The organism is Paracoccus sp. S3-43 (genome assembly GCF_029027965.1).
Taxonomy (GTDB): domain Bacteria; phylum Pseudomonadota; class Alphaproteobacteria; order Rhodobacterales; family Rhodobacteraceae; genus Paracoccus.
Genome location: NZ_CP119082.1, coordinates 568,552 through 624,421, shown reverse-complemented (window position 1 = coordinate 624,421; position 55,870 = coordinate 568,552). Strand labels below are relative to the sequence as shown.

The window sequence follows — 55,870 nt, the reverse complement described above, 5'->3', positions numbered from 1 at the left end:
CCCGGACATTGGCGATCAGCGGCACGGCGGGGGGATGGATGTCCACCCCCGCCAGCGCATCGGCCATCACCGCCGCCGCGGGCTGCATCAGCACCGAATGGAACGGGGCCGAGACCGGCAGCATCAGCGCCCGCTTGGCCCCGGCCGCCTTCATCGCCTCGGCCGCGCGTTCGACCGCATCCTTGTGGCCCGAGATGACCACCTGCGCCGGATCGTTGTCGTTGGCGGCCTGCACCACCTCGTCCCCCGCCACCTCGCGCGCGATGTGATCGACGGTGGCGAAATCCAGCCCAAGGATCGCCGCCATCGCCCCCTGGCCGACCGGCACCGCCTCTTGCATGGCCTGCCCGCGCATCCGCAGCAGCCGCGCCGTATCCTCCAGCGTCAGCGATCCCGCCGCGCACAGCGCCGAGTATTCCCCAAGCGAATGCCCGGCCACGAAATTCGCATCCTGGATGGTGAACCCCTCGGACTCCATCGCCCGGAACGCCGCCATCGAGGCCGCCATCAGCGCCGGCTGCGCGTTCTGCGTCAGCGTCAGCGTGTCGATATCGCCGTTCCAGATCAGGTCCGAGAGCTTTTCCCCCAGCGCCTCGTCCACCTGGCTGAACACGTCGCGCGCCGCCGGATAGACCTCGGCCAGCTCGCGCCCCATGCCGACGGCCTGCGCCCCCTGACCGGGAAAGACGAATGCGCGCATGGGGGCCTCCTTGTGGTGTGGGTTCAGGAGGGGATAGCGCGGATGGGGGTGGGGGCGCAATGGCGGGGCGGGAAGATGACTTCCATTGCGCCATGCAACGCTCGACTCACGTTCCTGAAAGAAAAAAGGGGCCACCCGGCCCCTTCCCCTTTGTCATCGCGGCACTGAACCGATCACCCGACCAGTTCAAGCCCCGAGAAGAAGAACGCGATCTCCTCCTTGGCCGTTTCGGGCGCGTCGGACCCGTGGACCGAGTTCTCGCCCACCGACAGCGCGAAGTCCTTGCGGATGGTGCCTTCGTCGGCCTGGGCGGGGTTGGTCGCGCCCATCACTTCGCGGTTCTTGGCAATCGCGCCCTCGCCTTCGAGCACCTGCACGACCACCGGTTCCGAGGCCATGAACTCGACCAGTTCGCCATAGAAGGGGCGGTCCTTGTGGACTTCGTAGAACTTGCCCGCCTGCTCGGCCGACAGCTTGATGCGCTTTTGCGCGACGATGCGCAGGCCCGCCTCCTCGAACTTGGCGTTGATCTTGCCGGTCAGGTTGCGGCGGGTGGCGTCGGGCTTGATGATGGAAAGCGTGCGTTCGATGGCCATGGGCGTCCCTTTGCTGTGGCAGGCGGGCCAGCCCCGCCCGAAGATGAAATCCGCGCCCGGTTATCAGGGATGGCATCTCGCGGCAAGCCGGGGGCATGATGGGCGCGAACCACCGAAAGGCGCGCGCATGACCGACACCCCCCCGTCCCCCCTGTCCCCCCGGCTGCGGCCCGGTCCCATCGCGGCGGTCTTTGCCACGGTGCTGTTGCTGGCGGCGGCCTGGCAGTGGTCGACCGTGCTGCTGCTGGGCTTCGCCGCGATCCTGATCGCCATCGCCCTGCGCGGCGGCGCGGCGGCGCTGAACCGGCTGACCGGCATCGGCTTCAAGCCGGGGGTGCTGCTGACGGCCCTGGCGGCGGTGCTGGCGGTGGCGGGGGTGGTGGCCTGGGCGGGGCCGTCGATCTCTCAGCAGTTCCGCCAGCTGATCGGCAGCCTGCCCGCCGCCTGGGACCAGATCAGCGGCTGGCTGTCGGACAGTTCGGTCGGGCAGTTCCTGGAACGGCGGATGGAGAACGCCTCGCAATCGGGCGGGAGGGCGCCGACGGACAACCTGCCCACCCTTTTCAGCTATGTCACCGGCACGCTGAACACGGTCATGGGCAGCGCCGCCAACGGGGTGCTGATGCTGACGGTGGCGATCTTCCTGGCGCTGGACGCGCCGCTGTATCGCGGCGGCGCGCTGCGGCTGGTGCCGCTGTCCTATCGGGGGCGGGCGCGGGCCATCGCGGACGAGCTGGGCCGCGCGTTGGGCCGCTGGATGGGCGGGCAGGCGCTGGACATGGCGGCGGTGGCGCTGGCGACGGGGCTGGGGCTGTGGCTGCTGGGGGTGCCGCTGGCCCTGGTGCTGGGGCTGATCGCGGGGCTGACCAACATCATCCCGGTGGTCGGCCCGTTCCTGTCGGGGATCCCGGCGGTGCTGTTCGCGCTGACCCAGGGCTTCGACATGGCGATCTATGTGGCGCTGCTGTTCGTCGTCGTCCAACAGGTCGAGGGCAACCTGCTGATGCCCCTGATCCAGCGCTTCGCCGCCGACCTGCCGCCCGCGCTGACGGTGCTGGCGATCCTGGCCTTCGGCAGCCTGTTCGGCTTCGCGGGCATCGTGCTGGCGACGCCCCTGCTGCTGGTGGCGATCATCCTGATCAAGCGCATCTATATCGAGGACGTGCTGGGCGACCGGCAGGACGACTGAACCTTTCACAGGGCGTTTACGAAGTTGCGCTATAAGGCGGTCGTCGCTGATCCGGGGCTGCATCATGACGCCATTCCGCAAGGGCCGCTATCTGGTGCGCCTGGCCGATTCGCCGGACGACCTGCGCGCCGCGCAGCGGCTGCGGTGGCTGTGCTTCATCGCCCGCAGCGCCGAGGGCGGCGACGGCACGCAGCTGGAATCCGACGCCCTGGACGCCGAGTGCAGCCACATCCTGATCACCGACGCGGCGACCGGCCGGCTTGTCTGCTGCCTCCGCTTCCTGCCCCTGGCGGGCGGGCACGAGATCGGGCGCAGCTATTCCGCGCAGTTCTACGATCTGGCCGCGCTGGAATCCTTTGACGCGCCCATGATCGAGGTCGGGCGGTTCTGCATCCACCCCTCGGTCCGCGATCCCAACATCGTCCGCCTGGCCTGGGCGGCGCTGACGCGCATCGTCGACGACGGGGGCGTGCAGATGCTGTTCGGCTGTTCCAGCTTCGTCGGGACCGAGCCTGCGGATCATGCCGACGCCTTCGCCATGCTTCAGGCGCGCCATCTGGCGCCGCGCCGCTGGTGGCCGCGCATCAAGGCGCCCCATGTGTTCCGCCTGGCCCGCGCGCTGCTGCCCGGCCAGCCCGATCCCCGGCGCGCCATGGCCGCCATGCCGCCGCTGCTGCGCAGCTATCTGGCGCTTGGCGGCTGGGTCAGCGACCACGCGGTCGTCGATTCCGCCCTGCGCACCATGCACGTCTTTACCGGGGTCGAGATCGGGGCGATCCCGCCCGCCCGTCGCCGGTTGCTGCGAACGGCGGCACTTTGATCCCCAGACTGCCCGACTTTTTGGCGATCCGCCTGCGCCTTGGGCAGACCGATCCCTGAAACGGGACTGCCGGGGTCTGCCCCGCTGGCTGCGATTGACCTTTCCGGCGGCGGGACGCCCCTTCGGGTCATGTTCGACGCAACCGCCCCCATGCCCGTCCTTCAGCGCAGCGCAGGCGCCGCGCATGTGGTCATGGGGCCGCGCGGGCTGATCGACCTGGCGCAATCGGGATCGGCCAAGGCGATTCTGCCCCGCATGACGCAGGGGCTGCCGCAGATCGTGTTCCTGAACACCTCGGGCGGGCTGGCATCCGGGGACCGGCTGTCCTTCGCGATGACTTTGCGTCCGGACGCGCGCGCCCTGGCGACGACGCAGACGGCCGAACGGGCCTATCGCGCCGAAGGCGATCCGGCGCGGGCGCGGGTCGGCCTGGCGGTCGGCGAAAACGCCTGGCTGGACTGGCTGCCGCAGGAGACCATCCTGTTCGAGGGCGCCCGGCTGGACCGCGAAACGGTCGTGGATCTGGCCCCCGGCGCGGGCTGCCTGCTGCTGGAGATGGTCGTGCTGGGGCGGCTGGCGATGGGCGAACATCCCCGCCGCCTGCATCTGCGCGACCGCCGGGTGGTGCGGCGGGCGGGCCGGATCGTCCATCACGACGCCATGGCGCTTGACGATTCGACGGTGGCGCGACTGGACGGCCCGGCGCTGCTGAGAGGCGCGCGCGCGATGGCGACGCTGGCGATGATCGCGCCGCAGGCGCCCGACCTGCTGGCCGCTGCCCGCGCCGCGCTGGACGAACCCGGTGTCATCGGCGCCGCCAGCGCCCCGCCGGGGCGGCTGGTGATCCGGCTGCTGGCGCGGGACGACTGGCCGCTGCGGCGTCAGATCCACCGGCTGCTGGCCGTCCTGCGCCCCGATCCCCTTCCCCGTATCTGGCAGGTCTGACGATGAACCTTACCCCGCGAGAGCGCGAAAAGCTGCTGGTCTCGGTCGCCGCGATGGTCGCGCGCAACCGGCTGGCGCGCGGCGTCAGGCTGAACCACCCCGAGGCCATCGCGCTCATCACCGATTTCGTGGTCGAGGGCGCGCGCGACGGCCGCACCGTCGCCGACCTGATGCAGGCGGGCGCGCATGTGATCACGGCCGGTCAATGCATGCCCGGCATCCCCGAGATGATCGACTCGGTCCAGGTCGAGGCCACCTTCCCCGACGGCACCAAGCTGGTCACCGTCCACCACCCGATCCGCCACGAGGCCCCCGCATGAAACGACTTGCCCTTGCCGCCCTTCTTCTGCCGCAGGCCGCCCTGGCCCATCCCGGCCATCACGATCAGGGCCAGTTCCTGTCCGGCCTGCTCCATCCCCTGGGCGGCGCCGATCACCTGCTGGCGATGGTCGCGCTTGGCCTGCTGGCGGCGCAGATCGGCGGCCGCGCGCTCTGGGCGCTGCCCCTGGCCTTCGTCGGCGGCATGATCGCGGGCGGGCTGGCCGGTTATGCCGGGATGGCCTTTCCGGGGGTCGAGCCGATGATCCTGGCATCCGTCATCATCCTGGGCGCGCTTGTCGCGATGGCTGCCCGCCTGCCGCTGGCGGTGCTGCTGCCGGGCGTGGCGGTCTTCGGCTTCGCCCATGGCTGGGCGCATGGGGCCGAAGGCCCGGCGCAGGGGCTGGCCCTCTATGCGGTCGGCTTCGCCGTGGCGACGATGGCGCTGCATCTGGCGGGGATCGCCCTGGGCAAGGCCGCCTCACACGGCGCGCTGCTGCGGGGTCTGGGCGGCGGCACCGCCGCGGCGGGCCTTGTGCTGGCGATGGGGGGCTGAATGATCCCCTTTGTTCTCATTCCGGGCGAAATCCTTCCCGCGGACGGCGAGATCACCCTGAACGCGGGCCGCCAGCCGATCACGCTGATGGTCGCCAATACCGGCGACCGCCCGATCCAGGTCGGCAGCCATTATCATTTCACCGAGGCCAATCCCGCCCTGCGCTTCGACCGCGCGGCGGCGCGCGGAATGCGCCTGTCGATCCCCGCCGGCACCGCCGTCCGGTTCGAGCCGGGCCAGTCGAGGGAGGTGCGCCTGATCCCCTATGCCGGCGACCGGGTGGTGCAGGGCTTCCGCAAGGATGTGATGGGGGCGCTGTGATTGAACGCTTCCACGATGCACCCGCCCCGAATCAAGCTGCCGCAGGCACCGCCGGGCAGCGCCCGACCGCCCCACCGGGCGGCCGCTGCCCTGTGCGCTCAGCCCCCAGCCCCCAGCCAAAGACGCTGACATGACCCAACTCTCCCGCGCCGACTATGCCGCCCTTTACGGCCCGACCACCGGCGACCGCATCCGCCTGGCCGATACCGAATTGCTGATCGAGGTCGAGCGCGACCTGACCATCCCCGGCGAAGAGGTGAAGTTCGGCGGCGGCAAGGTCGTCCGCGACGGCATGGGCCAGTCGCAGGCGACGCGCGCGGACGGGGCCATGGATACCGTAATCACCGGCGTCGTGGTCTTCGACCATCAGGGGATCACCAAGGCCGATGTGGGCCTTCGCGACGGCCGCATCGCCGGCATCGGCAAGGCGGGCAATCCCGATACGCAACCCGGCGTCACCCTTGTCATCGGACCGGGGACCGAGATCATCGCCGGCGAGGGGCGCATCCTCACCCCCGGCGGCTTCGACTGCCATATCCATTACATCTGCCCGCAGCAGGTGGACCATGCGATCCATTCCGGCGTCACCACGCTGCTGGGCGGCGGCACCGGCCCCGCGCATGGGACGCTGGCCACCACCTGCACCCCCGGCCCCTGGCACATCGCCCGGATGATGGAGGCCTGCGCGGACCTGCCCGTCAACATCGGCATCGCGGGCAAGGGCAATGCCTCGCGCCCCGAGGCGCTGCTGGAACAGGTCCGCGCCGGTGCCTGCGCGCTGAAGCTGCACGAGGACTGGGGCACCACCCCCGCCGCCATCGACTGCTGCCTGACCGTGGCCGACGCGATGGACGTGCAGGTGATGATCCATACCGACACGCTGAACGAATCCGGTTTCGTCGAGGACACGATGGCCGCCATCGCCGGCCGCACCATCCACGCCTATCACACCGAGGGCGCGGGCGGCGGCCATGCCCCCGACATCATCCGCATGGTCGGCATGGCGAACGTGCTGCCCTCATCGACCAACCCGACCCGCCCCTATACCGGCAACACCATCGAGGAACATCTCGACATGCTGATGGTGTGCCACCATCTCGACCGGCGCGTCCCCGAGGATGTGGCCTTCGCCGAATCGCGCATCCGGCGGGAAACCATCGCGGCCGAGGATATCCTGCACGACCTGGGCGCGTTTTCGGTGATTTCCTCGGACAGCCAGGCGATGGGCCGGATCGGAGAGGTCATCATCCGCACCTGGCAGACGGCCCACAAGATGCGCCGCCAGCGGGGCCGGTTGCCCGATGAACAAGGAGAAAACGACAACCTGCGCGCCCGGCGATACATCGCGAAATACACCATCAACCCGGCCATCGCCCATGGCGTCAGCGCCCATATCGGCAGCGTCACCCCCGGCAAGCGCGCCGACCTGGTCCTGTGGTCGCCCGCCTTCTTCGGCGTCAAGCCGGAAATGGTGCTGGTCGGCGGCCAGATCAGCGTGGCGCAGATGGGCGATCCGAACGGCTCGATCCCCGTCCAGCCGATCTTCTCGCGCCCGATGTGGGGCCATACCGGCCGCGCCTCGGCGCTGTTCGTCTCGAAGGCGGGGCTGGAAGACGGCGCGGGGGACGGCCTGAACAAGACCCTGGTCGCCGTCGAAAACACCCGGAATATCGGCAAATCCGACATGGTTCTGAACGCCGCCATGCCCGCGATCGAGGTCGATCCCGAGACCTACGAGGTCCGCGCCGATGGAGAACTGCTGACCTGCGAGCCTGCGACGGAACTGCCGATGGCCCAACGCTATTTCCTTTTCTAAGAGGGAGGACCAAATCATGATCATCGCCACCAGCATCATCCGCAACGCCCCCGCGCCTTTCGACGGAGAGGTCTCGCTGGATTACGAAGGCCGCCTGCTGCGGCGCAGGAAGCTGGCCAGCAGCGCCGGCGACTTCCTGGTGGACCTGCCGGAAACCACCAGCCTGGAAGACGGCGACGCGTTCGAGCTGTCGGACGGCCGCCAGATCGTCGTGCGCGCCAAGCCCGAGCCGGTGATGGTCATTCGCGGCCACCTGGCCCGCCTCGCCTGGCATATCGGCAACCGCCACACCCCCTGCCGGATCGAGGCCGACCGCCTGGTCATCCGCCAGGACCACGTGCTGGAGGCGATGCTGCGCAAGCTGGGCGCCGAGATCTGCCACAAGGATCTGCCCTTCCGGCCCGAAGGCGGCGCCTATGGCCATGGCCGGACCTTCGGCCACGATCACGGGCATGACCACGGGCACGACCATGACCATGACCATGGGCACGCCAGCCCCGCGCCCCCGCTTGTCGCCAAGAATGACCTGCCCGACAATCACGCCGCCTGAGATCGCGCGGCTGCGGCTGACGCAATACCTGTCGCCGGCCTTTCCGGTCGGCGGCTTCGCCTGGTCGCAGGGTCTGGAATCCGCGATGGAGGCGGGCCTCGTCACCCGCGCCACCCTGCCGCGATGGCTGGCCGACTGGCTGGATCACGGCGCGGGCTGGACCGATGCCGTGCTGCTGTCCCTGTCCCTGCGCGCCGCCGATCACGCGGCGCTTGACGATCTGGCCCGCGCCGCCTGCCTGACCTCGCAGCGTCTGGCGGAAACCGTGGAACAGGGCACGGCCTTCGCCGCCAATATCGCCGCGCTGACGGACAGCGCGCAGCCCGCCGCCGCGCTGCCGGTGGCCCTCGGCCGGGCCTGCGCCGACATGGCCCTGCCACGCCCGGACATCATCGCGGCCTTCCTGCAAGCCCAGGCCGCCGCCCTGATCAGCGCCGCGGTCCGCTTCCTGCCGCTTGGCCCGGTCGAGGGACAGCGGATGCTGGCCACCCTGCAACCGGCGATCCTGGCCGCCGCCGCCCGCGCCGCCGCCGCCACCCAGGACGACCTTGCCAGCGCCGCCTGGGGCGCGGATATCGCCGCCATGCGCCACGAAACCATGACCACGAGGATTTTCCGATCATGACCAGCAACGGACCCTTGCGCGTCGGCATCGGCGGCCCGGTCGGCGCGGGCAAGACCACGCTGACCGAACAGCTGGCCCGCGCCCTGGCCCCGCGCCTGTCGATGGCGGTCGTCACCAACGACATCTATACCCGCGAGGATGCCGAGGCGCTGATGCGCGCCCAGGTGCTGCCCGCCGAACGGATCCGGGGGGTCGAGACCGGCGGCTGCCCCCATACCGCGATCCGCGAGGACGCCAGCATCAACCTGGCCGCCATCGCCGACCTGAACGCGGCCTTTCCGGACCTGGATCTGGTGCTGATCGAATCGGGCGGCGACAACCTGGCCGCGACCTTCTCGCCCGAACTGGCCGATCTGACGATCTATGTCATCGACACGGCGGCGGGCCAGGACATCCCCCGCAAGCGCGGGCCGGGGCTGGCGCGCTCGGATCTGCTGGTGGTGAACAAGACCGACCTTGCGCCGCATGTCGGCGTGGACGCGGCGCTGCTGGAAGGCGATGCGCGGGCCGCGCGCGGTGCCCGGCCGGTGGTCATGGCGCAACTGCGCCATGGCGGGGGCGTCGATCAGATCGTCGATTTCCTGATCGACCAGGGCGGCTTGCGGCCCCGCCCGGCCTGACTCTGCCCGCGTTGAAGGCAGGTGCCCGGCATCCTGCCCGCGCCGCAGCCACTTTCCGCATTCCCCTGCCCCCAACCTGCCCAAAACCTGTTCAGCCCGCCGAAAACCCGGCTTGCTGCACCTGCGAAGGCCCTCCGCCTTCACCGAACAACAGGGACATGGGCCGAACGGCCGGGGAAGGTGATGATGAGAAAACTCTCTGCGATGCTGGCGCTGACCACCGCCATGGCATTGGCAACGGGCGCGATGGCGCAGGAAGGCGAACCGATCAAGATCGGGGTGCTGCATTCGCTGTCGGGCACCATGGCGATTTCGGAAACCACGCTGAAGGACACGGTCCTGATGATGGTCGAACAGCAGAACGCCAAGGGCGGGCTGCTGGGCCGACCCATCGAGGCCGTGGTGGTGGACCCGGCATCCGACTGGCCGCTGTTCGCCGAAAAGGCGCGCGAATTGCTGACCGTCAGCGACGTGGACGCGATCTTCGGCTGCTGGACCAGCGTCAGCCGCAAATCCGTGCTGCCGGTGATCGAGGAACTGAACGGGCTGCTGTTCTATCCGGTCCAGTATGAAGGCGAGGAATCCTCGAAAAACGTCATCTATACCGGCGCCGCGCCGAACCAGCAGGCGATCCCGGCGGTGGATTACATGGCCGAGGAACTGGGCGTCGAGAAATGGGCGCTGCTGGGCACCGATTACGTCTATCCGCGCACCACGAACAACATCCTGGACGCCTATCTGAAGGGCAAGGGCGTCGCGGCAGGCGACATCTTCGTCAATTACACCCCTTTCGGCCATTCCGACTGGTCCAAGATCGTCGCCGATGTGGTGGCGCTTGGCGCGGACGGCAAGAAGGTCGGCGTGGTGTCGACCATCAACGGCGACGCCAATGTGGGCTTCTACAAGGAACTGGCGGCGGCGGGTGTCAGCGCCGACGACATCCCGGTGATGGCGTTTTCCGTGGGCGAAGAGGAACTGGCGGGCCTGGATACGACCAACCTGGTGGGGCATCTGGCCGCCTGGAACTATTTCCAAAGCGCCGAGTCCGACGCCAATACCGCCTTCATCGAGGAATGGAAGACGTTCATCGGCGACGACAAGCGCGTGACCAACGACCCGATGGAAGCCACGATGATCGGCTTCAACGCCTGGGTCTCGGCGGTCGAAAAGGCCGGCACCACCGATGTCGATCCGGTGCTGGACGCCATCGTCGGCGTCGAGGTGCCGAACCTGACCGGCGGCACCGCCACCATCCTGCCGAACCACCACCTGACCAAGCCTGTCCTGATCGGCGAGATCCGCGAGGACGGCCAGTTCGACATCGTCAGCCAGACCGAGCCGGTGCCCGGCGACGCCTGGACCGACTTCCTGCCCGAATCGGCCAAGCTGGACGCCGACTGGCCGGGCAAGGATTGCGGCATGTTCAACACCGAAACCAGCAGCTGCGTGCAGGTCCAGTCGAACTATTGATCCTTTCGGGGGCGGTTTCGCCGCCCCCCTTTTGCCGGGAACGTGCCCATGATCCGCCCGCTGATCGCCCTTGTCCTGACGCTGTGCCTGGCCCTTCCGGCCGCCGCCAATCCCGCGTTGGAGGCGGTGATCGCGCAGAACCTGGACCAGATCGAAAAACCCTCGCGCCGCACGGTCGGGCCGCTGGTGGCCGAGATCGCCGCCACCGGACCCGAGGGGCTGGCGCTGCTGTCTGCCTGGGCCAACCGCGCGCTTGGCGTGACCGATGACGGGCGGCTGCTGATCGTGGATGGCGACAGCGCCCGCGACGCCGCGACCGGCGCGGCGGTGCCGGGCGCCGATCCGAAGATGCTGCGCCCCAATTCCGGCGTGCGCGGCGTCATCGAATCGGCCCTGGTCGCGGGCGAGATTTCCAGCCCCGATCCGGCCCGCCGTGCCGCCGCCCTGGCCAGCATCGCCCGCGACGGCACCGCCGATCATCTGGAGGCGCTTCGTGCATCACCGCCCGAACAGGATCCGGCGCTTGCTGCGCAGCGCGACCGCGTGACCACCCTGCTGGCGATTCGCTTCGACCCCGACCCGGCGGCCCGAGTCGCGGCCATCGACAGCCTGGCGGGCGATGTGGGGCTGGATTTCCGCGCCGCGCTGAACCCGCTGCTGGCGACGACGCGCATCGCCTCGGCCACCGAACCGCAGGCCAATATCGCCCGCGAAATGACCATCGGCGGCGATTTCCCGCGAGAGGCCGCCATCGCCCTGCTGACCGCGAACGGCACGCTGCAACCCCGCCTGACCCCCGCCGATCAGCGCAACGCCCTGGCCGCCAATATCGTGGCCGGCGCGGTCGGCGGCGTCCCCGTCGCCGATCTGGACGACCCCGCGGCCCGCGACCGCGCCTATGAGGCGCTGGAGGCCGCAGGCGCCGCTCCCCCCGCCGCCACCGATGCCGAGGCCGAAGCCGCCCTGGCCGCGAACCGCTTCTTCGAGGTCTATGCCGAACCCGATCCCGCCGTGACGGATGCCGCCCGCGCCGCCGAACGGCGCGCGCAGGTGCGGCTGGCGGCGATGACCGGGATCGACCTGGGGCTGGACGCGCTGTCGCTGGCCTCGATCTATTTCCTGGCGGCGATCGGGCTGGCGATCACCTTCGGCGTGATGCGCGTCATCAACATGGCGCATGGCGAATTCATCATGATGGGCGCCTATACCGGCTATGTCACCCAGACGCTGATCGCCGACCGCACCCTGTCGCTGGTCGTCGCGCTGCCGCTGGCCTTCGCCGTGACCTTCGGGGCGGGGGTGCTGCTGTATCGCCTGGTCATCCGGCATCTGGCGAACCGCCCGCTGGAGACGCTGCTGGCGACCTTCGGCGTCTCCATCGCGCTGCAACAGCTGGCCAAGAACATCTTCGGCACCCAGGCCCGGCCGCTGACCGCGCCCGCCTGGCTGGAAGGCGCGATCACCGTGAACGACGTGATCTCGATCTCCTCGATCCGGGTGGCGATCTTCGTGCTGGCCCTGCTGTTCCTGGGCCTGTTCCTGTTCATCATGAAGCGCACCCGGCTGGGGCTGGAGGTTCGCGCCGTGACCCAGAACCCCGGCATGGCGGCATCGATGGGAATCAACCCCGACCGCATCGCCATGATGACCTTCGGCCTCGGGTCGGGCATCGCGGGGATCGCGGGCGTCGCCATCGGCCTCTTCGCGCAGGTCACCTCCGAACTGGGCCAGCAATACATCGTGCAGAGCTTCATGACCGTGGTCGTGGGCGGGGTCGGCACTATCTGGGGCACGCTGGCGGGCGCGGGGCTGATCGGCGTGGTGTCCAAGGTGATCGAGTCCTTCAACCCCTCGAACACGCTGGCGGCGCAGACCTTCATGATCCTGTTCATCGTGATCTTCATCCAGTTCCGTCCGCGCGGCATCATCCCGCAGCGCGGTCGCGCAGCCGAGGCGTGACATGACCCGCAAACCCTTCATCCTGAAGAATCCCTCGATCCTGATCGTGCTGGCGGTGCTGGCGGTGTTCACGGTCGCCGTCACGCTGCTTGGTCCTGCCCATGGCAGCGGGGCGGTGCCCACCTCGATGGTCAAGGTGCTGGGCAAGACGCTGTGCCTGGCGCTGGCGGCGGTGGCGATGGATCTGGTCTGGGGATACCTGGGCATCCTGTCGCTGGGGCAGATGGCCTTCTTCGCGCTTGGCGGCTATCTGATCGGGCAATGGCTGATGTATGCGCGCACCGAAGCCATCGTCGCCGCCAGCATGGCCCGGAACCCGATCCCGCCCACGCCTGCCGAATTGCAGGAGGGCGTCGCCAACCAGATCTTCGGCGTGGTCGGATCGTCGGACCTGCCGCTGGTCTGGTCCTTCGCCCATTCGCTGCCGCTGCAACTGCTGCTGGTCGTCGCGGTGCCGGGCCTGCTGGCCCTGGTCTTCGGCTGGCTGGCCTTCCGCAGCCGCGTCAACGGCGTCTACCTGTCGATCCTGACCCAGGCGATGACCCTGGCCCTGGCGCTGTGGCTGTTCCAGAACGACAGCGGCTTTCGCGGCAATAACGGTCTGTCGGGCTTGCAGAACATCCCCGGCCTGGACGGGGTCGATCAGGCCACGCTGTCGGTCTGGTTCCTGTGGGCCTCGGCCGCCGCGCTCGGGCTGGCCTATGTCCTGGCCGCCTGGGTGGTCAGCGGCAAGTTCGGCAGCGTGATCCGCGCCATCCGCGACGACGAGACCCGCGTCCGCTTCCTGGGCTATCCGGTCGAGCGCTTCAAGCTGGCCGTCTTCACCCTGGCCGCGATGCTGACCGCTGTTGCCGGGGCGCTGTATTATCCGCAGGCCGGGATCATCAACCCGGCGGAACTGATGCCCATCGCCTCGATCTATCTGGCGGTCTGGGTCGCCATCGGCGGGCGCGGCAGGCTGTATGGCGCGATCATCGGCGCGGTGGTCGTGTCGCTGCTGTCAAGCTGGTTCACCGGCGGGCGGGCGCCCGCGATCCGCCTGCCGGGATACACGGTCAACTGGGTGGACTGGTGGCAGGTGGCGCTTGGCCTGGGCTTCGTGCTGGTCACGCTGTTCGCGCCCCAGGGCATCGCGGGCCTCTTCGACCGCCTGTCCCCGCTACGCCGCGTCCCCGCCCCCGAACCGCAGGCCAAGGAGGCCCAGGCATGAGCGCGCTCTTGGAGGTGGACGGGATTTCCGTCAGCTTCGACGGCTTCCGGGCCATCGACAACCTGTCCTTCAACATCGGCGCGACGGAACTGCGCGCGGTGATCGGCCCGAACGGCGCGGGCAAGACCACCTTCATGGACATCGTGACCGGCAAGACCCGCCCCGACGCGGGCGACGTGACCTTCGGGACGCCGCCGAAATCCCTGCTGCGCATGAACGAGGCACAGATCGCCCGCGAGGGCATCGGCCGCAAGTTCCAGCGCCCCACCGTCTTCGAGGATCAGACCGTCGCGGACAACCTGACCATGGCGCTGAAGGCCAAGCGCAGCCCCTTTGCGGTGCTGGGCTGGCGGCCCTCGGCAGAGTCGCAGGCCCGCGTGGCCGAACTGGCCTCGGACGTGGGCCTTGCCCCGCAGATCGCGCGCAAGGCGGGCGAACTGTCGCACGGCCAGAAGCAATGGCTGGAGATCGGGATGCTGCTGGCCCAGGAACCCCGCCTGCTGCTGGTCGACGAACCCGCCGCCGGGATGACGCTGGCGGAACGCGAGCAGACCACGGCGCTGCTGGTCCGGCTGGCCGAGAGTCGCGCGGTGGTGGTGGTGGAACATGACATGGATTTCGTGCGCCGCCTGAACTGCAAGGTGACGGTGCTGCACCAGGGCGCCGTCCTGGCCGAGGGGTCGCTGGACCATGTGACCCGCAATCCCGACGTGATCGAAGTCTATCTGGGGCGCTGAGAAATGCTGGAAGCCACGAACCTGACCCTGCATTACGGCGGCAGCCAGATCCTGCACGGCATCGACATTACCGCCCGCGCCGGCAGCGTGACCTGCGTGATGGGCAACAACGGCGTGGGCAAGACCTCGCTGATGGCGCTGCTGGCCGGGCGCCATCCCCGCTCGGGCGGGACGATCCGGCTGGACGGGCGCGAACTGGGCCGGGTGACGGCGCAGCAGATGGCGCGGCTGGGGGTGGGCTATGTCCCGCAGGGCCGGGCGATCTTTCCGATGCTCACCGTTCGCGAGAACATGGAAACCGGATTCGCCTGCCTGCCCCGCGCCGAACGCCGCATCCCCGACGAGATCTTCGACAGCTTCCCCGTTCTGGCCCAGATGGCGCAGCGGCGCGGCGGCGACCTGTCCGGCGGACAACAGCAGCAGCTTGCAATCGCCCGCGCGCTGATCACCCGGCCGCGCATCCTGCTCCTGGACGAACCGACCGAGGGCATCCAGCCCAACATCATCGCCCAGATCGGCCGCGTCATCGCCGCGCTGCGCGACCGGGGCGACATGGCCATCGTGCTGGTCGAACAGTATTTCGACTTCGCCTGGGATCTGGGCGACGATTTCCTGGTTCTGGAACGCGGCCGCGCCGTCATGCAGGGCGCCAAGGCCAGCCTGCGCCGCGCCGACCTGCACGCCCGGCTGGCGGGTCACGCGGCGGCATAGCGCCTTACACCCGCCGCATCGCCCCGCCGCATCGCCCCTCTGTGGCCCCTGCCGACGGCATCGGCCCGCCACCGCGCGTCACCGCATCCGCGACCGCAGCAGATCCACGGCGACGAATCCCGCCAGGCTGACCCCCAGCACCGGCAGCGCCCAGCCCAGGCCGATGGCCGCCGCGACCCACAGGATCCGCTGGCCGGGCGACAGGCGGCGCCAGCTTGCCGACAACGGCTCGGCCGCGAAGGGGCGGCGGGACCACCACATCCGATAGCCACAGACGATCATCACCATCAGCCCCGCCGCGACCAGGGCCATCAGGATCTGGTTGGGCAGCCCGAACAGCACGCCCATATGCGCGTCGATGCCCCAGCGGATCAGCTTGGGAACCAGGGTGAAACTGGCGAAATCGGCGCGGCTGGTGATCTGCATGGTGTCGGGGTGGATCGCCACGGTATCGACCTGGGTGGGCCAGCTTCGGTCGTATTCGCGCACCACCCAGGCCTGTTGGGGCTTGGGCAGGCGGATCTCGAACCGGGGCGCGTCGATGCCGCCGGCCTGCGCGGCGGCGGCCACGGCGTCCAGCTGGTCCAGGCGATCCTCTCGGGCGGCGGGGTCGTGATGCAGGGGGGCGCCGTGATCGCCATGTTCGGATGCCGCGACCGGCGGTCCGGACAGGGCCGCGCTGGCCGAGGGCGTCTTCCAGCCAAGCCGGGTTTGCAGCGTCTCGAATCGGGCGCCCGCCTGCTGCGACCAGGTCAGGCCGGTGATCGACACGAACAGCAGCACGACCGACAGCACGGCGCCGATGGTCCCGTGCAAGGCAGGGTCGCAGGCGCCGGCGCAGGGCGACAGCGATGCCAGAAGCACCCGCCACCGCGCAAGCCGCATCTTGCCGCAGCAGCCTATCGCTTGCGTTCCCAGCGGCCCGATTCCTCGGACCAGTATTCGGCGGCGACGCCCGCGCCGGTCAGCGCGCGCCACTGGTCGCGCGCCCGCGCCGTGGCCGCCGCGTCGCCGCCGTCGAAGATGATGCAGGCGCGTTCCAGACCCTCGCATTCGGCGGGCGCGACCTCGGCCCCGTCAAGCGCCATCAGGCAGGCGGGGCGGTTCGCCGCCCCCTGCCCGGCCGCCCCCTGCCCGGCCGCCCCCTGTCCGGCCGCCCCCTGTCCGGTCACCGTGAGCAGCACCGGCTGGCGCGCGTCATGCGGCCCGCCCGCCAGCCCGTGCGGCAGGAAGCCGTCGCCCTGCCACAGATGCAGATCCAGCCGCTCCATCCGCGCCGGATCCGTGCCGCGCAGTTCCACATGCCAGCCCGCCGCCAGCGACTTGCCGATCAGCACCGGCAGCAGGCTTTCCGCCGGGGACCGGGTCAGGTGATAGAACAGCGCGTTGCCCACCGGGGCTATTTCGCCTCGTAGCGGTCGCGGATCAGGCGATCCAGCGTCATCACGCCCCAGCCGGTCGCGCCCTTGGGGGCCAGGTCGGTCGCGCCGGGCGGCAGGGCCACGCCCGCGATGTCGATATGCGCCCAGGGGGTATCCTTGCGGATGAAGCGTTGCAGGAACTGCGCCGCCGTGATCGACCCCGCCGCGCGGCCGCCGGTGTTCTTCATGTCGGCCAGCCGCGACTTGATCAGCTTGTCATAGGGCTGGCCCAGCGGCAGACGCCAGGCGCCCTCGCCCTCGGCCTTCGCGGCATCCAGGATGTGATCGGCCAGCCTGTCGTCATTGGCGAAGACGCCCGCATTGTCATGGCCAAGGGCGATGATGACGGCGCCGGTCAGCGTCGCCAGGTCGATCACGGCCGAGGGATCGAAGCGCGTCTGCGCATACCACAGCACGTCGGCCAGGACCAAACGGCCCTCGGCATCGGTGTTGATGACCTCGATCGTGTCGCCCTTCATGGAACGGACGATGTCGCCCGGACGCTGCGCCTTGCCGTCGGGCATGTTTTCCACCAGCCCCACCAGGCCCACGACATTGGCCCTGGCGCGGCGCAGCGCCAGCGTGCGCATCACGCCCGCCACCACGGCCGCGCCGCCCATGTCCATGGTCATCTCCTCCATCCCCGCGGCGGGCTTGATGGAGATGCCGCCGGTGTCGAAGACCACGCCCTTGCCCACCAGGGCCAGCGGCGCCTGATCGCCGCCGCCGTTCCAGCGCATCACCACGACCTTGGAGGGGCTTTCCGACCCCTGCCCCACGGCCAGCAGCGCGCGCATCCCCAGTTCGGCAAGCCGGTCCTCCTCCAGCACCTCGACGGTCAGGCCGATCTCCTCCATCGCCTTCAGGCGGTCGGCGAAATCGGTGGTGGTCAGGACATTGGCGGGTTCGTTGACCAGATCGCGGGTGAAGAACACGCCCTCGGCCACGGCCGCGGCGTCCTGGGCGGATTTCGCCAGGGCTTCGGGATCGGCGGCCATGAAGGTGACGCGGGCCTTTTCGCTGACCGGCTCGGACGGGGTTTCGGGCGCACTGTCGGCCTGGGCATCGGCCAGCACGGCATTGTCCGCCCCGCGCGTGATGCTTTGCGGGATCGGGTCGGCGCCCGTCTCCCCCTCGCCCTCGACGGGCTTGGTCTGATAGACGGAAAAGTCGTATCCGCGCAGCGCGATGCCCAGCGCCACCTCGTTCGCCAGCGGATGCCCGCCCGCCAGGACCAGCGTATGGGCGCGGCCCAGCTTGGCGCCGATGGCCGCGCCCGCCTTGCGCGCCTGGGCCACCGTCGCGTCGTCGGGCAGCGCGACCAGGGTCAGCGCATCGGCCTGCATTCCCGCCGGGAAGGCCAGTTCCAGCGCCGCGCCGGGCTTCAGCGCGCGGCCTGCCTTGGATTCCATCGCCCGCCGGGCCGCCGCCAGCGCCGCGTCGGGCAAGCCCGGCGGCAGGCCGGCGCCCGGCGCGACGATCATCGCCACCCGGCCCTGATGCCCGGCCAGCCGGTCGGCGGCGATTTCGGTGAAGGTGATTTCGACGGGGTGGGTCATGGCGTCCTCATCATTCTGCGCAAGAAAGCCTAGACGCCCCGCGCACCCTTTTCCAGAGCCGCCCTTGCCGCTAAGCAAGACGTGACCAGCGAAGGACAATTCCCGCCACATGCCCCGGATCGACCGCTATATCCTTGGCCAACTGCTGACCCTGTTCGGGTTCTTCGCCCTGGTGCTGGTGTCGGTCTATTGGATCAACCGGGCGGTCAGCCTGTTCGACGACTTGCTGGGCGACGGGCGGACCGCGCTTGTGGTGCTGGAATTCACGGCGCTGACGCTGCCCCTGGTGATCTCGGTCGTGCTGCCGGTCGCGGCCTTCGCGGCGACGGCCTATGGCACCAACCGCATGTCCGGGGAGTCGGAACTGGTGGCGATGCAGGCGGCGGGGCTGTCGCCCTGGCGGTTGGCGCGGCCGGTGCTGGTCTTCGGCGTCTTCGTGGGGCTGATGGTGGCGGTGCTGGTCCACGGGCTTGTGCCGATGGCCCGCGCCCGGCTGGCCGACCGGCAGGCCGAACTGGCCCAGGACGTGACCGAACAGTTCCTGCGCCCCGGCAGCTTCCAGTATCCGGCGGACGGCATCACCCTGTTCATCCGCGCCATCGCCGCTGACGGCCGCCTGCTGGATCTGTTCATCGAGGATGCACGCGATCCCGCCAACCAGATGATCTATACCTCCGAGGAAGCCCTGGTCGTGCGCGCCGAAACCGGGCCGGTGCTGATCCTGCTGCGCGGCATGTCGCAGAACCTGCGCCAGTCGGGCGACCGGCAGTCGCTGGCGGTCACGCGGTTCCAGGAATTCAGCTATGACATCGGCGCCCTGCTGACCGGCGGCGGCCAGAAGGGCCGCGACCTGCGCGACTATGGCACCCTGCGGCTGCTCAATCCCGATGCCGGGCTGCTGGCCGCGACCGGCGCCGCCGCCCCCGACGCCCGGCGCGAGGCGCACGAGCGGATCGCCCAGCCGCTGCTGTCGCCCATCGCCGCGATGATCGGCTTCGCCACGCTGCTGGTCGGCGGCTATTCGCGCTTCGGCGTCTGGCGGCAGATCCTGTGGGCGGTCCTGGGGCTGATCGTTGTGCAGTTCCTGACCAATGCCGCGGCCAACCAGGCGGGGCGCGACCCGACGCTGTGGCCGCTGCTGTATCTGCCGGCGGCGGTGGGCGCGGTGATGTGCTGCGGGCTTTTGTGGCTGGCCGGCAGGCCGCGCCCCCCGAGGGAACGGGGGGCGGCGGCATGATCCTGGCCCGCTATGTCGCGCGCCGCTTCCTGCGGTCCTTCGTCACCATCGCCGGGGTGTTCCTGCTGATCCTGCTGCTGATCGACATGATCGAGATGATCCGCCGCTTCTCGGACCGCGACATCGGCCTGGCGGGCGCCCTGGGGCTGGCGGGGCTGAACGTCGCCTCCAGCTTCTATTCGATCCTGCCGCTGCTGACGGTGCTGGCGGGGATCGCGCTGTTTTTGAACCTGGCGCGGACGTCGGAAATGGTGGCGATCCGCGCGTCCGGGCGGTCGGCGCTGAAGGTCGTGACCGCGCCCGCCGTCGCCGCCGTGCTGGTCGGCGCGCTGACGGTGGCCTTCCTGAACCCGCTGGTCGCGGTGACGGGCGCACGCTATGACGAGGCGGTGGCCCGCATCGAAAGCGACAGCCGCCAGACCGTCTCGGTCGGCGGCAGCGCCGTCTGGCTGCGCCAGGCCGTGATCGAGGATTCCCAGGAATCCGGCCAGATCGTGATCCGCGCCCGCCGCGCCAGCCCCGACGCGACGACGCTTTACGAGGCGACCTTCATGGTCTTCGACGAAGCCCAGGGTCCGGTCCGCCGGATCGAGGCGCGCGAGGCCCGGCTGGTGCCCGGCCATTGGGAATTGTCCGACATCCGCGACTATCCCCTGTCCGATCCCAACCCCCAGGCCGCCGCCACCTCGGCCCTTCGGCTGGATCTGGCCTCGGACCTGACCGCGCAGCGCATCCGCGAAGGCTTCGGCCGCCCCGAGGCGGTGCCGGTCTGGCAGTTGCCGGGTTTCATCGCGGGCCTGGAACGGGCGGGCTTTTCGGCGGCGCGCCACAAGGTCTGGTTGCAGATGGAACTGGCCCGGCCCTTCCTGATGGGCGCCATGGTGCTGATCGCCGCCGCCTTCACCATGCAGCATGTCCGGGGCCGCAACACCGGCGGCGCGGTGCTGCTGGCCTTCGGGGCGGGGATCGGGCTGTTCTTCCTGCGCAATCTGGCGCAGGTTCTGGGCGATAACGGGCAGGTGCCGCCATGGCTTGCCGGATGGACGCCGCCGCTGGTCGGCGGGCTTCTGGCCATGGCGCTGATCCTGGCCCGAGAGGATGGATGACCCCCGCCATGCGCCATAGCTTCGCCGCCCTGTTGATGCTGCTGCCGGGCATGGCGCTTGGCCAGACGATCCTGACCCAGGATCCGGGCCTGGGCGCGGGCAGCCTGAGCGGGCCAGGCACCTTCCGCTGGAATGACGAGGCCGCGCTGGCCCCCACCGCCGCCCCGCTGGGCAACAGCATCCTGGGCGACCGCACCCCCGACGCCGCGTCCCTGCAGGCCGAGTCCCCCGATGCCGACGTGACCCTGCCCGGCCGCCCGGCGGCGGACGGCCCCGCCGACGATGCGGCGACGGTGCTGGCCGACAGCATGGTCCTGCAAGGCGACCGGACGCTGATCGCGGCGGGGGGCGTCGTCGTCTGGTATCAGGGCGCCCGGCTGGTGGCGTCGCGCATCGTCGTGGACGGACCGTCCGGCAGCCTGACCATCGAAGGCCCGATCCACCTGTCCCGCCCCGGCGCGGCGGATCCCGACGCCGAGGCCGTGCTGATCGCCGACAGCGGCCAGCTTGACCGCGAATTGCAGGACGGCATCATCCGCGGCGCCCGGCTGGTGCTGGCCCGCGAATTGCAGCTGGCCGCGACGGAACTGACGCGGACCGGCAACGGCCGGACCACCACCCTGCGCCAGGTCGTCGCCTCAAGCTGCCAGGTCTGCGCCGGCGATCCGACCCCACTGTGGGAGATTCGCGCCCGGTCCATCACCCATGACGCCGAAACCCGGCTGCTGACCTTCGACCATCCGCAATTCCGCGCCTTCGGCGTGCCGCTGGCCGCCGCGCCCTTTGCCGTGACCGCGCCGGATCCGACGGTGGAACGGCGCAGCGGCGTCCTGCGGCCGGAATTCCGCACCACCTCGGGGCTGGGGTTCGGGATCAAGCTGCCCTATTTCATCACCCTGGGCGATCATGCCGATGTGACGGTCACGCCCTATCTCTCGGCCAGCCGGACGCGGACGCTGGAACTGCGCTATCGCCAGGCCTGGTCGAATGCCGTGACCGAATGGAACGGCGCGATCAGCCGCGACGACATCCGGCCGGACGAAACGCGCGGCTATCTGTTCGGCAACGCGCTGATCGGCCTGCCGCGCGGCTATCGCCTGGGCGTGCAGGTGCAGACCGCGTCCGACCGGGGCTATCTGCTGGATTACGACATCACCGAGGCCGACCGGCTGTGGAGCGGCTTCACCCTGGACCGCGTGACCCGCGACAAGCTGTTCTTCGGCCGGGTCGGCAACTACCATTCCCTGCGCGACGACGAAAACAACAGCACCTCGCCCGCGCAGGTGGCCGATGTGATCTGGCAGCGCCGCTTCACCCCCGGCTATATCGGCGGGCAGGCGCTGCTGGAATGGTCGGTCCATGCGCATCGCCGCCCCTCGGACGAGGACCGGGAGGGGCGCGACATGGCCCGCGCCTCGGTCGGGCTGGACTGGCGCCGCAGCGAGATCCTGCCCGGCGGCGTGGTGGGCGCGGCCCTGGCCGGGATCGACGCAGACATCTATCGCATCGCCCAGGACAGCGATTATGACGACCTGGTGGCCCGCGCCGACCCGATGCTGGGCGTGGAACTGCGCTGGCCCCTGATCGGCGGCAGCGACGGCGCGACCCATCTGGTCGAACCCGTCGCGCAGATCCTGTATTCCCCGTCCGGCACCGACGACGACATCCCGAACGAGGACAGCCGCCTGATCGAATTCGACGAAGGCAACCTGTTTTCCGACAACCGCTTTCCCGGCTGGGACGCGCGCGAGGGGGGACTGCGCGCCAACCTGGGCGTCACCTGGACGCGGATCGACCCGACCGGCTGGTCGCTGGCCCTGACCGGCGGCCGCGTGTTGCGCGCCGATCCCGAACGCGCATTTCCGCCCGGATCGGCGCTGTCGGCCACCCGGTCGGACTGGCTGGTCGCGGCGCAATACGACAGCGGCACCGGTCTTGCCCTGGCGAACCGGGCGCTGTTCGACGACGGCCTGGATCTGTCGCGCAACGAATTGCGGCTGGGCTGGCTGCGGCCCGACCTGCAACTGTCGGCGGGCCATCTGTGGCTGGACGGCGACGCGCAACAGCCGGAACGGCCCGAGATCAGCGAACTGGTCGCCAATATCGGCTGGCAGATCCGCGACGGCTGGTGGGGCAATGCCGAAACCCGCTATGATTTCGACGCCGACCAGGCGCAGCGGGCGTCGCTGGATCTGACCTATCGCAACGAATGCCTGACGGTCGAGATGGGCGTCTCGCGCCGGTTCACCAGTTCAGACAGCGTGCGCCCGGAAACCAGCCTGGGCCTGTCGGTCCGGCTGGGCGGGTTCGGAATGCAGGAAGACTTGCCGGGCACGGTGGCGCGCCGGTCCTGCTTGCGCTAATCTCGCGCCAAGAAACGAACCTATGGGGCAGCAGATGCGGCATTTCCTTTCCGGCCTCGCCTTGGCGGCGACCCTCGCGGCGCCCGCGCCGGTCCTGGCGCAGGGCCTGTTCGAGCCGGTGGTCTATATCAACAACGCCGCCGTCACCCGCTATGAGGTGCAGCAGCGCCAGAAGTTCATGCAGATCCTGGGCGCGCCGGGCACCACGGAACAGGACGCGCAGCAGGCGCTGATCGACGACCGGCTGCGCAATCATGCCGCCCGCCAACTGGGCATCGTCCCGACCGAGGAAGGGCTGCAAAACGGGCTGGAGGAATTCGCCAGCCGCGCCGGCCTGTCGGCCGCCGAATTCACCGCCGCCCTGGAAAACGCCGGGGTCGAGCCGCAGGCCTATCGCGATTTCGTCAGTGCGGGCCTGGTCTGGCGGTCGGTGGTCCGCGAACGCGTGGTGCCGCGCATCAAGGTCTCGGACGCCGAGGTGGACCAGGAATTGCGCCGCCAGGTCGAAACGCCGATCCTGTCGCGGGTGCTGATTTCCGAACTGATCATCCCCGCCCCGCCGGGCCAGGAACAGCAGGCCCTGAACCTGGGCCGCCAGATCGCCGGGGCGAACCTGTCCTCGGACCAGTTCGAGGATGCGGCGCGGCAATATTCCGCCGCCGACTCGGCCCGATCGGGCGGGCGGCTGGCCTGGGTCGACATCGACAACCTGCCCCCCAGCCTGCGCCCGGTCATCACCGCGCTGCAACCGGGCCAGACGACCCAGCCGCTGACGGTCGAGGGCGCGGTGGTGCTGTTTCACATGCGCGACAGCCAGGGCACGCTGCGCCCCGGCGCGACCGACCAGGTGATCGACTATGCGACCCTGCGCCTGCCCACGGCCACGGACGCGGCGACGCTGGGCGCGCGGACGCGGTCCTGCGACGACCTTTACATCCAGGCCGGCGCGCAGGCGGGGCAGGTGCAGCGCCAGACCGTGCCGCAAGGCGCGATCCCGACCCTGGTCGCGCAGCGCCTGGCGACCCTCGACCGCGACGAAACCGGCGTGGTCGATTACGGCAACGCCGCCGATCTGGTGATACTGTGTTCGCGTCAGCCCGCCCTGGTCGCCGACATGGCCGAGGTTCCCACCACCGCCCTGCCCGAAGACGGGGTCGAGGCCGCGGTGCCGGATGCGGACGCCCTGCCGAACCGCGAGGCCGTGCGCGACCAGATCTTCAACCGCAAGGCCAATGCCGCCGCCGAGGCCTATCTGGCCGAACTGCGCGCCGACGCCATCATCCGCCGCCCGTGACCGGCGCCATGGCTGCGGGCCGCATCATCCTGACCTGCGGCGAACCGGCGGGCGTCGGTCCCGAACTGGCCCCGCAGGCGCTGGCGTCCGGGGTGGATTTCGCCTGGCTGGGCGATCCGCGCCACCTGCCGCCCGGCACGGCCTTCACCGAAATCGCCGCGCCCGGCGATCCGGTGCCCGCAGGCCGCCTGCCGGTCCTGCGCCACGACTTCGCCGCCCCCGCCACGCCCGGCCGCCCCGATCCCGCCAATGCGGCGGGGGTGATCGCGGTGATCGCCCGCGCCGTCGATCTGGCGATGCGGGGGCAAGCGGCGGCGATCTGCACCCTGCCCATCAACAAGCAGGCCCTGAAGGAAGGCGCGGGCTTCGCCTTTCCCGGCCATACCGAATACCTCGCCCATCTGGCCGGGGATGTGCCGGTGGCGATGATGCTGGCCTCGACCACCGTGACCCCGCCCTGCCGCGTGGTCCCCGCGACGATCCACATCCCCTTGCAGGACGTGCCCGCCGCCCTGACCGACGACGTGCTGGAACAGGCGATCCGCATCACCCATGCCGCGCTGATCCGCGATTTCGGCATCCCCTCCCCCCGCATCGCCGTGGCGGGCCTGAACCCCCATGCGGGCGAGGGCGGCACCATGGGCCGCCAGGAAAGCCAACGCATCGCCCCCCTGCTGGCCCGCCTGAGGACCGAGGGGATGGACCTGACCGGCCCCCTGCCCGCCGACACGATGTTCCACGCCCCGGCGCGCGCCCGATACGACGCGGCGATCTGCGCCTATCACGACCAGGCGCTGATCCCGATCAAGACGTTGGATTTCGACGGCGGCGTGAACGTGACGCTGGGCCTGCCCTTCATCCGCACCTCGCCCGACCACGGCACCGCCTTCGACATCGCGGGCAAGGGCCTCGCCCGCCCCGCCTCGACCATCGCCGCCCTGCGCATGGCCCGCGACATGGCGGCGGCGCGCGCATGATCCTGCTTTGGACCTCAAATATCCTGCGGGGCTTCGACGCGCCCGGAAAAAGGTCCGGCGGACCTTTTTCGGCGGAGAAGAGGCCGGCAGGCCCGAGCGGGGGGCAGACGGCCCCCCGGTGGCCACGATGACCACCATCGACGACCTGCCCCCCCTGCGCGACGTGATTGCCCGCCACGACCTGCGCGCCAAGAAGCAGCTGGGCCAGAATTTCCTGCTGGACCTGAACCTGACCGCCAAGATCGCCCGTCAGGCCGGCGACATGAGCCAATGCGACGTGCTGGAGATCGGCCCCGGTCCCGGCGGGCTGACGCGCGGGCTGCTGGCCGAAGGCGCGCGCCATGTCCTTGCCATCGAAAAGGACGCCCGCGCCCTGCCGGCGCTTGGGGAAATCGCCGACCGTTATCCCGGCCGCCTGACGGTGATCCATGGCGACGCCTTGCAGATCGACCCGCTGGCGCATCTGACCCCGCCGATCCGCATCGCCGCGAACCTGCCCTATAATGTCGGCACGGAACTGCTGATCCGCTGGCTGACGCCGCCCGACTGGCCGCCCTTCTGGCAGTCGCTGACGCTGATGTTCCAGAAAGAGGTGGCCGAGCGGATCGTCGCCGCCCCCGGTTCCAAGGCTTACGGGCGCCTCGCGCTGCTGGCGCAATGGCGGGCCGATGCGCGGATCGTCATGACCCTGCCGCCCGAGGCTTTCGTGCCCGCGCCCAAGGTCCATTCCGCCGTGGTCCAGCTGAGCGCCCTGCCGGAGCCCCGCTTTCCCGCCGACCCGGCGGTGCTGTCGCAGGTCACGGCGGCGGCCTTCAACCAGCGGCGCAAGATGCTGCGCGCGTCGCTGCGGGGGCTGCATCCGCAGATCGAATCGCTGCTGGACCACGCGGGAATCCCTCCCACCGCGCGGGCCGAAGAGATCGACCTGGAACGGTTCTGCGCCCTGGCCCGCGCCGTGCAGCAGGCGCGGCAGGCGCAATGAAAAAGGCCGCCGGCTGAACGCCGCGGCCTTATCTCGTCATTCCTCGCCGACCGCGGGGGTTTCCTCGGCCTTCGCTTCGCCTTCCGGGGCCTTGCGGCGGCGGGGGCGGGGCGTGCCCGTCGCTGCTGCCGCCGGTTTCTCGGCGCGCGGCGCGCGTGGGGCGCGGCTGCGGGCGGGCTTGGGGGCTGCGGCCTCGGGCGTCTCGACCGGGCCAGCGGTCTCCTCCGACGCGGTGGCGACGGCATCCGGCAGCCCTTCGGACGGGGCGTCCATCACGGGTTCGGGCAGCGGCGGGGCCGGAATGTCTTCCTGAACCTCGGCCACGGGGTCCGGCCGGGGCTGTTCGCGATGGCTCTCGCGGGCGCCCCCGTCACGGCCGCCCGCGTCGCGATGACCCGCGTCACGGCTGCCCCCCTCGCGGTTGGCATGGTCGCGCTGCTGGTCGCGATGGCCGTTGTCGCGCCGGTTATGGTCGCGTCCGTTGCCGTTCTCGCGGGCATTGCCCTCGCCATTGCCGTTCGGCTGGGCCTCGCGGCCCTCATCCCCGTCCGGGCGGGGCTGGTGGAACTGCTGGCGCTCGGCCATTTCCTTCTGCGCCTCGCCCAGCATCCGGGTGTAATGCTCGGCATGTTGCAGGAACGACTGCTCGGCCACGCGGTCGCCGGACAATTGCGCGTCGCGGGCCAGGGCCAGGTATTTCTCGATGATCTGCTGGGGCGTTCCGCGCACCTTGCCCTCGGGGCCAGAGCTGTCGAAGACGCGGTTGACGATATTGCCCAGCGTACGCTGGCGGTTCGACTTGTTGCGCGAACGGGATTTCGATGATCTCATCAGTCTGTCTGTTTGTGGTTCCAGTAGTGATCTGGGTTTCCAGGAATCTGGACGGCTTCGGGGGCGGCAACGGCGGCGCAAGAAGGGCGCTTCGCCGTTCAGCCCGCGCCTCGCGCCCGAAGGGACGCGGAACGGGCGTCCATCAGGGAATCGGCTTTTTCAGGCTGACCCGTGCGTTGGCATCGCTGCCCCCGGCACAAGGGCGACTAATCATGCCCGCCCCCGCCTGACAAGCAAAATCGTCGCTCGGGCCGGGGATTCCCGGCATTCAGGCCGAAAACCGCCCCAGAACGACCCGATCCCGCCCATCCAGATCGCGGATCACCCGCGTTTCCGCGCCCTGGGCCGCAAAAAGCGCCGAGACCCCGGCCGCCTGCGTCGGCCCGATCTCGACCAGGACATGGCCCCCCGGCGACAGATGGTCGCAGGCACCCGCCGCGATGGCACGATAGGCGGTCAGCCCGTCCGCGCCGTCGGTCAGCGCGCCACGGGGTTCCCAGTCGCGCACATCGGGGGACAGGCCCGCCATTTCGGAAAGCGCGAGATAGGGCGGGTTCGACACGATCAGATCGAAGCGGCCCGTGACACCGTCATACCAATCGGCCCGCTGAAAGCGCGCCGTCACCCCGATCATCCGGGCATTGCCGCGCGCCACGTCAAGCGCGGCCTCGGATATGTCGGTCCCCACCCCCCGCGCGCGCGCCCGCGCCGCCAGAAGCGAGATCAGGATCGCCCCCGTCCCGGTCCCCAGATCCAGCACGCTGGCCCAAGGCAGATCCAGCGCGACCGCCACCAGCACCTCGGTTTCCGGGCGCGGATCCAGGGTGTCGCGGGTCACGCGGAAACGATGCGCATAAAAGTCGCGAAAGCCCGTGATCTGCGCGACCGGCTGGCGCGCGGCGCGGGCGGCAAGGCCCCTGTCCAACCGGGCCAGCTCATCACCGGTCAGGTCGCGGTCGATGATCCGCAGCCGCCCCGGCTCGACCCCCAGCACGGCGGCCAGGATCCGGTCGGCATCCCGCGCCGCGCCTTCGATTCCGGCCGCGCGCAACCGGGCGGCGGCCTCGGTCCTGACCTGGGGCAGCCTCATCCCTGCGCCGCCAGCCGCGCGGCCTGGTCATGGGCGGTCAGCGCGTCGATGATCTCGGTCAGGTCGCCCGCCATGATCCGGTCCAGGGCGTAAAGCGTCAGGTTGATCCGGTGATCCGTCATCCGCCCCTGCGGAAAGTTATAGGTGCGGATCCGTTCGCTGCGATCCCCCGACCCGACCTGAGACCTGCGGTCGGCGGCGCGCTCGGCATCGCTGCGGGCGCGCTCCATGTCGTAAAGCCGCGCGCGCAGGACGGCCATGGCATTGGCGCGGTTCTGGTGCTGCGACTTCTCGGAACTGGTGACGACGATCCCGGTCGGCAGATGGGTGATCCGCACCGCCGAATCGGTCGTGTTCACATGCTGGCCCCCGGCGCCGCTGGCCCGCATCGTGTCGATGCGGATATCGGCGGCCGGGATGTCGATATCGACCTCCTCCGCCTCGGGCAACACGGCCACGGTCGCGGCGCTGGTATGGATGCGCCCGCCCGATTCGGTCTCGGGCACCCGCTGCACGCGGTGGACGCCGGATTCGTATTTCAGCCGGGCAAAGACCCCCTCGCCCTCGATCCGGGCGACGGCTTCCTTGACGCCGCCCAACTCGGTCTCGGTCAGATCCAGCAACTGGAAGCTCCAGCCCTGCGCCTCGGCATGGCGGCGATACATGGCCAGCAGATCGCCCGCGAACAGCGCCGCCTCGTCCCCGCCGGTGCCGGGCCGGATCTCCAGGATCGCGGGGCGGGCATCGGCGGCATCCCTGGGCAGCAGCGCGATCCGCAGCCGCTGCTCCAGCGCGGGCAGGGCCTCGCGCAGCCGGGCCAGCTCATCCTCGGCCAGATCGCGCATCTCGGGATCGACCAGCATCGCCTGGGCCTCGGCCAGGCCGTCGCGGGCGGCGCGCCATTCGCCGATCTCCTCGACCACCGGCTTCAGCTCGGCATATTCGCGGCTGATCCGGGCGATCTGGTCGGGCGCTGCACCGGCATTCAGCTGCGCTTCGAGAAACTCGAACCGCTGGACGATCTGGACAAGGCGATCCTCGGGCACCATGGCGGGGGGATACCCGCGCCCAAAGGCACCGGCAAGGACTTCTTCTTCATCCAAATATCCCGCAGGGGGGCCGGGGGGACGCGAAGTCCCCCCGCCATCGCGGGACGCAATCAGCGTCGGGTCCAGCCATAAAGCGCGATCAGTTCCATCGCGACATGCGCCCCCGCCACCGCCGTCGCCCCGGTCGTGTCATAGGGGGGCGAGACCTCGACCACGTCGCCGCCGATCAGATCCACCCCCGCCAGCCCGCGCAGCAGCGCCGCCGCCTGCCAGCTTGCCAGCCCGCCCCAGACCGGCGTGCCGGTGCCGGGCGCGAAGGCCGGATCCAGCGCGTCGATGTCGAAGGTGACATAGACCGGCCGTTGGCCGATCACCTGCCGGATCCGGGTCAGAGTGGCCTCCACGCCGTCGCGATGCAGCCCCGGCGCGTCCAGGATGGTCACGCCCAGCGTGTCGGGGTTTTCGGTGCGGATGCCCAGGCTGACGCTGGCGGTCGGGTCCACCACCCCTTCGCGGATCGCCTTATAGAGGAACGTCCCGTGGTCGATCCGGTCGGGATCGTCGTCCACCCACGTGTCGGAATGGGCGTCGAACTGGATCAGCGCCACCGGCCCGCGCCGCGCGGCCGCCGCGCGCAGGATCGGCAGGGTGATCGAGTGATCGCCCCCCAATGTCACCGGCGCCGCGCCCGCGTCGAGGATCGCGCCGATATGCGCCTCGATCCGGGCCGGAACCTCGCGGGTATTGGCGTAATCGAACGCCATGTCGCCGTAATCGACCACGTTCAGCAGCAACAAGGGATCATAGCCCCAGCCATAGGGCGGATCGAAGGGTTGCAGGGCCGAGGCCTCGCGGATCGCGCGGGGGCCGAAGCGGGTGCCGGGCCGGTGGGTCACCGCCTGGTCGAAGGGAATTCCCGTCACGGCCAGATCCACGCCCGCCAGATCCTTGCTGTAACGCCGCCGCAAAAAGCTGGTCGCCCCGCCGAAGGCGTTCTCGAAAGACAGCCCGCGCGGGTCGGGCCGCGTGAAGGCGTGATCGACCTGCGTCTTTGCATCTTCCAAGGCCATTGCCGGTCCTTTCCCGCGTTCTTCGCCGCAATCGTGACGCAGCGGCGCGCCGATCTCAAGCGCCGGATCTTGATCTGCATCAGGGCGGCCGCCCCAGGATTGGTCCATCATGGGCAGGACGCGCGACGAACAAGACAAGAGAGACAGCCATGAAGACATCCCTTCTTGCCATCGCCGCGACCGCCGCTCTGGCGGCGCCCGCGCTTGCCCAGACCGACCTGCCCGCCGATGCCGACCTGCGGACCGCCGCGCTGGAATGGTTCGAACCGATCCCCGACACGCCGCAAATCCCCGCCGGCAACGTCCTGACGCCCCAGCGGGTGGACCTGGGCGCCATGCTGTTCTTCGATCCGCGCATGTCGCGGTCGGGCGTGTTTTCCTGTCAGTCCTGCCACAATGTCGGCCTGGGCGGGGTGGACGGGCTGACGACCTCGATCGGGCATGGCTGGCAGCAGGGGCCGCGCAACTCGCCCACGATGCTGAACGCGATCTTCAACATCGCCCAGTTCTGGGACGGCCGCGCGCCCGACCTGGCCGCCCAGGCCAAGGGTCCGGTCCAGGCCGGGGTCGAGATGAACAACACCCCCGAAAACCTGACCGGCACGCTGAATTCGATGCCAGGCTATGTCGATGCCTTCAAGGCGGCCTTCCCCGATGATCCGAATCCGGTCAGCTTCGACAACTTCGCCCGCGCCATCGAAGCCTTCGAGGCGACGCTGATCACCCCCGACAGCGCCTTCGACCGCTTCCTGAAAGGCGACGACGCCGCCATGACCGACCAGGAAAAACGCGGTCTCGCGGCCTTCATGGACACCGGCTGCACCGCCTGCCACGCGGGCCGCAACGTGGGCGGGCAGGATTACTATCCCTTCGGCGTGATCGAGCGGCCGGGCGGTTCGGTCCTGCCGGAAGGCGACCGGGGCCGCTTCGCCGTCACCCAGACGGCGGATGACGAATACGTCTTCCGCGCCGCGCCCCTGCGCAACGTGGCGCTGACCGCGCCCTATTTCCACTCGGGCGCCGTCTGGGATCTGCACGAGGCGGTCAGCATCATGTCGTCCTCGCAGCTTGGCACCGAACTGGCCGAACCCCAGGTGGACGAGATCGTGGCCTTCCTGGGCAGCCTGACCGGCAAGCAGCCGCAGATCGTCCACCCGATCCTGCCGGTCCGCAACGCGGAAACCCCGCAGCCGCAGCCGATGGTGAAGTGACGGCTGGCTCATGGTCCAGGTCGGCGAAGGCTATCGCCTTCGCCGCTTCACGACATATCCACCTGAACCGCCGGGCCTCAAGGGCCGGCCAGCGCCCGCCCCGCCCTCGGCGGGCGCTTCACGCCCACCGGGCCGGACGCCAGCCTCTGGTGGTCGTGGGATTGCACCGTCTCTTGCTGCGCCCTCCTCTTACCGCACCCTCGCGCACAGGGCGGGGGAAACGCATACGTTTCATGATCCCGCCCGGCACCGGCATCCTTGCCACCCCCCGAATCGCCTTGCATCCTGCGCCTTCGCCGCTATAAGGCCCCATCCTTCCGACCGGATATCATCACCGGCGCAGCCTCTCGTGACGGGTGCGGAAGGGGTCGCCCGTCGATGAAATGCGCCTGAAACGAAAGGGATGCCATGCCTCTGTACGAGCATGTGCTGATCGCCCGCCAGGATCTGTCGAACACGCAGGCCGAAGGGTTGATCGAACATTTCTCGACCGTGCTGGCCGATAACGGCGGCAAGGTGGTCGAAAACGAATACTGGGGTGTCCGCACCCTCGCCTACAAGATCAACAAGAACCGCAAGGGCCATTACGCCTTCCTGCGTTCGGACGCGCCCTCGGCCGCCGTGCAGGAAATGGAACGCCTGGCCCGCCTGCATGACGACGTGATGCGCGTCATGACCGTGCGCGTGGACAAGCACGAGGAAGGCCCCTCGGTCCAGATGCAGAAGCGCGAGGAACGCGGCGAGCGTGGGGATCGTGGCGACCGCGGTGATCGCGGCGACCGTCCGCGCGGCGACCGTGACCGTGGCGATCGGGACCGGGGCGATCGGGACCGGGGCGACCGTGGCCCCGACCGTGGTGATCGCGGCGACCGCCGCGAGCGGACTGAAAGGATCTGATCATGGCGAACAAACCGTTCTTCCGCCGCCGCAAGGTTTGCCCCTTCTCGGGTGAAAACGCCCCGGCCATCGACTACAAGGACACGCGCCTGCTGCAACGCTATATCAGCGAACGCGGCAAGATCGTGCCCTCGCGCATCACCGCCGTGTCGGCCAAGAAGCAGCGCGAGCTGGCCCGCGCCATCAAGCGTGCCCGCTTCCTGGCCCTGCTGCCCTATGTCGTGAAGTAAGGGGACAAGGACATGCAAGTCATCCTGCTGGAACGCGTGGCGAAACTTGGCCAGATGGGCGAAGTCGTCAACGTGAAAGAGGGCTTTGCCCGCAACTTCCTGCTGCCCCAGGGCAAGGCGCTGCGCGCCTCCGAGGCCAACATCAAGTCCTTCGAGAACCGGAAGGTCCAACTCGAAGCGCAGAACGCCGAAACCAAGTCCGAGGCGCAGAAGATCGCCGACAGGCTGGACGGCCAGACCTTCGTGATCATCCGGTCGGCCTCGGACGCCGGGGCGCTGTATGGGTCCGTGACCACCCGCGACGCGGCCGACGCCGCGACCGAGGCCGGCTTCACGCTGGACCGCAAGCAGGTGGTGCTGAACCACCCGATCAAGGAACTGGGCCTGCACAACGTCAACGTCGTGCTGCACCCCGAGGTCGACGCGACCATCGTGCTGAACGTCGCCCGTTCGCCCGAGGAAGCCGAGCTTCAGGCCCAGGGCAAGTCGATCCAGGATCTGGCCGCCGAGGCCGATGCCGCCGCCGAATTCGAGATCGCCGAACTGTTCGACGACATCGGCGCCGCGAACGACGACAGCGACGACCGCTGATCCGGCGTCACGCAAAGTTCAGGGCCGCGACGGGAAACCGCCGCGGCCCTTTTCCGTTCTGGTTCAAATTGTTTCCCCCCGGAACCAGACGTATCATGGACTTGATGATTGGCAGCCGTCCCTGGACGGCATTTTCGCATTCCACCGCAGGACATGCCATGCCCGACCCCCTTTCCCAGCTTCTTGCCGGCCGCGACTGGCTGATGGCCGACGGGGCGACGGGGACCAACCTGTTCAACATGGGCCTCGCGTCGAATGTCGCGCCGGAATTGTGGAACGCCGACCGACCCGACCTGGTGCGCCGTCTCTATCAAGACGCGGTGGATGCGGGGGCCGACCTGTTCCTGACCAACACCTTCGGCGGCAATGCCGGCCGCCTGCGCCTGCAAGGCGCGGGCCATCGGGTGCGGGAACTGAACCTGACCGGCGCCGCGATGGCGCGCGAGATCGCCGATGCCGCCGGGCGCAAGGTGGTAGTCGCGGGCAATATCGGCCCGACCGGAGAGATCATGACCCCCATGGGCAGCCTGTCCCAGGCCCGCGCGGTCGAGATGTTCCACGAACAGGCCGAGGCGCTCAAGGACGGCGGCGCCGATATTCTGTGGGTCGAGACCATCAGTTCCGAAGGCGAATTCCGCGCCGCAGCCGAGGCCGCGCGGCGGGCCGACATGCCCTGGTGCGGGATGATGAGCTTTGACACCGCGGGGCGCACGATCATGGGCGTCACCTCGGCGCAGTTGTCGGCCCTGGTCGAACGGCTGCCGAACCCGCCCATCGCCTATGGCGCGAATTGCGGCGTGGGGGCGGCGGATCTGCTGCGGACGGTGCGCGATTTCGTCGCATCGGGCAACGAACGGCCGATCATCGCCAAGGGCAATGCCGGGATCCCGCATCTGGAGGACGGGCATCTGCATTACGACGGCACGCCCGCGATCATGGCCGATTACGCCTGCCTGGCGCGCGACATGGGCGTGCGCATCATCGGCGGCTGCTGCGGCACGACGCCCCGGCATCTGCGCGCCATGCGCGAGGCCCTGGAGACCCGCGCCCCCGGTCCCCGCCCCTCGCTGGAGGAGATCGCGTCCCGGCTGGGCGGCTTCAGCGCGGTCGGCGATCACCAGGGCCGCATCTGACGGCTGACAGTCGACGCCGCGCGCGCTAGACCAGCCGTCATGGCAAGACGAAATCGCATGTCCCGACCCTTCGCGGCGGCCAGGGTTCTGGTCAGCCACCGCCGTTCTCAGGGCAGCGATTTCGTGCTGGCGGTGTTCCTGGCTGGGATCGCGGGGGCGTCGAACGCGGGCGGGTTCTTCGCCCTGGGGCAGTATACGTCGCACATGACCGGCTATCTGTCGCAGATCGCCGACAGCCTGGTGATCGGCAACCTGCTGGTCACGGCGACCGCGCTGCTGGCCATCGGCGCCTTCACCACCGGCGCCGCCTTCAGCACCTTTCTGGTGAACTGGGCGCGGCGGCGGATGGGACGGCGGCAATTCGCGCTGCCCCTGGCCGTGCAGGGCGCCTGCCTGGCCTGCTTCGCCTTCGGCGGCATCTTCACCACCGCGGCCGGCCGGCTGTTCGCCCTGGCCTGCCTGTGCTTCATCATGGGGATGCAGAACGCCACCATCACCAAGATCTCGGGCGCGCGGATCAGGACGACGCACGCCACCGGCATGATCACCGATATCGGCATCGAATGCGGCCGCGCGCTGTATCGGCTGGTCCATCCGCACAGCGCGGTCCGGGCTGACGGAGTGAAACTGCGCATCCTTTTGTCGCTGGTCGGAACCTATGTGCTGGGCGGGATCGTTGGTGCCCTGGGCTATGCGGTGGCGGGCTTCTATTTCTCGCTGCCGCTGGCGGCATTGCTGCTGGCCCTGGCGATGCCCGCCTTCGCGGCCCCGGCCCGGCGCCGCAGGCACGGCGTCCACCGACCAGGAATCGAACCGCAGAGGCCAGGACCATGACCGAGGAACGCGACAGCCTGACAGCCATCCGCCGGGGATTGCTGAACAAATGCCCCAATTGCGGCGAAGGGCGGCTGCTGCGCGGCTATCTGCGCGTCTCGGCCGAATGCGAGGTCTGCCACGCGCCGCTGGGCCGCTATCCCGCCGCCGACGGACCGGCCTTCTTCACCATGACGATCATGCTGCTTTTGCTGATCCCGCTGATCGGATTTACCTGGGTGCTGTTCCGGCCAAGCCCGGTCATGCTGCTGCTGATCACGGGCGTGATCACGACGATCCTGACCCTGGTCCTGCTGCGCTTCGTCAAGGGCGCCTTCATCGGCTATCTCTGGGCCCAGAACGAACAGGACCGGGGCGCCTAGAACAGCGGCAATTGATCGCCCGCCCTGGGCGGGGGACCGAAGCGGCTGCAATCCAGGGGGTCGCTTTCCATGCGATAGCCCAGCCGTTTGCGCGCCAGCCGGAACCGTTGCAGCGCCAGATCCGCCTCGGCCCCCTGGCCCTTGAAACGGTGGCCGAAGCGCGGATCGTTGTCCTTGCCGCCGCGCATGGCCTGCACCCGGTTCATGATATGCGCGGCCATGCCGGGGCGGTGGCGGTCCAGCCAGTCGCGGAACAGGGGCGCGACCTCATGCGGCAGACGCAGCGGGATCATGCTGGCGGTCGTGGCCCCTGCCTCGCGCGCAGCCGTCAGGATCGCCTCGATCTCGGGTTCGGTCAGGACCGGGATCACCGGGGCGACCATCACCCGCACCGGCACTCCGGCGGCCGCCAGTTCGCGGATCATCCGCAGCCGCGTGGCGGGGGCGGGGGCGCGCGGCTCCATCGAACGGGCAAGGGCGGGGTCCAGCGTGGTGATGCTGACGCCGACCGCCGCCATCCGCTTGGCCGCCAGGTCCGCCCACAGGGCGACATCGCGCAACACCGTCTGTCCGCGCGTGACCAGAGTCGCCGGATGGTTCCAGTCCGACAGCACCCGCAGGATCCCCGGCATGATCGCCAGCTTCGATTCCACCGGCTGGTAGGGATCGGTATTCGTGCCCAATGCGATCGGCGCCGGGCGATAGCGGGGTCGGCCCAGTTCGCGTGCCAGCAGGGCCGCCGCATCGGGCTTGGCCGTGATCCGGGTTTCGAAATCCAGTCCCGGCGACAGGCCCAGATAGGCATGGGTCGGCCGCGCATAGCAATAGATGCAGCCATGCTCGCAGCCGCGATAGGGATTGATCGAGCGGTCGAAGGAAATGTCGGGCGAGGTGTTGCGGGTGATGATGCTGCGCGGGCGTTCGGTGACGACCTCGGTCCGCAGCAGGCGCTCCTCCTCGGGGATGTCCCAGCCGTCGGATTCGCGCACCCGCCCATGGGGTTCGAACCGCCCGTCGGGGCGGGTATCGGTGCCTCTGGCCCTGAGGCGTTCGTCGGGATTGCGGGGCGGCAGCATTCCGCCAGGCTAGAACAATCCAAGAACAAACACCAGCGTTTTGGCGGTTGATGTTCGCCCCGCCCGCGCCCATCCTGCGCCCGAACGCATGTCAGGAGGCGTCATGTCCGACGATTACACCCCGCCCAGGATCTGGGCGCCGAAGGCCCCGACCGGCGGCCAGTTCGCCAGCATCAACCGGCCCGTGGCAGGCCCGACCCATGACAAGGATCTGCCGGTCGGCAGCCATCCCTTGCAGCTTTATTCGCTGGCCACGCCCAACGGGCAGAAGGTGACGATCCTGCTGGAAGAGTTGCTGGAGGCAGGCTTCGACGCCGAATACGACGCCTGGCTGATCCGCATCAACGAAGGCGACCAGTTCGGCAGCGGCTTCGTCGCGGTGAACCCGAATTCCAAGATCCCGGCGCTCATGGACCATTCGGTGACGCCGCCGCGCCGGGTGTTCGAATCGGGGTCGATCCTGGTCTATCTGGCCGAGAAATTCGGCGCCTTCCTGCCCGCCGATCCCGCGGCGCGGACCGAGGCGATGAACTGGCTGTTCTGGCAGATGGGCTCGGCCCCCTTCCTGGGCGGCGGCTTCGGGCATTTCTATGTCTATGCGCCCCAGAAGATCGAATACGCCATCGACCGCTATACCATGGAGGCCAAGCGCCAGCTGGACGTGCTGAACCGCCACCTGGCCGATCACCGCTTCATGGCGGGCGAGGACTATTCCATCGCCGACATGGCGATCTGGCCCTGGTACGGGCAGATCGTCGCGGGCAAGATCTATGGCGATGCGGCGACCTTCCTGGACGCCGAAACCTATGGCAATGTCCGCCGCTGGCATGACGAGATCGCCGCCCGTCCGGCGGTGCAGCGCGGGATCATGGTCAACAAGACCTCGGGCGAGTTGTCGCAGCAGTTGTGGGAACGCCACGACGCCAGCGATTTCCAGACGCGGACGCAGGACAAGATCGGCACGGAATGAAGAGGGGGGGCGTTGCCCCCCGTCCTTCGGACTCCCCCCAGGATATTTGTGGTCCGTCGCAGGCTTGCTTTGGACGTCAAATATCCCACGGGGGTGCGGGGGTGTGAAACCCCCGCTTTCCGACCGGTCAGTTCCGCGCGCGGTCCACCATCTTGCCCTTGGAGATCCAGGGCATCATCTCGCGCAGCTTGGCGCCCACCTTCTCGATCTGGTGTTCGTCGTTGATGCGGCGGGTCGCCTTGAAGGACGGCTGGCCGACGGCGTTTTCCTGCATGAAGTCGCGCACGAACTTGCCCGACTGGATGTCCTTCAGCACCGCCTTCATCCGCGCCTTGGTCTCATCATAGGGCAGGATGCGCGGGCCGCTGACATATTCGCCATATTCGGCGGTGTTGCTGATCGAATAGTTCATGTTGGCGATGCCGCCTTCATAGATCAGGTCGACGATCAGCTTGACCTCGTGCAGGCATTCGAAATAGGCCATCTCGGGTTCGTAGCCGGCTTCCACCAGCGTCTCGAAGCCCATGCGGATCAGTTCGACCAACCCGCCGCACAGCACCGCCTGTTCGCCGAACAGGTCGGTCTCGCATTCCTCGCGGAAATTGGTCTCGATGATGCCCGAACGCCCGCCGCCGATGGCCGAGCAATAGGACAGCGCCAGATCCAGCGCCTTGCCGGTGGCGTCGTTATGGACCGCGACCAGGCAGGGCACGCCGCCGCCCTTGACATATTCGCCGCGCACGGTGTGACCCGGACCCTTGGGCGCCATCATGATGACATCGACGCCCGGCTTCGGCTCGATCAGGCCGAAATGGATGTTCAGGCCGTGGGCGAAGGCGATCGCCGCGCCTTCGCGCAGGTTGTCATGGACGTATTTCCGGTAGGTCTCGGCCTGCAATTCGTCGGGCATGGTGAACATGATCAGGTCGGCCCAGCCGGCGGCCTCGGCCAGCCCCATGACCTTCAGGCCCTCGCCTTCGGCCTTCCTGGCCGAGGGGCTGCCCTCGCGCAGGGCGACGACGACGTTCTTGGTGCCCGAATCGCGCAGGTTCAGCGCATGGGCGTGGCCCTGGCTGCCATAGCCCAGGATCGCGACCTTCTTGTCCTTGATCAGGTTCACGTCGCAATCGCGGTCATAGTAAACGCGCATGGAATGGTTCCTTTCCTCTCCGATTGCGGCTGTTCTAGCGCCAGCTTTGGGCAAGATCGCATCTATTTTTCTCATCCGGCCACCAATGAGCGCGATAGACATTCCCCCTTTTGCGGAATAGTGAAAAATTCATGCCCGACAGCACCGATCACCGCATCCTGCGACACCTGATGGCCGACCCCGAGGCCCCGAACGCCGTCTTGGCCCAACGCGCGGGCGTGGCGTCGGCCAGCCTGTGGCGGCGTCTGGAAAAGCTGCGGGAAACGGGCGTCGTCGCCGCCATCCAGCACCGCATCGACTGGCGGGCCCTGGGATACGAGGTCCAGGTCAGCCTGCGCTTCACGCTGGACAAGACCAGCCCCCGCGCCCTCGACGAATTCATCGCCGCCGCCCGACAGGTGCCCGAGGTCACGGAAATCCAGACCTTTCTGGGCAGCGTGGACCTGCGCCTGTCGGTGATCGCACGGGACATGGCGCATTGGCAGCAGATCTATCGCGACCGGATCCTGACCCTGCCGCATGTCGCGGACAGCGACGCGCTGATGCTGGTCTCGACCATCAAGGACAGCGGGGAACTGGCGTTGTGAGCGGCCTTGACGCCACCGACCTGGCGATCCTGCGGATCCTGTCCGCCGACGCCACCCGAAGCGCGGCCCAGGTCGGGCGCGCCCTGGGCATCGGCCAGCCCGCCGCCTGGCGCCGCATCAGGCGGCTGACCGACAGCGGCATCCTGGCCGGGCGGCGCGTCATCGTGGACAATGCCGCCCTGGGCTTTGGCGTCACGGTCTTCCTGGGCATCCGCCTTGCCGCCAAGGGCCGCACCAGCCTTGAGGATTTCGAGCGCGCCGTGACCGCCATCCCCGAGGTGCAGACCGTCCAGCACGTGCTGGGCCAGTTCGACTATCGCCTGCGGATCATCGCGCGGGACATATCGGATTTCGAACGCATCCTGCGCCGCCGCATCATGACCCTGCCCGGCGTGGGGCAGGTCGAGGCGAACGTCATGCTATCCGAGGAACGCCGCCCCGGACCTCTTGGCGCGTGAAGCGCGTTTGATCTGGCCCCGCCCCTTGTCCCGCGCTACAGATTCGCCATGCAAAAGATCACCCTTCCCGAACGGCCCGACTGGCGCGACACCGCGCGCGAGGCGGGATTCACCTTTGCCGACATGCATGGCGAACCCTATTGGGACGAAACATCCGCATACCGGTTCACGCTGCGCGAGATCGAGGGTGACATCGAGGAGCCCTCGACCGACCTCCATGCCATGTGCCGCGACGCCGTGGCCGAGATCGTCGCCAGCGAACGGATGATGGAGCGGCTGGGCATCCCCGACCAGCATCGCGACTTGATCGCCGACAGCTGGCGCCGCAACGAGCCCGAGATCTATGGCCGCCTGGATCTTGCCTATGACGGCACCGGCCCCGCCAAGCTGCTGGAATACAACGCCGATACGCCGACCTCGCTTTACGAAAGCGCGGCCTTCCAGTGGCAATGGCTGGAGGACCAGCTTGCGGCGGGCGTTCTGCCGCACGGCGCCGACCAGTTCAACGGCATCCACGAGGCTCTGGTCGAGCGTTTCCGCGCGCTGTTCGACCCGAAGACCGACATCCATTTCACCGCGGTGGCGGACAACCCCGAGGATTACGCCACCGTCGAGGCGATGGCTTGGGCCGCGCGCGAAGCCGGGATGGGCGCGCATTACAGCGACCTGGACAAGCTGGGCGTCACGAAGGACGGCCAGTTCGTCGATGACCAGGACCGGGTGATCGGCACGCTGTTCAAGCTGTATCCGTGGGAGGATCTGCTGCGCGACGATTACGCGCGCCACATCAAGGGGTCCGGCTGCCTGTTCCTGGAACCGGCCTGGAAGGCGCTTGTATCGAACAAGGGGATTTTGCCCGTGCTGTGGCAGATGTTCGAGGACCATCCGAACCTGCTGCCCGCCTTCTTCGCCGATGACGTGGCCGATGCGCTTGTCGCCGGGGGCCGGGCGGTGCCGGACGTCGCCCCCGCCTTCGACAAGGTGGCGGACCAGTTCAGGCGCGGCCATGTGGTCAAGCCGATCTTCTCGCGCGAGGGCGCGGGGGTCAGCATCGTGGAAAACGGCGATGTGACCGAAGCCTCGGCCAATACGGATTACAATGACCATCCGCGCATCGTCCAGGCCTATGCGCCGCTGCCCGAATTCGACGGCTTCCGGCCCATCGTCGGCGCCTGGATCGTCGGCGATCAATGCGCGGGCATGGGCATCCGCGAGGATAGGTCTCGCATCACGCAGGATCTGTCGCGCTTCAAGCCGCATTTCATCGCGGACTAAAGGGGAAACGCCATGAGGAAACGTTCCAGAACCGTCGCGCTGACCATCCTGGGCGCCGCCAGCTTCGCCATCGCGGGCTGCCGCGAGGAACAGGTGGACGCCCAGGCCTTTCCCGACCTGAACGCCTGCCTTGCCGCAGCCGACGAAGGCGGGCTGTTCACCCCCGACGAATGCCGCCAGTCCTTTGCCGAGGCAGAACAGCTTCACGTCGAATCCGCCCCCCGCTATGACAGCCTGGCCGTCTGCGAGGAACAGCACGGCGTCGGCAATTGCGGGTCCGAGGCGCAGCAGACCGGCGGCGGGGCGGGCAGCATCTTCATGCCGCTGCTGGCGGGATACCTGATCGGGTCCATGCTGGGCGGCGGCGGGCTGTCGCGGTCCCAGCCGATGTATCGCACGCCGCAGGGCGGCTATACCAACGCCGCGCGGACCAGCACGTTTTCCAGCAACACGGGCCGTGCGGCGCTGAACAGCAGCCAGTTCACCCGCCCCGCCCCCACGGCGGGCCAGCCGCCCATGTCGCGCGCCACCGCCGCCTCGCGCGGCGGCTTCGGGTCGACCGGCGGCAGCCGGGGCTTCGGCGGCTGAGCCGGAACCTTTCGGGGGCCGGGGCGTCTTGCCTTGCCCCCCTTTTCCGCAGGAGTTTTCCCATGCCCCGTCTTGCCCCGCTTGCCGCCACCCTTCTGCTGGCGGCGACGCCGCTTGCCGCGCAGGACATCGTCGTCTCGTCGAAGATCGACACCGAGGGCGGGCTTCTGGGCAACATGATCCTGCTGGCGCTGAAGGATGCCGGGTTGCCGGTGCAGGACAAGCTGCAACTGGGCGGCACGCCGATCATGCGCGACGCCATCGTCGCGGGCCAGATCGACATCTATCCCGAATACACCGCCAACGGCGCCTTCTTCTTCAACGAGGGCGACAGCGAGGTGTGGAAGAACGCGGCCCAGGGCTATGCCCGCGTGGCCGAACTGGACAAGGCCCAGAACGACATCGTCTGGCTGAAGCCCGCGCCCGCCAACAACACCTGGGCCATCGCCCTGCGCCAGGACGTGGCCGAACCGAACGGGCTGGCCAGCATGTCGCAGATGGGCGCATGGATCGCGGATGGCGGCGCGGTCAAGCTGGCGGCGTCCAGCGAATTCGTGACCTCGCCCGCAGCCCTGCCCGCCTTCCAGCAGGCTTACGGCTTCACCCTGACGCCCGACCAGCTGGTCCAGCTTGCGGGCGGCGACACGGCGGCGACCATCGCGGCGGCGGCGCAGCATACGTCGGGCGTGAACGCGGCCATGGTCTATGGCACCGACGGGGCGATCGCCGAGGCGGGCCTTGTGGTGATGGAGGACGACAAATCCGTCCAGCCGGTCTATCAGCCCGCGCCGATCGTCCGGGCATCCGTCCTTGCGGCGCATCCCCGGATCGCCGAGGTGCTGGAGCCGATCTTCGCATCCCTGACGCTGGAGACGCTGCAAACGCTGAACGGGCGGATCCAGATCGGCGGCGAACCCGCGGCGGCGGTGGCCGAGGATTACCTGACCCAGGCGGGCCTTCTGGACTGACCGATGCGGCGGCTGTCGCCCCCGGCGGTGCTGTTCGCCCTGATCGGGGCGGCCGGGCTGGTCCTGCCGCTGGTCCAGTTCAAGGCGAACCGGATCGTGCCGGGCGCGGGGGTGGGGCTGGCCGACCTGCCGTCCGGCGGCGCTGTCATCGCGGCGATTGCCGCAGTTCTGGCGCTTGGCTGCCTTGACCTCTGGCCTGCCGCGCCGCGCCTGATCGCGTCCCTGGCGGGGCTGGTCGGGGTGACGCTGATGCTGGGCGCTGCCGCGACGCATCTGCCGCCGCCCGGCAACACGCTGGCGCGGGTCGCCCCGGCGGCGGGGTTCTGGCTGCTGGCGCTGTCCTTCGGGCTGATGCTTGCCGATGCCGTGAACCGCCTGCGCCCGTCGCTGGCCGCGCGATGGCTGTTGCTGGCGGCGGTGCTGGCGCTGGCGGCCGCGATCCTCGCCTCGGGCGCGCTGGACGGGGTGTCGGTGATGCGCGAATATGCCAGCCGCCGCGACCTGTTCCTGCGCGAGGCGCGGGCCCATCTGGCCCTGGCCTTCGGATCGCTGGGGCTTGCGCTGTTGACGGGCATTCCGGCGGGCATCGCGATCTTTCAGGCCCCCCGGTGGCGCGGGCCGGTGCTGGGAGTGCTGAACATCCTGCAAACCATTCCGTCGCTGGCGCTGTTCGGCATCATGATCCCGATTCTGGGCTGGATCGCCGCGACCGTGCCCGGCGCGGCCTGGGCCGGGCTGTCGGGGATCGGCGTGGTGCCCGCGCTGATCGCGCTGTTTCTGTATTCGCTGCTGCCGGTCGTGTCGAACACGCTGGCCGGGCTGTCGGGCGTTCCCGCCGCCGTCCGCGACGCCGCCCTGGGGCTGGGCATGACGCGGGGGCAGGTGCTGGCGCGGGTGCTGGTTCCGCTGGCCCTGCCGGTGCTGCTGGCGGCGGTGCGGATCGTGCTGGTCCAGAACATCGGCTTGGCGGTGATCGCCGGTCTGATCGGCGGCGGCGGCTTCGGCACCTTCGTCTTTCAGGGGCTGAACCAGACGGCCATGGATCTGGTCCTGCTGGGCGCGCTGCCGACCATCGCCCTGGCGCTTGTGGCGGGGATCGCGCTTGACCTGCTGGTCCAGGGCGCGCGCAGGGAGACCGCATGATCGAGATCCGACATCTGACCCGGTTCTATGACGGCGTGGCCGTGGTGAAGGATGTCAGCCTGACGGTGGACACCGGGCAGCTGGCGGTGCTGGTGGGCACCTCGGGGTCGGGCAAGACGACGCTGCTGCGGATGATCAACCGGCTGGTGCCGCCCTCGTCGGGTCAGGTGCTGATCGACGGCGTGGATACCGCGACCCTGCCCGCCCATCTGCTGCGCCGCCGGATCGGCTATGCCATCCAGGGAAACGGGCTGTTCCCGCACCGGACCGTGGCCCAGAACATCGCCGCCGTGCCGCGCCTGCTGGGCTGGTCCCGCGCCCGGATCGACGCCCGCGTGGACGAACTTCTGGCGCTGTTCCAGATGGATCCCGCCACATTCCGGGACCGGATGCCGCACCAGCTGTCGGGCGGACAGGCCCAGCGGGTGGGCGTGGCCCGCGCGCTTGCCGCGAAGCCCGACCTGCTGCTGATGGACGAGCCGTTCGGCGCGCTCGACCCGCTGATCCGGGCCAAGGCCCAGGACGACCTGCGCCAGATCCAGCGAAGGCTGGGCACCACGCTGATCCTTGTCACCCATGACATGGCCGAGGCCGTGGATCTGGCCGACCGCATCGCGGTCATGGACGGCGGCCGGTTGCTGCAATACGACCGGCCCGAACGGATCCTGACCGACCCGGCCACGCCCTTCGTGGCCGACCTGATCGGCCCCTCGGACCGGGCGCTGCGGCTGCTGTCGCTGGCGCGGGTGGCCGAGATCGCCGCGCCGGGCCAGGCCAGCGGCCCGCCCATACCGCCAGAATCCAGCCTGCGCGACGCCCTGGCCGAATGCCTGTGGAGCGGGCGGGACGCCCTGCCCGTCCGGGGCGGCGGGGTCGTGACGCTGGACGCCCTGCGCGCGCGGGCCGGGCGGCGACGATGATCGCGCGGATCCTGCCAGTCCTGGCGGGGCTGGCCCTGCTGGCCTTCCTGGTCTGGCCCGCCGGTTTCGCGCCGCTGTTCCGGCCCTTCACCCGCAACGACGCGCCAGCGATCTATACCCAGACCAGCCTGCTGTCGCTGACCCTGTCGCATCTGGCCATCGTCGCCCTGGCCGTCGCAGCCTCGACCCTGGTGGGGCTGCTGCTGGCGATCCTGGTCACCCGCCCGGCGGGACGCGAGTTCCTGCCCTTGGCGCGCACGGTGACGGCGGTCGGCCAAACCTTTCCGCCGGTCGCGGTGCTGGCGCTTGCGGTGCCGGTGATGGGCTTCGGCACCGGGCCGACGCTGGTGGCGCTGTTCCTCTATGGCCTGCTGCCGGTGTTCGAGAACGCCTTGGCCGGGCTGACCGGCCAGCCCCCGCCCGTGGCCGACGCCGCGCGGGCCATGGGCCTGACGCCCGCCCAGCGGCTGTGGCAGATCGACCTGCCGCTGGCCCTGCCGCTGCTGCTGGCGGGGATGCGGCTGACGGCGGTGATCTCGCTGGGGACGGCGACCATCGGATCGACGGTGGCCGCGCGCACCCTGGGCGAGGTGATCATCGCCGGGCTGCTGTCGTCGAACACCGCCTTCGTGCTGCAAGGCGGGCTGGTGGTCGGCATCCTGGCGGTGCTGATCCACCACGGGTTCCAGGCGGCCGAGCGTCGGGTCCGGGGGCGGATGGGGCTGGCGTGAGAACGCTTGACCGGCGAAGGCTTTGCCTTCCCGAACCGCCGGGCCTCAAGGGCCCGGCCAGCGTCCGCCCGCCCCCCGGCCTGTCGGGCGCCGGCCTTCCGTGGTCATGGGATTGCGCCGTCTCTGGCGGCAAGGTCGGGAAAAGGGCGGGGGAAACGTATGCGTTTCCTGATCCCGCCCCAACAGGTCGCTTTGCTTAAATCGCCACCGGCAGCACGTGCCAGATGTCGTTCATGTATCCCCGGATGGTGCGGTCCGACGAAAAGAACCCCGCCCGCGCGATGTTCAGGCAGGCCATCCGGTCCCAGGTCGCGCTGTCGCGATAGGCGGCGTCGATCCGACGCTGCGTGGCGAAGTAATCGTCGAAATCGCTGGCGACCAGGAAGGGATCGTCGTTCCAGGTCCGGTCCAGCAGCGTGTAATAGGATTCGGCCCGCCCGAACCGGCCTTCGGAAATCAGTTGCAGCGCGTCCCTCAGTTCCCGGCTTTTCTCGATCGCGCGGCGGGCATGGCCGGGGCGGGAGGCCTCGGCCGCGGCCTGGTCGGCCTTCAGCCCGAACAGGAAAAAATTCTCGGCCCCCACCAGGTCGCGGATTTCGACATTCGCCCCGTCCAGCGTGCCGATGGTCAGCGCGCCGTTCAGCGTGAACTTCATGTTGCCGGTCCCCGAAGCCTCTTTCCCGGCGGTGCTGATCTGTTCGGACAGATCCGCCGCCGGGATCAGATCCTCGGCCATCGAGACGTTGTAGTTCGGCGGATAGGCGATTTGCAGGTATCGCGCGGTGACCGGATCGCTGTTGATGGTCGCGGCCACGTCGTTGATCAGATGGATCACCGATTTCGCCAGCCAGTATCCGGGCGCCGCCTTGCCGCCGAAGATCTTGACCCGAGGCGTCCAGTCGCCGTTCGGATCGTCGTGGATGCGCTGCCACAGGGCGATGGCCTCCAGGATGTTCAGAAGCTGGCGCTTGTATTCGTGGATGCGCTTGACCTGGATGTCGAAGATCGCGTCCGGGTCGGCCTTGATCCCCAGGTCGGCCAGAAGGCCGTTCGACAGCCAGACCTTGTTGGCGCGCTTGACCTGGCCCAGCGCCTGGCAAAGGCCCGCGTCTTCGGCATGGGGCTCAAGCCCGCGCAACTGGTCCAGGTCGGTGGTCCAGCCTTCGCCGATGGTGTCGTCCAGAAGCCGCGCCAGGCCCGGATTGGACATGCGCATCCAGCGGCGCGGGGTGACGCCGTTCGTCTGGTTGACGATCCGGTCCGGGTGCAGCCGGTGCAGGTCGGCAAAGACCGTGTTCTTGACCAGTTCGGTATGCAGGGCCGAGACGCCGTTGACCTTGCTGGCCATGATGAAGGCCAGATCGCCCATCCGCACCTGGTCGTGCTGGACGATGCCCACCTGCGGCGGGCGGGCGGTGGCCCTGCGGTGGTCGTCGTCGATCATCTGGATGATCTGCATATGGCGCGGCAGCACCCCGCCCATCAGCCAGGTGGACCAGCGTTCCAGCGCCTCGGGCAGCAGGGTGTGGTTGGTATAGTTCAGCGTGCCCCGTGCCAGATCGCGGGCCTGGCCGAAGGGCAGCCCGTGATCGTCCATCAGCAGCCGCATCAGTTCCGGCCCGGCGATGGCGGGATGGGTGTCGTTCAGCTGCATCGCCACCTTGTCGGGCAGCAGGCTCAGGTCGCCATGTTCCTGCATGAAGCGGCGCAGGATGTCCTGCAAGGACGCCGAGGTCAGGAAATATTCCTGCTTCAGCCGCAGTTCCTTGCCCGATTCGGTGGTGTCGTCGGGGTAAAGGACGCGCGACAGGGTCCGCGCCAGCGCCTCGGGTTCGGCCGCCGCCGTATGGTCGCCCGCGTTGAAGCGGCGCAGATCCAGCAGCGTCGTCGGATGCGCCCCCCACAGCCGCAGGGTGTTGGCCCAGTTGCCGCCCCAGCCGATCACCGGCGTGTCATAGGCGCGCGCGATCACGCTTTCGCCCGGACGCCAGAGGGCGCGGCCATCGACCGTCTCGACATGGCCCTTGAAGCCCACGGTATAGCTGTAGTCGACCTTGACGAATTCCCAGGGATGGGGCTGGTTCAGCCAGTCCTCGGGCGTCTCGACCTGCTGGCCGCCTTCGAAGCGCTGGCGGAACAGCCCGTGTTCATAGCGGATGCCATAGCCGAAGGCCGGGCATTGCAGCGAGGACAGCGATTCCATGAAACAGGCCGCCAGCCGACCCAGCCCGCCATTGCCAAGCGCGGCGTCGGGTTCGTTGTCCAGGATCTGCTGCTGGTCCAGGCCCAGCATCCGCAACGCCTCGGCCATCGGCTTTTCCAGCCGCAGGTTGATGATCGCGTCGCCCAGCATCCGCCCGATCAGAAATTCCATCGACAGGTAACAGACCCGCTTGGCCCCCTGGTCGCGCGCGGCGCGGAAGGCATCGACCCAGGTGCCCGCCATCAGGTCGCGCACGGTATAGCTGACCGCCATCCGCCAGTCGAAGGGCGTGGCGAATTCCGCCCCGCGTCCCTGGCTGTGCGTCAGGTGGTGAAGGATCTGGTCGTGCAGGGCCTGGGCGGTGGGAACGTTCTGCAAATCAGCCTCTCGCAGGGGAATCACGTTGCGGCATCGGACGGCCAGACTACCGCCCGAGGGTTGATTTTTGTTGCCAGCTTTGCGGCCCGTTGGAAAGGGCTGCCGCGCGTTCATCACCCAGCGATGCCTGCCGCGCGGGCGGCCCGGTCAATCGCCCGCCAGATCGCACAGCACGAAGGCGACCACGCTTTCAGCGGCGATCCGTTCGACCGGGCCTGCGGGATCGTCCGGCTGGCGGTCGCGGGCGCTGTCCAGCCGCCTGCGCCAATGCCCGCCCTGGGTGGGATCGGGCAGGCGCACGGGCGTGTCGGGACCGTTGTTGAACACCACGAAGATCGCCCCCGGCAGCGCGGCATAAGGGGGCGTGCCCGATGCCATGCGCATTTCGGCGGCCAGCAGGCGCAGGCCGGGATCGGCCCAATCCTCGGGCGTCATGGGGGCGCCGTCGGCGCGGCGCCAGAACAGGTCGGGCAGCCCATCCTGTTCGCGCGGCTGGCTGTGCAGAAAGCGGCGCTGGCGCAGGATCGGATGGGCCTTGCGAAAGGCGATCGCCTGACGGCAGAATTCCAGAAAACCCGGATCCGCGCTCAGCCAGTCCACCCAGCCCAGCGGATTGTCCTGACAATAGGCGTTGTTGTTGCCGGCCTGGGAATTGCCCAGCTCGTCCCCGGCCAGGATCATCGGCGTGCCCTGGCTCAACATCAGCGTGGCGAACAGGTTGCGGCGGCGGCGGTCGCGGCGCGCGCGGATGGCGGGATCGCCCGCCGGGCCTTCCACGCCCATATTGTCCGACAGGTTGTGGTCGTGCCCGTCGCGATTGCCTTCGCGATTCGCCTGATTGTGCTTGTGGGAGTAGCTGACGGTATCCATCAGCGTGAAACCGTCATGGGCGGCGACGAAGTTCACGCTGGAGGTCGCCGCCCGCCCGTCATGGTCGAACCGCGCCGCCGATCCGGCAAGGCGCTTGGCCAGCTTGCCGACCATGCCGGGATCGCCGCGCCAGAAGCCGCGCACCTGGTCGCGATAGCGGTCGTTCCATTCGCAGAACGGCGCCGGATAGCTGCCCAGCCGATAGCCGTCCGGCCCCAGATCCCAGGGTTCCGCGATCAGCTTGACGCGGTTCAGGACCGGATCCTGCCGGATCGCCCGGAACAGCGGCGCGTCGCGGTCGAAGACGCCGCGCGTGCGGCCCAGCACGGAACACAGATCAAACCGGAAGCCGTCGACATGCATCGCCTCGACCCAGTAGCGCAGGCTGTCCATCACCAGCCGCAGCACGAAGGGATTGTCGAGGTTCAGGACATTGCCCGTCCCCGCGTCGTTGACATAGAAGCGCCGGTCCTCGGCCAGCCGGTAATAGGCGGCGTTGTCGATGCCGCGAAAGCTCAGCGTCGGGCCAAGCTGGTTGCCTTCGGCGGTGTGGTTGTAGACCACGTCCAGGATCACCTCGATCCCGGCCTGGTGGAACCGCGCGACCATCTGCTGGAATTCGGCGATGTCGCCGTCGCGCATATAGCGCGGCTCGGGCGCGAAGAAGCCATAGGACATATAGCCCCAGTAATTCACCAGCCCCCGGTCGGCCAGGAAGCGGTCGTCGGCGAAGGCATGGACCGGCAGTAGCTCCACCGCCGTGACGCCAAGCCGGTTCAGGTGGTCCAGGATCGGATCCGAGGCCATCGCCAGATAGCCGCCAGGCCGGTCCACGCCCGGATGCAGCATGGTCAGGCCCTTCACATGCGCCTCGTAGATGACCGTTTCGGTCAGCGGCCGGCGCGGAGGGCGGTCGCCGCCCCAGCTGAAGGCCGGGTCCACGACCACGCAGCGCGGCATCTGCGCGGCGCTGTCGCGGCGGTCGAAGGACAGGTCGGCATCCGCGTGCCCGGCGCGGTATCCGAACAGCGCGTCATGCGGGCGCGGGCTGCCGGTCAAGCGCTTGGCATAGGGGTCGATCAGCAGCTTGTTGGGGTTGAAGCGATGCCCGTCCATGGGGCGATAGGGACCAAGCACGCGGTATCCATACCGCTGTCCCGGCGCCAGACCGGCGATATATCCGTGCCGGACATGGCCCTCCCGCTCGGGCAGGGGGATGCGGGTCTCTCGGTCATGGTCGTCGAACAGGCACAGGTCCACCCGGTCCGCGTGCTGCGAGAAGATGGCGAAATTGACGCCCGCCCCGTCGAAACAGGCGCCAAGCGGGAAAGGATGTCCCGCCGTGATCGGATCAGTCATCGTTGCGTCGCAAGCCCTGCATAAAGCGCGGCATAGGCCCGTGCCGACTGATCCCAGCCAACCGGATGCGCCATCGCGTTCGCCACCAGCCGGGACCATGTTTCGGCGTCCTTGTAAAGCAGGCACAGCCGGGCCAGCGCGCCGCGCAGCGCATCCGCCGTCACCGGAGAAAACTGGATCCCCGTCGCCACCCCCCGCGCCAGCGCGGCGGGCGAGGCGTTGATGACCGTATCGGCCAGCCCCCCCGTCAGGCCCACCACCGGCACGGTGCCATAGCGCAGCCCGTACATCTGCGTCAGCCCGCAGGGTTCGAACCGCGAGGGCACCAGGATCGCGTCGGCCCCGGCGATCAGCCGGTGCGACAGCGCCTCGTCATAGCCGATGCGGACAGCGACATGGGGGTTCTGCTCGCCCAGGGTGCGGAAGGCGTATTCCAGCCCCGGATCGCCCGATCCCAGAAGCGCCAACTGCCCGCCATGGTCCAGCAGCGCGGGCAGGGCCTCGGGCACCAGGTCCAGGCCCTTCTGATGGGTCATGCGCGACACGATCACGCATAACGGGCCGTCGGCGTCGGGCAGGCCCATCTCGGACCGCAGGGCGGCCTTGTTCGCGGCCTTGCCCGCCAGGCTGTCATAGGGCTGGATCGCCGGATCCGTGGCGGGGTTCCAGGCGTCGGTGTCGATGCCGTTCAGGATCCCCGTCAGCGCCTCGCGCCGGTATCGCATCACCCCGTCCAGGCCCATGCCGTATTCGGGGGTCATCAGTTCCTCGGCATAGGTCGGCGACACGGTGGTCAGCGCGTCGGCCCCCATCAGCCCCGCCTTCAACGCCGAAATGCCACCCCAGAATTCATAGCCGTCGACCGTGAAGCGCCCCGGATCCAGCCGCAGCGAATGCATCCGCCCGGCATCGGTCCTGCCGATGAAGGCGATGTTGTGGATGGTCAGCACCGTGGCCGGGCCGCCGCCCATCTGGCGCAGGTATTCGGTGACGAAACCCGCCTGCCAGTCATGGCCGTGCAGCACCTGCGGATGCCAGCCGCCCGCGCCGTGGACGCCCAGATGCGCGCCGACCCAGGACAGGGCCGCGAAGCGTTCGGGATTGTCGGGCCAGTCGCGCCCATCCGGGCCAAGATAGGGGTTGCCCGGCCGGGCGAACAGATGCGGCGCGTCGATCACCAGCAGGTCCAGCCCCGCCGCCCGCCCCGCCGTCACGCGGGCGGGCGCGCCGAACAGGTCGTCGAAATGCGCCACCTCGGCCCCGTCCTGCAAGGCCGCCGTCACCGCCGGATAGCCCGGCAGCAGGATGCGCATGTCCACCCCCTGGGCGCGCAGGGCGGCGGGCAGCGCGCCCGCCACATCGGCCAGCCCGCCGGTCTTGACCAGAGGCGCGCATTCCGAGGCGATCGACAGAACCCGCATCACAGGGCTGCCGCCCGCCGGTCCAGCATGTCCTGGGTGATCAGGGTGATGCCGCCCTCGCTGACCCGGAACCAGCGGCCATCCTCGGCCGGATCCTCGCCCACGACCAAGCCCTCGGGGATGACGACGCCCCGGTCGATCACCGCGCGGGTCAGCCGGGCCCGGCGCTGCACGGTGACATAGGGCAGCGCCACGACGTGATCCAGCTGCGCATAGCTGTTGGTATGGACCTGCGTGAACAGCAGGGAATTGCGGATTTCCGTCCCCGAGACGATGCAGCCCCCCGACACCATCGACGACACCGCGATGCCGCGCCGGTCCTTTTCGTCATGGATGAACTTGGCGGGCGGCGTCGCCTCGGAATAGGTCCAGATCGGCCAGTCGCGGTCCCACAGGTTCAGTTCGGGCGTGAAATCCGTCAGGTCGATATTGGCCTGCCAGAAGGCATCGACCGTGCCCACGTCCTTCCAGTATGCGGGCGCGCCGGGATCGCGGACGCAGGACACGTCGAAGCGGTGCGCCATGGCCTTGCCGTTCTTCACGATGGCGGGGATCAGGTCATGGCCGAAATCATGGCTGGAATTCGGATCCTCGGCATCCTTTTGCAGCAGGTCGCGCAGGAACGGCCAGTTGAAGACATAGATCCCCATCGACGCCAGGGCGCTGTCGGGATCGTCCGGCATCCCCGGCGGATCGGCGGGCTTTTCCAGGAACGAGGTGATGCGCCCGCTGTCATCGACGGCCATCACGCCGAAGGCCGTGGCCTCCATCCGGGGCACGGTCAGGCAGCCGACGGTCACGTCCGCGCCGCTTTCGCAATGCTCGCGCAGCATGATCTCGTAATCCATCTTGTAGATATGATCGCCCGCCAGGATGATGATGTAATCGACATCATAGCTGTCCACGATGTCGATGTTCTGGGCCACCGCGTCGGCGGTGCCGCGATACCACATGGATTCGTCGTAACGCTGGCTGGCGGGCAGGATGTCCATGAATTCGTTGCGCTCGGCCCGGAAGAAGTTCCAGCCGCGCTGCACGTGCCGGATCAGGCTGTGGGCCTTGTATTGCGTGGCGATGGCGATCTTGCGGATGCCGGAATTCATCGCGTTCGACAGCGCGAAGTCGATGATGCGGGTCTTGCCGCCGAAATAGACGGCGGGCTTCACGCGGCGGTCGGTCAGTTCCCGCAACCGGCTGCCCCGCCCCCCGGCCAGCACGAAGGCCATCGCGCGCCGGGTCAATCGTTTCTCGGCCATTCAGACATCCTCCCCATGGTCTTCCTTGCCCGCGACGAAGATCACCACCGACAGGGGCGGCAGCATCACCGCCATCGAGGCGGGCTGCCCGTCCTGCGGCGCCTCGGTGGCCGTCACCCCGCCAAGGTTGCCCTTGCCGCTGCCGCCATAGAGTGCCGCGTCGGTGTTGATCGCCTCTCGCCAGGGTCCGGCCTGCGGCACGCCGATGCGGAAACCGGCGCGCGGGACGGGCGTGAAGTTGCAGGCGACCACCACCGGCGGATCGCCGGGATCGCCGCGCCTGATCCAGACATAGGTCGATTGCGCCGGATCGGTCGCGACCCACTGGAACCCGTCGGCCTCGGCGTCCTTTCGGTAAAGCGCGGGCGTGTCGCGATACAGCCGGTTCAGGTCGCGGACCAGGGCCTGCACGCCCTGATGCCGGGCTTCGGCCGCTGCGGGCCAGTTCAGTTCGCCATTGTGGTTCCATTCCTCGGGCTGGGCGAATTCGCAACCCATGAACAGAAGCTTCTTGCCCGGATGGCCCCACATGAAGCCGTAATAGGCGCGCAGATTGGCGAATTGCTGCCATTCGTCGCCCGGCATCTTGCGCAGCATCGACCCCTTGCCGTGGACCACCTCGTCATGGCTGATCGGCAGGATGAAGTTTTCCGAAAACGCATAGATCAGCCCGAAGGTCATCAGGTCGTGGTGATAGCGCCGATGCACCGGATCGCGGCTCATATAGCGCAGCGTGTCGTTCATCCAGCCCATGTTCCATTTGAACCCGAAGCCCAGCCCCCCCGCATCGACGGGGGCCGAGACCTTGGGGAATGACGTGCTCTCCTCGGCCACGGTCATGATGCCGGGCGATTCCGCATAGGCGGCGACGTTCATGTCGCGCAGGAAGTCGATGGCTTCCAGATTCTCGCGCCCGCCGTGCTTGTTGGGGATCCATTGCCCCTCGCGCCGGGAATAGTCGCGATACAGCATCGACGCCACCGCATCCACGCGCAGCCCGTCGATATGGTATTCCTCCAGCCAATACAGCGCGTTGGCGATCAGGTAATTGCGCACCTCGGTCCGGCCATAGTTGTAGATCAGGGTGTTCCAGTCCTGATGGAACCCTTCGCGCGGGTCGGCATGTTCGTAAAGCGCGGTCCCGTCAAAGCGCGCCAGCCCATGCGCGTCGGTCGGGAAATGGCCGGGCACCCAGTCCAGCAGCACGCCCAGCCCCGCCTCATGCGCGGCCTCGACCAGGTCGCGGAATTCATGCGGCGGGCCAAAGCGGATGGTCGGCGCGTAAAGCCCCACCGGCTGGTATCCCCAGGATCCGTCGAAGGGAAATTCGCTGACCGGCAGCAGTTCCAGATGGGTGAAGCCCATGTCGCGGGCATAGGCCACCAGATCGCGGGCCAGTTCCTTGTAAGACAAGGGCCGCCCGCCCTGATCAAGACGCCGCCGCCAGGATCCCAGATGCACCTCATAGATGCTGATCGGCGCGCGGCGGTCCTGCGCCTCGGCGCGGCCCGCCATCCAGGCCGCGTCCTTCCAGCCATAGCCGGAAATGTCGCGCACCACGCTGGCCTTTTCCGGCGGATGCTGGCTGCCGAAACCCACCGGATCGGCCTTCATCAGCAGCCCGCCATCGGCGCCCAGGATCTCGTATTTATAGAGCGCGCCTTCCGCCACTCCGGGCAGGAAAATCTCCCACACGCCGCTGCCGCCGATCCGGCGCATGGGATGGCGCCGCCCGTCCCAGGCGTTGAACGGCCCCACGACCGACACGCGCCGCGCATTGGGCGCCCAGACCGCGAAATGCGTCCCCGCGACGCCCTCATGCGTGATCACATGCGCCCCAAGCGCCTGCCACAATCGCCGATGCGTGCCCTCGCCCAGCAGGTGCAGGTCGATGTCCCCCAGCACGGGGGCAAAGCGATAGGGGTCGTCGAACACCCATTCCACCCCGCCCGCCGACCGCGCCTTCAGCCGATAGGCACCGTCCACCCGGCCCCGGAACAGGTCGCCGAACACGCGCTCCAGCGGAACCTCGCCCGCTTCGGTCACGGCCGAGAGGGCGGCGATGTCGGGATGGAAGACGGTCAGCCAGCCATCATGCGGCCCCAGGATGTCGAACGGCCGGTCGCAGCGCCCGCCGGACAGGGCGGCGATGTCGTCATTCGTCAGGCGCAAGCGTTCCGGCCTCTGTCCCATGCACCCACCTTAACCGGCCCATCAATCGGGGCAATCCGTCTCATAACGCCGAAACCGCCTTTCCGGTGCCACGTTGGTGGTGTTCTATCGGCGCGAAGCCGAACCTTGCAGGAGAGCGGAATGACCGAATGGTGGCGCGACGCGGTGATCTATCAGATCTATCCCCGCAGCTTTCAGGACAGCGACGGGAACGGCATCGGCGATCTGCCCGGCATCACCCGGCGGCTGGACCACGTCGCCTCCCTGGGGGTGGACGCGATCTGGCTGTCGCCGATCTTCACCAGCCCGATGAAGGACATGGGCTATGATGTCAGCGATTACTGCGACATCGACCCGCTGTTCGGCACGCTGGCGGATTTCGACGCGCTTGTGGCCCGCGCGCATGAGTTGGGGCTGAAGGTCATCATCGACCAGGTGATCAGCCATTCCAGCGACCGCCACCCCTGGTTCGCCGAAAGCCGCCACAGCCGCGACAACGACCGCGCCGACTGGTATGTCTGGGCCGATCCGAACCCCGACGGCACGCCCCCCAACAACTGGCCCTCGGTCTTCGGCGGCCCGGCCTGGGAATGGGAGCCGCGGCGGCGGCAATATTACCTGCACAACTTCCTGATCGAACAGCCCGACCTGAACCTGTGGAACCGCGACGTGCAGGACGCGCTGCTGGACACGATGCGCTTCTGGCTGGACCGGGGCGTGGACGGGTTCCGGCTGGATACGGTGAACTATTATTTCCACGATGCGCGGCTGCGCGACAACCCGCCCAACCCCGACCATGCGGGACCGGACACCTATAACCTGCAACGCCACATCTATTCCAAGAACCGCCCCGAAAACATTCCCTTCCTGAAGCGGATGCGCAAACTGACCGACGAATACGACGCCCGGATGATGGTGGGCGAGGTGGGCGACGGCGGCGACAGCGCGATCCGCATCATGGCCGA

The 55,870-nt window shown here is 68.8% G+C and carries 54 protein-coding genes (2 of these 54 running past the window's edge); 38 read left to right on the top strand and 16 right to left on the bottom strand.

The window, feature by feature from the left end:
- Positions 1-700 carry the 5' portion of an ACP S-malonyltransferase gene (gene fabD / locus PXD02_RS03140; RefSeq protein ID WP_275105509.1) on the bottom strand. 227 nt of this gene lie to the left of the window's left edge, so the window shows 700 of its 927 coding nt (coding positions 1-700); the start codon lies at positions 698-700; its stop codon lies beyond the left edge, outside the window.
- A gap of 173 nt (positions 701-873) precedes the next feature.
- The gene (gene ndk, locus PXD02_RS03135; protein ID WP_275105508.1) at positions 874-1,296 is read right to left on the bottom strand and encodes a nucleoside-diphosphate kinase; all 423 of its coding nucleotides are present in this window, start codon (positions 1,294-1,296) and stop codon (positions 874-876) included.
- Positions 1,297-1,423: 127 nt separating this feature from the next.
- Between ndk and PXD02_RS03130 the strand changes: the two genes are divergently transcribed.
- The 15 genes from PXD02_RS03130 (at position 1,424) to urtE (ending at position 15,143) form a co-directional block, all read left to right on the top strand.
- Positions 1,424-2,485: an AI-2E family transporter gene (locus tag PXD02_RS03130; protein WP_275105507.1), complete on the top strand. Its 1,062-nt coding sequence runs from the start codon at positions 1,424-1,426 to the stop codon at positions 2,483-2,485.
- A gap of 64 nt (positions 2,486-2,549) precedes the next feature.
- Positions 2,550-3,305 carry a GNAT family N-acetyltransferase gene (locus PXD02_RS03125; protein ID WP_275105506.1) on the top strand — a complete coding sequence of 252 codons (756 nt, stop codon included), beginning with the start codon at positions 2,550-2,552 and terminating at the stop codon, positions 3,303-3,305.
- Positions 3,306-3,434: 129 nt separating this feature from the next.
- The gene (locus PXD02_RS03120) at positions 3,435-4,250 is read left to right on the top strand and encodes an urease accessory protein UreD (protein WP_473092045.1); all 816 of its coding nucleotides are present in this window, start codon (positions 3,435-3,437) and stop codon (positions 4,248-4,250) included.
- A gap of 2 nt (positions 4,251-4,252) precedes the next feature.
- Complete coding sequence (locus PXD02_RS03115; RefSeq protein ID WP_275105504.1) at positions 4,253-4,570, top strand: urease subunit gamma; 318 nt, start codon at positions 4,253-4,255, stop codon at positions 4,568-4,570.
- Positions 4,567-5,124 carry a HupE/UreJ family protein gene (locus PXD02_RS03110; protein ID WP_275105503.1) on the top strand — a complete coding sequence of 186 codons (558 nt, stop codon included), beginning with the start codon at positions 4,567-4,569 and terminating at the stop codon, positions 5,122-5,124. The genes PXD02_RS03115 and PXD02_RS03110 overlap by 4 nt, the downstream gene beginning before the upstream one ends.
- The gene (locus PXD02_RS03105; protein WP_275105502.1) at positions 5,125-5,445 is read left to right on the top strand and encodes an urease subunit beta; all 321 of its coding nucleotides are present in this window, start codon (positions 5,125-5,127) and stop codon (positions 5,443-5,445) included.
- Positions 5,446-5,575: 130 nt separating this feature from the next.
- A complete protein-coding gene (gene ureC / locus PXD02_RS03100; protein ID WP_275105501.1) occupies positions 5,576-7,261 on the top strand; it encodes an urease subunit alpha in 1,686 nt (561 codons plus the stop codon).
- A 16-nt stretch (positions 7,262-7,277) separates the two neighbouring features.
- Entirely contained in the window at positions 7,278-7,811 is a 534-nt protein-coding gene (locus tag PXD02_RS03095) for an urease accessory protein UreE (RefSeq protein ID WP_275105500.1), read from the top strand.
- Positions 7,783-8,436 (top strand): urease accessory protein UreF, encoded by a 654-nt coding sequence (locus PXD02_RS03090; protein ID WP_275105499.1) that lies wholly within the window; start codon positions 7,783-7,785, stop codon positions 8,434-8,436. The genes PXD02_RS03095 and PXD02_RS03090 overlap by 29 nt, the downstream gene beginning before the upstream one ends.
- Positions 8,433-9,056: an urease accessory protein UreG gene (ureG, locus tag PXD02_RS03085; protein ID WP_275105498.1), complete on the top strand. Its 624-nt coding sequence runs from the start codon at positions 8,433-8,435 to the stop codon at positions 9,054-9,056. The genes PXD02_RS03090 and ureG overlap by 4 nt, the downstream gene beginning before the upstream one ends.
- A 183-nt stretch (positions 9,057-9,239) precedes the next feature.
- Entirely contained in the window at positions 9,240-10,526 is a 1,287-nt protein-coding gene (gene urtA, locus PXD02_RS03080; protein WP_275105497.1) for an urea ABC transporter substrate-binding protein, read from the top strand.
- Positions 10,527-10,577: 51 nt separating this feature from the next.
- Positions 10,578-12,485 (top strand): urea ABC transporter permease subunit UrtB, encoded by a 1,908-nt coding sequence (gene urtB, locus PXD02_RS03075; protein ID WP_473092067.1) that lies wholly within the window; start codon positions 10,578-10,580, stop codon positions 12,483-12,485.
- 1 nt (position 12,486) lies between these two features.
- The gene (gene urtC / locus PXD02_RS03070) at positions 12,487-13,695 is read left to right on the top strand and encodes an urea ABC transporter permease subunit UrtC (RefSeq protein WP_275105495.1); all 1,209 of its coding nucleotides are present in this window, start codon (positions 12,487-12,489) and stop codon (positions 13,693-13,695) included.
- Positions 13,692-14,432 carry an urea ABC transporter ATP-binding protein UrtD gene (gene urtD, locus PXD02_RS03065; protein ID WP_275105494.1) on the top strand — a complete coding sequence of 247 codons (741 nt, stop codon included), beginning with the start codon at positions 13,692-13,694 and terminating at the stop codon, positions 14,430-14,432. The genes urtC and urtD overlap by 4 nt, the downstream gene beginning before the upstream one ends.
- 3 nt (positions 14,433-14,435) lie before the next feature.
- Positions 14,436-15,143 carry an urea ABC transporter ATP-binding subunit UrtE gene (gene urtE / locus PXD02_RS03060; protein ID WP_275105493.1) on the top strand — a complete coding sequence of 236 codons (708 nt, stop codon included), beginning with the start codon at positions 14,436-14,438 and terminating at the stop codon, positions 15,141-15,143.
- Positions 15,144-15,221: 78 nt separating this feature from the next.
- Here urtE and PXD02_RS03055 read toward each other — a convergent pair whose 3' ends face one another.
- From PXD02_RS03055 to PXD02_RS03045, 3 genes are read right to left on the bottom strand one after another with little or no spacing between them, the layout of a single operon-like run.
- Positions 15,222-16,121 carry a PepSY-associated TM helix domain-containing protein gene (locus PXD02_RS03055; RefSeq protein ID WP_275105492.1) on the bottom strand — a complete coding sequence of 300 codons (900 nt, stop codon included), beginning with the start codon at positions 16,119-16,121 and terminating at the stop codon, positions 15,222-15,224.
- Positions 16,043-16,537 (bottom strand): DNA polymerase III subunit chi, encoded by a 495-nt coding sequence (locus PXD02_RS03050; protein ID WP_275105491.1) that lies wholly within the window; start codon positions 16,535-16,537, stop codon positions 16,043-16,045. The genes PXD02_RS03055 and PXD02_RS03050 overlap by 79 nt, the downstream gene beginning before the upstream one ends.
- A gap of 5 nt (positions 16,538-16,542) precedes the next feature.
- Positions 16,543-18,123, bottom strand: coding sequence for a leucyl aminopeptidase (locus PXD02_RS03045; RefSeq protein WP_275105490.1), 1,581 nt, complete (start codon positions 18,121-18,123; stop codon positions 16,543-16,545).
- 109 nt (positions 18,124-18,232) lie between these two features.
- On the opposite strand from PXD02_RS03045, the gene lptF reads away from it, so the two are divergent.
- The 6 genes from lptF (at position 18,233) to rsmA (ending at position 26,082) form a co-directional block, all read left to right on the top strand.
- Complete coding sequence (lptF, locus tag PXD02_RS03040) at positions 18,233-19,360, top strand: LPS export ABC transporter permease LptF (RefSeq protein ID WP_275105489.1); 1,128 nt, start codon at positions 18,233-18,235, stop codon at positions 19,358-19,360.
- Positions 19,357-20,466, top strand: coding sequence for an LPS export ABC transporter permease LptG (lptG, locus tag PXD02_RS03035; protein ID WP_275105488.1), 1,110 nt, complete (start codon positions 19,357-19,359; stop codon positions 20,464-20,466). Before lptF ends, lptG begins: the two co-directional genes overlap by 4 nt.
- Positions 20,463-22,829, top strand: coding sequence for an LPS-assembly protein LptD (locus tag PXD02_RS03030; RefSeq protein ID WP_275105487.1), 2,367 nt, complete (start codon positions 20,463-20,465; stop codon positions 22,827-22,829). The genes lptG and PXD02_RS03030 overlap by 4 nt, the downstream gene beginning before the upstream one ends.
- A gap of 34 nt (positions 22,830-22,863) precedes the next feature.
- Positions 22,864-24,123: a peptidylprolyl isomerase gene (locus PXD02_RS03025; RefSeq protein ID WP_275105486.1), complete on the top strand. Its 1,260-nt coding sequence runs from the start codon at positions 22,864-22,866 to the stop codon at positions 24,121-24,123.
- A gap of 8 nt (positions 24,124-24,131) precedes the next feature.
- A complete protein-coding gene (gene pdxA / locus PXD02_RS03020) occupies positions 24,132-25,100 on the top strand; it encodes a 4-hydroxythreonine-4-phosphate dehydrogenase PdxA (RefSeq protein ID WP_275105485.1) in 969 nt (322 codons plus the stop codon).
- A gap of 127 nt (positions 25,101-25,227) precedes the next feature.
- Positions 25,228-26,082: a 16S rRNA (adenine(1518)-N(6)/adenine(1519)-N(6))-dimethyltransferase RsmA gene (gene rsmA / locus PXD02_RS03015; protein ID WP_275105484.1), complete on the top strand. Its 855-nt coding sequence runs from the start codon at positions 25,228-25,230 to the stop codon at positions 26,080-26,082.
- Positions 26,083-26,118: 36 nt separating this feature from the next.
- Here the strand turns inward: rsmA and PXD02_RS03010 are convergent, their stop codons facing one another.
- The 4 genes from PXD02_RS03010 to speB form a co-directional block, all read right to left on the bottom strand.
- On the bottom strand, positions 26,119-26,913 hold the full coding sequence (locus PXD02_RS03010) for a DUF4167 domain-containing protein (RefSeq protein ID WP_275105483.1): 795 nt from the start codon (positions 26,911-26,913) through the stop codon (positions 26,119-26,121).
- A gap of 268 nt (positions 26,914-27,181) precedes the next feature.
- Complete coding sequence (gene prmC, locus PXD02_RS03005; RefSeq protein WP_275105482.1) at positions 27,182-28,003, bottom strand: peptide chain release factor N(5)-glutamine methyltransferase; 822 nt, start codon at positions 28,001-28,003, stop codon at positions 27,182-27,184.
- On the bottom strand, positions 28,000-29,052 hold the full coding sequence (gene prfA, locus PXD02_RS03000) for a peptide chain release factor 1 (protein ID WP_275105481.1): 1,053 nt from the start codon (positions 29,050-29,052) through the stop codon (positions 28,000-28,002). Before prfA ends, prmC begins: the two co-directional genes overlap by 4 nt.
- Before the next feature lie 110 nt (positions 29,053-29,162).
- The gene (gene speB / locus PXD02_RS02995; RefSeq protein ID WP_275105480.1) at positions 29,163-30,122 is read right to left on the bottom strand and encodes an agmatinase; all 960 of its coding nucleotides are present in this window, start codon (positions 30,120-30,122) and stop codon (positions 29,163-29,165) included.
- Positions 30,123-30,271: 149 nt separating this feature from the next.
- Between speB and PXD02_RS02990 the strand changes: the two genes are divergently transcribed.
- The 7 genes from PXD02_RS02990 (at position 30,272) to PXD02_RS02960 (ending at position 35,380) form a co-directional block, all read left to right on the top strand.
- Positions 30,272-31,333 carry a cytochrome-c peroxidase gene (locus PXD02_RS02990; protein WP_275105479.1) on the top strand — a complete coding sequence of 354 codons (1,062 nt, stop codon included), beginning with the start codon at positions 30,272-30,274 and terminating at the stop codon, positions 31,331-31,333.
- Between the two features lie 408 nt (positions 31,334-31,741).
- Positions 31,742-32,230: a 30S ribosomal protein S6 gene (gene rpsF / locus PXD02_RS02985; RefSeq protein ID WP_275105478.1), complete on the top strand. Its 489-nt coding sequence runs from the start codon at positions 31,742-31,744 to the stop codon at positions 32,228-32,230.
- A gap of 2 nt (positions 32,231-32,232) precedes the next feature.
- Entirely contained in the window at positions 32,233-32,460 is a 228-nt protein-coding gene (gene rpsR, locus PXD02_RS02980) for a 30S ribosomal protein S18 (protein ID WP_103173059.1), read from the top strand.
- Between the two features lie 12 nt (positions 32,461-32,472).
- Positions 32,473-33,051 (top strand): 50S ribosomal protein L9, encoded by a 579-nt coding sequence (gene rplI, locus PXD02_RS02975; protein WP_275105477.1) that lies wholly within the window; start codon positions 32,473-32,475, stop codon positions 33,049-33,051.
- Between the two features lie 158 nt (positions 33,052-33,209).
- Complete coding sequence (gene bmt / locus PXD02_RS02970; RefSeq protein WP_275105476.1) at positions 33,210-34,184, top strand: betaine--homocysteine S-methyltransferase; 975 nt, start codon at positions 33,210-33,212, stop codon at positions 34,182-34,184.
- Positions 34,185-34,241: 57 nt separating this feature from the next.
- Positions 34,242-35,018 carry a YoaK family protein gene (locus tag PXD02_RS02965; protein ID WP_275105475.1) on the top strand — a complete coding sequence of 259 codons (777 nt, stop codon included), beginning with the start codon at positions 34,242-34,244 and terminating at the stop codon, positions 35,016-35,018.
- Positions 35,015-35,380, top strand: coding sequence for a DUF983 domain-containing protein (locus PXD02_RS02960; RefSeq protein WP_275105474.1), 366 nt, complete (start codon positions 35,015-35,017; stop codon positions 35,378-35,380). The genes PXD02_RS02965 and PXD02_RS02960 overlap by 4 nt, the downstream gene beginning before the upstream one ends.
- On the opposite strand, the gene PXD02_RS02955 is transcribed toward PXD02_RS02960, so the two are convergent.
- Positions 35,377-36,456, bottom strand: coding sequence for a PA0069 family radical SAM protein (locus tag PXD02_RS02955; protein ID WP_275105473.1), 1,080 nt, complete (start codon positions 36,454-36,456; stop codon positions 35,377-35,379). The genes PXD02_RS02960 and PXD02_RS02955 overlap by 4 nt on opposite strands.
- 103 nt (positions 36,457-36,559) lie before the next feature.
- On the opposite strand from PXD02_RS02955, the gene yghU reads away from it, so the two are divergent.
- On the top strand, positions 36,560-37,426 hold the full coding sequence (gene yghU / locus PXD02_RS02950; protein ID WP_275105472.1) for a glutathione-dependent disulfide-bond oxidoreductase: 867 nt from the start codon (positions 36,560-36,562) through the stop codon (positions 37,424-37,426).
- A gap of 127 nt (positions 37,427-37,553) precedes the next feature.
- On the opposite strand, the gene ilvC is transcribed toward yghU, so the two are convergent.
- A complete protein-coding gene (gene ilvC, locus PXD02_RS02945) occupies positions 37,554-38,576 on the bottom strand; it encodes a ketol-acid reductoisomerase (RefSeq protein ID WP_275105471.1) in 1,023 nt (340 codons plus the stop codon).
- A gap of 131 nt (positions 38,577-38,707) precedes the next feature.
- On the opposite strand from ilvC, the gene PXD02_RS02940 reads away from it, so the two are divergent.
- The 8 genes from PXD02_RS02940 (at position 38,708) to PXD02_RS02905 (ending at position 45,246) form a co-directional block, all read left to right on the top strand.
- Entirely contained in the window at positions 38,708-39,163 is a 456-nt protein-coding gene (locus PXD02_RS02940) for an Lrp/AsnC family transcriptional regulator (RefSeq protein ID WP_275105470.1), read from the top strand.
- The gene (locus PXD02_RS02935; RefSeq protein WP_275105469.1) at positions 39,160-39,621 is read left to right on the top strand and encodes an Lrp/AsnC family transcriptional regulator; all 462 of its coding nucleotides are present in this window, start codon (positions 39,160-39,162) and stop codon (positions 39,619-39,621) included. The genes PXD02_RS02940 and PXD02_RS02935 overlap by 4 nt, the downstream gene beginning before the upstream one ends.
- Positions 39,622-39,669: 48 nt before the next feature.
- The gene (locus PXD02_RS02930) at positions 39,670-40,896 is read left to right on the top strand and encodes a glutathionylspermidine synthase family protein (protein WP_275105468.1); all 1,227 of its coding nucleotides are present in this window, start codon (positions 39,670-39,672) and stop codon (positions 40,894-40,896) included.
- A gap of 12 nt (positions 40,897-40,908) precedes the next feature.
- Entirely contained in the window at positions 40,909-41,484 is a 576-nt protein-coding gene (locus PXD02_RS02925) for a DUF1190 domain-containing protein (RefSeq protein WP_275105467.1), read from the top strand.
- Positions 41,485-41,546: 62 nt separating this feature from the next.
- Positions 41,547-42,452 (top strand): glycine betaine ABC transporter substrate-binding protein OsmF, encoded by a 906-nt coding sequence (gene osmF, locus PXD02_RS02920; RefSeq protein ID WP_275105466.1) that lies wholly within the window; start codon positions 41,547-41,549, stop codon positions 42,450-42,452.
- Between the two features lie 3 nt (positions 42,453-42,455).
- A complete protein-coding gene (locus PXD02_RS02915; RefSeq protein WP_275105465.1) occupies positions 42,456-43,595 on the top strand; it encodes an ABC transporter permease in 1,140 nt (379 codons plus the stop codon).
- On the top strand, positions 43,592-44,515 hold the full coding sequence (locus tag PXD02_RS02910; protein ID WP_275105464.1) for an ABC transporter ATP-binding protein: 924 nt from the start codon (positions 43,592-43,594) through the stop codon (positions 44,513-44,515). Before PXD02_RS02915 ends, PXD02_RS02910 begins: the two co-directional genes overlap by 4 nt.
- Positions 44,512-45,246: an ABC transporter permease gene (locus PXD02_RS02905; RefSeq protein WP_275105463.1), complete on the top strand. Its 735-nt coding sequence runs from the start codon at positions 44,512-44,514 to the stop codon at positions 45,244-45,246. Before PXD02_RS02910 ends, PXD02_RS02905 begins: the two co-directional genes overlap by 4 nt.
- 196 nt (positions 45,247-45,442) lie before the next feature.
- On the opposite strand, the gene PXD02_RS02900 is transcribed toward PXD02_RS02905, so the two are convergent.
- The 5 genes from PXD02_RS02900 to glgB form a co-directional block, all read right to left on the bottom strand.
- Positions 45,443-47,848 (bottom strand): glycogen/starch/alpha-glucan phosphorylase, encoded by a 2,406-nt coding sequence (locus tag PXD02_RS02900; protein WP_473092066.1) that lies wholly within the window; start codon positions 47,846-47,848, stop codon positions 45,443-45,445.
- Between the two features lie 126 nt (positions 47,849-47,974).
- Positions 47,975-50,056 carry a glycogen debranching protein GlgX gene (gene glgX, locus PXD02_RS02895; protein WP_275105461.1) on the bottom strand — a complete coding sequence of 694 codons (2,082 nt, stop codon included), beginning with the start codon at positions 50,054-50,056 and terminating at the stop codon, positions 47,975-47,977.
- Complete coding sequence (gene glgA / locus PXD02_RS02890; RefSeq protein WP_275105460.1) at positions 50,053-51,477, bottom strand: glycogen synthase GlgA; 1,425 nt, start codon at positions 51,475-51,477, stop codon at positions 50,053-50,055. The genes glgX and glgA overlap by 4 nt, the downstream gene beginning before the upstream one ends.
- On the bottom strand, positions 51,477-52,733 hold the full coding sequence (glgC, locus tag PXD02_RS02885) for a glucose-1-phosphate adenylyltransferase (RefSeq protein WP_275105459.1): 1,257 nt from the start codon (positions 52,731-52,733) through the stop codon (positions 51,477-51,479). The genes glgA and glgC overlap by 1 nt, the downstream gene beginning before the upstream one ends.
- Positions 52,734-54,926 (bottom strand): 1,4-alpha-glucan branching protein GlgB, encoded by a 2,193-nt coding sequence (gene glgB, locus PXD02_RS02880; protein ID WP_275105458.1) that lies wholly within the window; start codon positions 54,924-54,926, stop codon positions 52,734-52,736.
- Positions 54,927-55,046: 120 nt separating this feature from the next.
- Between glgB and PXD02_RS02875 the strand changes: the two genes are divergently transcribed.
- On the top strand, positions 55,047-55,870 hold the 5' portion of the coding sequence (locus PXD02_RS02875; protein ID WP_275105457.1) for an alpha-glucosidase. The gene runs 778 nt beyond the window's last position; 824 of the gene's 1,602 nt are visible here — the first part of the coding sequence; it begins with the start codon at positions 55,047-55,049; its stop codon lies beyond the right edge, outside the window.

Excerpts from the sequence above, each read along its gene's own strand:
- PXD02_RS02925 (WP_275105467.1), top strand. The coding sequence starts at position 40,909 with ATGAGGAAACGTTCCAGAACCGTCGCGCTGACCATCCTGGGCGCCGCC.
- PXD02_RS03105 (WP_275105502.1), top strand. The coding sequence starts at position 5,125 with ATGATCCCCTTTGTTCTCATTCCGGGCGAAATCCTTCCCGCGGACGGC.
- urtA (WP_275105497.1), top strand. The coding sequence starts at position 9,240 with ATGATGAGAAAACTCTCTGCGATGCTGGCGCTGACCACCGCCATGGCA.
- PXD02_RS03010 (WP_275105483.1), bottom strand. The coding sequence starts at position 26,913 with ATGAGATCATCGAAATCCCGTTCGCGCAACAAGTCGAACCGCCAGCGT.
- glgC (WP_275105459.1), bottom strand. The coding sequence starts at position 52,733 with ATGGCCGAGAAACGATTGACCCGGCGCGCGATGGCCTTCGTGCTGGCC.
- PXD02_RS02960 (WP_275105474.1), top strand. The coding sequence starts at position 35,015 with ATGACCGAGGAACGCGACAGCCTGACAGCCATCCGCCGGGGATTGCTG.
- ndk (WP_275105508.1), bottom strand. The coding sequence starts at position 1,296 with ATGGCCATCGAACGCACGCTTTCCATCATCAAGCCCGACGCCACCCGC.
- prmC (WP_275105482.1), bottom strand. The coding sequence starts at position 28,003 with ATGAGGCTGCCCCAGGTCAGGACCGAGGCCGCCGCCCGGTTGCGCGCG.
- urtC (WP_275105495.1), top strand. The coding sequence starts at position 12,487 with ATGACCCGCAAACCCTTCATCCTGAAGAATCCCTCGATCCTGATCGTG.
- prfA (WP_275105481.1), bottom strand. The coding sequence starts at position 29,052 with ATGGTGCCCGAGGATCGCCTTGTCCAGATCGTCCAGCGGTTCGAGTTT.
- PXD02_RS02910 (WP_275105464.1), top strand. The coding sequence starts at position 43,592 with ATGATCGAGATCCGACATCTGACCCGGTTCTATGACGGCGTGGCCGTG.
- PXD02_RS02905 (WP_275105463.1), top strand. The coding sequence starts at position 44,512 with ATGATCGCGCGGATCCTGCCAGTCCTGGCGGGGCTGGCCCTGCTGGCC.
- PXD02_RS03025 (WP_275105486.1), top strand. The coding sequence starts at position 22,864 with ATGCGGCATTTCCTTTCCGGCCTCGCCTTGGCGGCGACCCTCGCGGCG.
- PXD02_RS02940 (WP_275105470.1), top strand. The coding sequence starts at position 38,708 with ATGCCCGACAGCACCGATCACCGCATCCTGCGACACCTGATGGCCGAC.
- bmt (WP_275105476.1), top strand. The coding sequence starts at position 33,210 with ATGCCCGACCCCCTTTCCCAGCTTCTTGCCGGCCGCGACTGGCTGATG.
- PXD02_RS02990 (WP_275105479.1), top strand. The coding sequence starts at position 30,272 with ATGAAGACATCCCTTCTTGCCATCGCCGCGACCGCCGCTCTGGCGGCG.
- urtD (WP_275105494.1), top strand. The coding sequence starts at position 13,692 with ATGAGCGCGCTCTTGGAGGTGGACGGGATTTCCGTCAGCTTCGACGGC.
- glgA (WP_275105460.1), bottom strand. The coding sequence starts at position 51,477 with ATGCGGGTTCTGTCGATCGCCTCGGAATGCGCGCCTCTGGTCAAGACC.
- PXD02_RS03115 (WP_275105504.1), top strand. The coding sequence starts at position 4,253 with ATGAACCTTACCCCGCGAGAGCGCGAAAAGCTGCTGGTCTCGGTCGCC.
- PXD02_RS02965 (WP_275105475.1), top strand. The coding sequence starts at position 34,242 with ATGTCCCGACCCTTCGCGGCGGCCAGGGTTCTGGTCAGCCACCGCCGT.
- pdxA (WP_275105485.1), top strand. The coding sequence starts at position 24,132 with ATGGCTGCGGGCCGCATCATCCTGACCTGCGGCGAACCGGCGGGCGTC.
- osmF (WP_275105466.1), top strand. The coding sequence starts at position 41,547 with ATGCCCCGTCTTGCCCCGCTTGCCGCCACCCTTCTGCTGGCGGCGACG.
- glgB (WP_275105458.1), bottom strand. The coding sequence starts at position 54,926 with ATGGGACAGAGGCCGGAACGCTTGCGCCTGACGAATGACGACATCGCC.
- PXD02_RS03090 (WP_275105499.1), top strand. The coding sequence starts at position 7,783 with ATGACCTGCCCGACAATCACGCCGCCTGAGATCGCGCGGCTGCGGCTG.
- ureG (WP_275105498.1), top strand. The coding sequence starts at position 8,433 with ATGACCAGCAACGGACCCTTGCGCGTCGGCATCGGCGGCCCGGTCGGC.
- speB (WP_275105480.1), bottom strand. The coding sequence starts at position 30,122 with ATGGCCTTGGAAGATGCAAAGACGCAGGTCGATCACGCCTTCACGCGG.
- PXD02_RS03030 (WP_275105487.1), top strand. The coding sequence starts at position 20,463 with ATGACCCCCGCCATGCGCCATAGCTTCGCCGCCCTGTTGATGCTGCTG.
- PXD02_RS03125 (WP_275105506.1), top strand. The coding sequence starts at position 2,550 with ATGACGCCATTCCGCAAGGGCCGCTATCTGGTGCGCCTGGCCGATTCG.
- ilvC (WP_275105471.1), bottom strand. The coding sequence starts at position 38,576 with ATGCGCGTTTACTATGACCGCGATTGCGACGTGAACCTGATCAAGGAC.
- PXD02_RS02930 (WP_275105468.1), top strand. The coding sequence starts at position 39,670 with ATGCAAAAGATCACCCTTCCCGAACGGCCCGACTGGCGCGACACCGCG.
- rpsF (WP_275105478.1), top strand. The coding sequence starts at position 31,742 with ATGCCTCTGTACGAGCATGTGCTGATCGCCCGCCAGGATCTGTCGAAC.
- lptF (WP_275105489.1), top strand. The coding sequence starts at position 18,233 with ATGCCCCGGATCGACCGCTATATCCTTGGCCAACTGCTGACCCTGTTC.
- lptG (WP_275105488.1), top strand. The coding sequence starts at position 19,357 with ATGATCCTGGCCCGCTATGTCGCGCGCCGCTTCCTGCGGTCCTTCGTC.
- PXD02_RS02955 (WP_275105473.1), bottom strand. The coding sequence starts at position 36,456 with ATGCTGCCGCCCCGCAATCCCGACGAACGCCTCAGGGCCAGAGGCACC.
- PXD02_RS03120 (WP_473092045.1), top strand. The coding sequence starts at position 3,435 with ATGTTCGACGCAACCGCCCCCATGCCCGTCCTTCAGCGCAGCGCAGGC.
- PXD02_RS03045 (WP_275105490.1), bottom strand. The coding sequence starts at position 18,123 with ATGACCCACCCCGTCGAAATCACCTTCACCGAAATCGCCGCCGACCGG.
- glgX (WP_275105461.1), bottom strand. The coding sequence starts at position 50,056 with ATGACTGATCCGATCACGGCGGGACATCCTTTCCCGCTTGGCGCCTGT.
- rplI (WP_275105477.1), top strand. The coding sequence starts at position 32,473 with ATGCAAGTCATCCTGCTGGAACGCGTGGCGAAACTTGGCCAGATGGGC.
- urtE (WP_275105493.1), top strand. The coding sequence starts at position 14,436 with ATGCTGGAAGCCACGAACCTGACCCTGCATTACGGCGGCAGCCAGATC.
- yghU (WP_275105472.1), top strand. The coding sequence starts at position 36,560 with ATGTCCGACGATTACACCCCGCCCAGGATCTGGGCGCCGAAGGCCCCG.
- rsmA (WP_275105484.1), top strand. The coding sequence starts at position 25,228 with ATGACCACCATCGACGACCTGCCCCCCCTGCGCGACGTGATTGCCCGC.
- rpsR (WP_103173059.1), top strand. The coding sequence starts at position 32,233 with ATGGCGAACAAACCGTTCTTCCGCCGCCGCAAGGTTTGCCCCTTCTCG.
- PXD02_RS03110 (WP_275105503.1), top strand. The coding sequence starts at position 4,567 with ATGAAACGACTTGCCCTTGCCGCCCTTCTTCTGCCGCAGGCCGCCCTG.
- ureC (WP_275105501.1), top strand. The coding sequence starts at position 5,576 with ATGACCCAACTCTCCCGCGCCGACTATGCCGCCCTTTACGGCCCGACC.
- PXD02_RS02915 (WP_275105465.1), top strand. The coding sequence starts at position 42,456 with ATGCGGCGGCTGTCGCCCCCGGCGGTGCTGTTCGCCCTGATCGGGGCG.
- PXD02_RS03130 (WP_275105507.1), top strand. The coding sequence starts at position 1,424 with ATGACCGACACCCCCCCGTCCCCCCTGTCCCCCCGGCTGCGGCCCGGT.
- PXD02_RS03095 (WP_275105500.1), top strand. The coding sequence starts at position 7,278 with ATGATCATCGCCACCAGCATCATCCGCAACGCCCCCGCGCCTTTCGAC.